Origin of the sequence: Streptomyces albus subsp. albus (assembly GCF_000725885.1) — a bacterium.
GTDB classification, from domain to species: Bacteria; Actinomycetota; Actinomycetes; order Streptomycetales; family Streptomycetaceae; genus Streptomyces; species Streptomyces albus.
The window spans coordinates 1-57012 of the sequence record NZ_JODR01000028.1 but is presented as its reverse complement, the minus strand read 5'-3'; the positions used below and the strand labels follow the sequence as shown (position 1 = coordinate 57012).

The window sequence follows — 57012 nt, the reverse complement described above, 5'->3', positions numbered from 1 at the left end:
CGTCGCCGTCGGCAACCTCGCGGAGTGCGCCGTGGCCACCGGTGCCCGCGAGCCGCACGCCTGCGCCGAGGCCCTGCTGGCGGCGGGCGCCGAGCTGGCCGTCGTCAAACAGGGGCCCAAGGGGGTGCTGGCGGTCCGCGCGGACGGCACCGTCGCCGAGGTGCCCCCGCATCCGGTGGAGGTCGTCAACGGGCTGGGCGCGGGTGACGCGTTCGGCGGCGCGCTGTGCCACGGGCTGCTGGCCGGCTGGGAGTTGGAGCGGGTCATGCGGTACGCGAACGCGGCGGGGGCACTGGTCGCCTCCCGGCTGGCCTGCTCCTCCGCGATGCCCACGCCGCAGCAGGTCGAGGAGTTGCTGCGCTCCTGAGCCGTCCCGCGCGGGAGCCGCTGTCCTCCCCGCCGCCGTCCGGGCCGATCCCGCCCCGCCCGCCGTCGAAAGCGAGCCCGCCGTGACCAGCACCCGCATCAGCATCGCCGAGCTGACGTCCGTGCGGATGCGGCATCCGGAGGCCATCGCCCAGGCTGCGGCGCGGCGGGCGCGCCGGCCGCTGGTGAGCGGCAGCGGACGGCTGTTGATCGTCGCCGCCGACCACCCGGCGCGCGGCGCGCTGGCCGTGGGCGACGACGCGCTCGCCATGGCCAACCGCGCCGAACTGCTGGAACGTCTCGTCCTGGCGCTCTCGCGGCCCGGGGTGGACGGGGTGCTGGCCACCGCCGACATCCTGGAGGATCTGCTGCTGCTCGGCGCACTGGAGCACAAGGTGGCGCTCGGCTCGATGAACCGGGGCGGACTGGCCGGCGCCGCCTTCGAGCTGGACGACCGCTTCACCGGGCACCGCGCCCAGGACATCGAGCGGCTGCGCTTCGACGGGGGCAAGCTGCTGCTGCGCATCGACTACGACGACCCGGGTTCGCTGCGCACCCTGCACGCCGCCTCCCGCGCCATCGACGAGATGGCCGCCCGCCGGCTGCCCGTCTTCGTCGAACCTTTCCTGACCGGCCGGGTGGACGGCAGGGTGACCAGCGATCTGAGCGGCCCGGCCGTCGCCCGCTCGGTGGCCATCGCCTCCGGACTGGGCGGCACCTCCGCCTACACCTGGCTGAAACTCCCGGTGACCGCCGACCCGGACGAGATGGCGTGGGTGTGCGAGTCCTCCACGCTGCCCGTCGTGCTGCTGGGCGGGGAGGCGGGAGGCGACCAGGAGGGCGTGTACGAGAAGTGGCGCAAGGCGCTCAGCCTGCCGACCGTGCGGGGGCTGGTCGTCGGGCGCTCCCTGCTCTACCCGGCCGACGGCGACGTGGGCGCGGCCGTGGACACCGCCGTCGGACTGCTGTGAAAGGGGCTGGTGACATGACGGTCGGCACATTCCATCTGCGGGCGGGCAAGGCCGCGTGCGGACCGTACGAACTGGAGATCACCCCGCCGGGTGCGGGCTGGGAGCACTCCTCGCTGCGGGTGCTGCGGCTGCCGCCCGGCGGGGAGCTGACGTTCGAGACGGGGGAGAGCGAATGGCTCGTGCTGCCGCTGTCGGGCGGCTGCACCGTGGAGGCGGAGGGCACCACGCTGCGGCTGCACGGCCGGGAGAGCGTCTTCGCGGCCGTCAGCGACTTCGCGTACGTGCCCAGGGACGCCCGGGTCCGCCTCAGCAGCGCGGCGGGCGGCCGGTTCGCGCTGCCGGGGGCCCGCTGCCGGCGGCGGCTGCCGGTGCGGTACGGCGCCGCCGGGGACGTGCCCGTCGAGTTGCGCGGGGCCGGCCAGTGCTCGCGGCAGGTCAACAACTTCGCGGCGGCGGACGTCTTCGAGGCGGACAAGCTGATCGCCGTGGAGGTGCTCACCCCCGGCGGCAACTGGTCGTCCTACCCGCCGCACAAGCACGACGAGCACCGGGAGGGCGTCGAGAGCGCGCTGGAGGAGATCTACTACTACGAGATCGCCCCGCACGGCGCGACGGATGGCTTCGGCTACCAGCGGGTCAGCCCCAGCGGTCACGGCACCGGCACCGATGTGCTCGCCGAGGTGCGCGGCGGCGACGCGGTGCTGATCCCGGACGGCTGGCACGGTCCCTCCATGGCGGCGCCCGGCCACGACATGTACTACCTGAACGTGATGGCCGGGCCGGGGGTGGATCGCGCGTGGCTTATCTGCGACCATCCAGATCACGCGTGGATTCGTGGCACGTGGGCCGAAACGCCTGTGGATCCAAGGCTTCCGCTGTACGAGGCGAAGGAATCCGCAGCTTCGGGCGGTTCGCTGCCGGGGCCGGTGGCGGCGCCGGGCGGCACGCGGGGCGACTCGTGGGGAAATTCGCGGGGAAACTCGCGGGAAAGGGGAGAGCGGTGACGACCGTCAGGCTGACCGTCGCACAGGCACTCGTGCGTTTCCTCGCCGCCCAGTACACCGAACGCGACGGGGAGCGCCACCGGCTCGTCGAAGCCTGCTGGGGCGTCTTCGGGCACGGCAACGTCGCCGGCCTCGGGCAGGCACTCGTCGAGAGCGGGCAGGGCCCCGGCGCGCCCCTGCCCTTCCTCCAGGGCCGTAACGAACAGGCCATGGTGCACGCCGCCGTCGGCTTCGCCCGCCGGCGCAACCGGCTGTCCACCCAGGCCGTCACCACCTCCATCGGTCCCGGCGCCACCAACCTGGTCACCGGCGCCGCCCTGGCCACCATCAACCGGCTGCCCGTCCTGCTGCTGCCCGGCGACGTGTTCGCCACCCGCGTCGCCGACCCGGTGCTCCAGCAGCTGGAGGTGCCGTACGCGGGCGACGTCTCCGTCAACGACGCGCTGCGGCCCGTCTCCCGCTACTTCGACCGGGTGCTGCGGCCCGAGGCGCTGATCCCCGCCGCGCTCGCCGCCGCCCGGGTGCTCACCGACCCGGCCGAGACGGGCGCCGTCACCCTCGCGCTGCCGCAGGACGTGCAGACGGAGGCCTACGACTGGCCCGAGGAGTTCTTCGCCGAACGGACCTGGCGCGTGCCCCGCCCGGCACCGGAGCCGTCCGTGCTGGCCGAGGCCGCCCAGGCGGTCCGCGCCGCCCGCCGTCCCCTCCTGGTGGCGGGCGGCGGCGTGAGGCACAGCGAGGCCCAGGAGGCGCTGGCGTCCTTCGCCGACGCGACGGGCATCCCGGTGGCGTCCACCCAGGCCGGCAAGGGCGCGCTGCGCTTCGACCACCCGTGCGACGTGGGCGGGATCGGCCACACCGGCACGGCCGTCGCCGACGAACTGGCCGGCAGCGCGGACCTCTTGATCGGCGTCGGCACCCGGTGGACCGACTTCACCACCGCCTCCGGCACCCTCTTCGCCCCCGGCGCCCGGTTCCTCAACGTCAACATCGCCGCCTTCGACAGCCACAAGATGGGCGCGCTCGGCGTCGTCGCCGACGCGCGGGCCGCGCTGGAGGCGCTGACCGGTGCGCTGCGCGGCCACCGCGTGGTGCCCGACTACGAGACCGAGTACGCCCGCGGCAAGGAGGCGTGGGACCGCGTCGTCGCCGAGGCGTTCGCCCCGCACCCGTTCGACGAGACGGCCCGGCCCTCCCAGACGCAGGTGCTCGGCGCCCTCGACGCCGTCGTCGGGGACGAGGACGTGGTCATCAACGCCGCCGGGTCGATGCCCGGCGACCTGCACAAGCTGTGGCGGGCCCGCTCGCCGCACCAGTACCACGTCGAGTACGGCTACTCCTGCATGGGCTACGAGATTCCCGCCGCCATCGGGGTGCGGATGGCCGCGCCCGGCAACCCGGTGTGGGCGCTGGTGGGCGACGGCACCTATCTGATGCTGCCCACCGAGATCGTCACCGCCGTCCAGGAGGGCATCGACATCAACGTCGTGCTGGTGCAGAACCACGGCTACGCCTCCATCGGCGGGCTCTCCGAGCAGACCGGCGCCGAACGGTTCGGCACCGCCTACCGGTTCCGCGACGCCGACGGCGGCTACACCGGGGCGCCGCTGCCCGTCGATCTGGCCGCCAACGCCGCCTCACTGGGCATGGACGTCCACCGGGCCGCCACCTGGGGCGAGTTGCGGGAGGCGCTGGCCGCGGCCCGCGCCTCCGACCGGCCCACCTGCGTCCACGTCGAGACCGACCCCGACCCGGACGTGCCCCCGCCCGGCCCCCAGGCGTGGTGGGACGTGGCGGTCGCCGAGACCTCGCAGCGGCCGGCCGCCCGCGCGGCCCGCGCCGCGTACGAGCGCCGCCGCGCAGGCCGGCGGCGCCATCTGTGACAGCCCCGCGACGAGGCTCCGCGTGAGCCGGCAGCACCCCCGTTGAGAAAGGTCCCAGCCCATGAAGACCCTCGGCCACTGGATCGGCAACAAGCCGGTCGAGTCCACCTCCGGCCGGTTCGGCCCCGTCCACAACCCGGCCACCGGCGCCCAGCCCACCCGGGTGGCCCTCGCCTCGGTCGAGGAGGTGGACACGGCGGTCGCCGCCGCCAAGGCCGCCTACGCCGAGTGGTCGCAGACCTCGCTGGCCCGGCGCACCGCCTTCCTCTTCTCCTACCGGGCGCTGCTGGACGCCCACCGCGACGAGCTGGCCGAGCTGATCACCGCCGAGCACGGCAAGGTGCACTCCGACGCGCTGGGCGAGGTCGCGCGGGGCATGGAGATCGTGGAGCTGGCCTGCGGCATCCCGGAGAAGCTCAAGGGCGAGCTGTCCACCCAGGTCTCCACGCGGGTGGACGTGGCGGCCATCCGGCAGCCGGTCGGTGTCGTCGCGGGCATCTCCCCGTTCAACTTCCCCGCCATGGTGCCGATGTGGATGTTCCCGCTGGCCATCGCCTGCGGGAACACCTTCGTCCTCAAGCCCAGCGAGAAGGACCCCTCGGCCGCCTACCGGCTCGCCGAGCTGGCCGCCGAGGCGGGGCTGCCCGAGGGCGTCCTCAACGTCGTCAACGGTGACAAGGCGGCCGTCGACCGGCTGCTGGCCCACCCGGACGTGGCCGCGGTCTCCTTCGTCGGCTCCACCCCCATCGCCAAGTACGTCCAGGCGGAGGCCACCGCGCACGGCAAGCGCGTCCAGGCGCTGGGCGGCGCCAAGAACCACATGATGGTGCTGCCCGACGCCGACCTCGACCACGCGGCCGACAACGCCATCAACGCCGCCTACGGCTCGGCCGGCGAGCGCTGCATGGCCGTCTCCGTCGTGGTGGCCGTCGGCGACACCGGCGACGAACTCGTCGCCAAGATCGCCGAGCGGGCCCGTGCCCTGCGCATCGGCCCCGGCGACGACCCGGCCAGCGAGATGGGCCCGCTCATCACCCGCGAGCACCGCGACAAGGTCGCCTCCTACGTCTCGGGCGCCGCCGCCCAGGGCGCCGAGGTCGTCGTGGACGGCACCGGCCACACGGTCGAGGGCCACGAGAACGGTTTCTTCATCGGCGTCTCCCTCCTCGACAAGGTCAAGCCGGGCATGGCCGCCTACGACGACGAGATCTTCGGCCCCGTGCTGTGCGTGGTGCGGGCCGAGACCTACGACGAGGCCATCGCCCTCATCAACTCCAGCAAGTGGGGCAACGGCACCGCCATCTTCACCCGCGACGGCGGCGCCGCCCGCCGCTTCCAGCTGGAGGTGGAGGCCGGCATGGTCGGCGTCAACGTGCCCATCCCCGTGCCGGTCGGCTACCACTCCTTCGGCGGCTGGAAGCAGAGCCTCTTCGGCGACCTGCACGTCTACGGCAACGACGGCGTGCAGTTCTACACCCGCGGCAAGGTCATCACCACCCGCTGGCCCGACCCCGCCGACAGCGCCGGCATCAACCTCGGCTTCCCGAGCAACCACTGACCGGGCGAAGGCCCGGCCCGCACCCCGCCGCCCTCCCGCCCGGAGGGCGGCGGGGCGCTGTCTGCTGTGCCCCGTCTGCCCCTCTTTGAATTCTTTCTCGATAGGCTCGATCGCATGCTCGGGTACTTGAAGGCCGCACCTTTGCCCTGGCTCCGGGCGCTCAAGGAGACCGCCCGCTCGGGGCTCACCGTGGAGCGCGCCTCGCTGACACCGCTGCTCGCGGTACGGGGCGCCTGCGGTGTCGGCATCGTCGTCGCACTGGCACTGCTGATCGGCACACCGCAACTCGCCGTCTCCAGCGCCTTCGGCGCCTTCGCCTCCGGCATCGCCACCTTCCAGCGCAGCTGGCGGCCCCGGCCCGTGCTCGCCCTGGCCGCCTCCGCCGGGCTGGCCGTCTCCACCTTCCTCGGCTATCTGCTGGTGGGCTGGCCGTGGGCGTTCGTGATGCTGCTCGCCCTGTGGGCGTTCCTGGCCGGCATGGCCTGGGGGATAGGGCCCACCTCCGGGGTGGTGGCCGCCTTCAACATCACCGTCATGCTCATCACCGTCCACCTGCCCACCTCCGTCGTCGGCGCGCTCGGCCACGCCGCGCTCATCGCCGCCGGCGGGGTGGTGCAGGCCGGACTCATCGTGCTCTTCCCCATCCGGCCCTGGGGCGAGCGCCGCGAAGCCCTCGCCGACGCGCTGGCCGGGGTCGCCGACTACGCCCGCCGGCTGCGGCACGACCCGATGGCGCCCTTCGACCCCGAACCCCTGATCGAGGCCCGCAGCGCCGCCGCCGTCACCCCGCGCCAGGCCCGGCGCCGGCCCCGCCAGCTGCACGGCTACCGGGCCCTGGCCGAACGCTTCCGGCCCGTCCTGGCCTCCCTCGCCGACCCCGTGGTCGGCGGCGCCCCCATGGTCGGACCCGAACGCGACCGGGTCCGCGAACTGCTGGCCGCCGCCGCCACCGTGCTGGACGCCACCGCCCGCGCCATCCGCCGCGGCGAACGCGTGCGCCTGCCCGACCAGGCCCTCGACGTCCTCCAAGTCCCCAAGAGCGGCCCCGTGCTGTCCGGACCGGCCCGCCGCGCCGCGCTCCGGCTCATCGCCCTCACCGACGACGCCGTCGAAGCCGCCCAGGAACCCGTCGAGGTCACCCGCGGCGGGCTGTGGGGCCGCGTCACCTGGCACGTGGCCGACCGCCAGGGTCACCGGCCCGGCTTCCCCGGCCGCGAACGCACCGCCGACGCCAGCCTCGACGGCCCCTACGGACCCGACCCCGAGGACCTGGCCGCCGAGGAGTCCGAGGCCGCCCGCCTGGAGGAGAGCAAGGCCGCGGGCGGCAAGCACACCCCGGCCGCCGGGCACGCGCTCGCCCGCGAACGCCACCTCCACATGCCCACCCTCGCCGGGCTGGTCCCCGTCGCCCTGCGCACCCTGCGCCGCGAACTCCACTGGACCTCGCCCATCCTGCGGCACGCGCTGCGGGTCAGCGCCGTCGCCTCCGTCGGCTACCTCATCGGCAACGCCCTGCCGCCCGCCCACGGCTACTGGGTGCCGCTGACCGCCGCGATGGTGCTGCGGCCCGACTTCTCCCGCACCTACGAACGCGGCATCGGCCGCTTCGTCGGCACCCTGCTGGGCGTCGCCGTCGCCGGCACGGTGATGGCCCTGGCGAGCCCCGGCCCCTATCTGAGCGCCGTCCTCGCCGTCGTCTCCGTCTGCTGCCAGTACCTGCTGATGCGCACCGGGTACGCCATCGCCTCCCTGTGCACCGGCGCGTACGTCGTCTTCCTGCTGGGCATCCTGGGCGCCGACTGGTACCAGACGGCCTACGAACGCGTCGGCCTCACCGCCCTCGGCGGCGTGCTCGCCATGCTCAGCTACGCCCTCTTCCCCGCCTGGGAGACCCCGCTGCTGCGGGACCGGCTCGCCGACTGGCTCGCCGCCACCGGGCGGTACGCCATCGCCGTCATGGACGCCTTCGCCCAGCCCGCCGAACGCGCCCCCCGCCAGGTGCGGGAAGCCCTCCTGGACTCCCGCGCCGCCCGCCAGGACTGGGAACAGAGCATCAGCCGCGCCGAGGCCGAACCCGTCCGCCACCACGGCACCCTCTCCCCGCTCTCCCGCCGCTCCGCGGGCGAGGCCCAGTCCGCACTGGTCACCCTCGGCCGCGCCACCATGCTGCTGGAGGCGCACCTGCCCGAACGGGACGCCGCCCCCGACGCCGGCGCCGCCGACTTCTCCGCCGCACTGGCGCCCGCCGTCTCCGCCGCGGTCACCGCCATCCGGCGCAGCGAACCCCTCGAACTCGGCGCCGTCCACGAGGCCCTGGCCCGCTGGTGGGACCAGGCCGAGCACCCGCCGCCCGTCGCCCTGCGCACCGCGGAACTCCTCACCGACGCGCTGGACGACCTCGCCCAGGCGGTCACCCCCGCCACCCGGCGCGGCGGCAAGGAGCGCCGGGCGGCGCGCGACGAGACCGGCACGGCCGAGCCACCCGTGTGAGGGCTTCACGGCACGGGTGACGGCCCGCCCGGGCTGCGCCCGGCGACCCGGCGCAACTGGTCGCCGTAGCGGTACAGCATCAGCGGCGGGCCCTCGTCGCCCGCGTCGACCAGCACCCGGTAGAGGAACGGCGCCGGGCCGGTCACCCGCACGACCGTGCCCGCCTTGCCCGTCCTCTCGTCCCGCACCCGGTCGCCCTCGCGCCACACGTCACACGCTCCGCAGCGTGCGATGTTCGGCGTCGCTGTGTTTGCGCCGCAGATGTGCGGCGTACAGCGCCTCCAGATCGGCGCGGGGTTGCGGATCCCCCGCCGCGCGGTTGATCTGTGTCCGGTACCACTCGCAGTCGTGGCAGGATCCCGCTTCCATGTGGGCCTCTTCCCGCGGTTCTTTCGTTCCTGCCTCCAGGATCGGTCACCGGGCGTAGTCTCAACAGCACCCAGCGTATGAGAGGTTGGGATGTCATAAGTCGAGGTGAGCCCATGGCCAATGGACAGCTTGACCCCACGGTGAGCATGGCGGCGCTCTTCGGTTCGCGCCTCAAGTGGTATCGGGAACAGCGCGGATGGACCCAGGCACAACTGGCGAGCAAGGTGTACGTCAGCCAATCCCGGGTGGCGCAGGTGGAGCGCGCCACCGGGGCGCGTCCGACTGCCGAGCTCGCCCGCGCACTGGACGAGGCCGTCGGGGCGAACGGCCTCTTGATCGACCTGTGGCCCCACGTCTACCGGGAGAGTTTCCCGGATTGGGCACGGCGTTTCATGGATCTCGCGGCGAAGGCCATCGCCATTCGTGAGTACGCCGCTCAGTCTGTGCCCGGTCTCTTGCAGACCGAGGCGTACGCGCGCGCGGTACTGCGCGTCGGGCGCACCGTGACCAGTCCGGAGGTGCTGGAAGAACGCGTCGCTCTCCGCATGTCACGCCAGGAGCGGTTCCTCCGACCCGACGCCCCCGCCTACTCCGTGGTGCTCGACGAAGCCGTTCTCGCACGACGAGTTGGCGGTGACCGGACGATGTACGAGCAACTGGTCAGGCTGCGGCGCGCATGTGACCACCAGCCGATTCAGGTGCTCCCCTTCATCTCCGGTGCGCATCCGATGCAGGGCGGATCGCTGACCCTCCTGACCATGCCGGACAGGACCGAGGTCGCGTACGCAGAGGGAGCCGGACACGGACAGTTGTTTGAAGAACCGGACGATCTGGAGAGGTTCAATCGTGTCTGGGAACAACTGCGTGCGGAGGCGCTCCCCGAGCCGATGTCCGCACGGACGATCAGCACCGCAGCGGAAGGCGTCAACCATGGTGGACCTGACCGGCGCGCACTGGCGCGCAAGCAGCTACAGCGATCCGGAGGGCGGCAACTGCGTCGAGGTGGCGGACGGGTTTTCCGGCGTCGTGCCGGTGCGTGACAGCAAGGACCCCCGCAGAGCCGCGCTGACGTTCTCCGCGTCCGCGTGGGCCGCGTTCGTCGCCCGGCTCAAGCAGGGCGCGTACTGACCCGGCCGCCCGCGACCTCCAGCGTGACGCCCGTCAGATAGCTCGCGGCGTCGGAGGCGAGGAACAGGGCGGCGGAGGCGACGTCCGAGGGCTCGCCCAGGCGGCGCAGCGGGGTGCGGAGGGCCAGTTTGTGCTGGTCCTCCTTGGAGACGGTCCCGGTCGTCCGTTCGGTGCGGACGGCCGCGGGCGCGAGGCAGTTGACGCGGATGCCGTGCGGGCCCAGTTCCGTGGCGAGCCGGCGGGTCAGCGCCGTCACGCCCGCGTCGGCGACGGCGTGGGCGAGGTTGCCGGTGCCGGCGCGGCCCGCCGAGGAGAGGGTGAGGATGCTGCCGGAGAGCCTGTCCAGCATGCCGGGCAGGAAGGTGTGGACCGTCAGGAACGTGGCGGTCAGCTCGCTGTCGAGGATGCGGCGCCAGCGTTCCTCGCTCAGCTCGGGTGCGGCCAGCGGCGCGGGGTGACCGCCCGCGAAGGCGGCGAGGACGTCCACGGGGCCCAGTTCGCCGGCCACCCGGTCGGCGACGCGGCGCAGCGCGGCGGCGTCCGTCACGTCGGCGACGGCACCGATCGCGGTGCCGCCCTGCTTGCCGATGCTCTCGGCGACGGAGAACAGCGCCTGCCGGTCGCGGCCCACCAGACAGACGGCGACACCCTGGGCGGCCAGTGCCCGTGCCGTCTCGGCGCCGATGCCGCGTGAGCCGCCGGTGACGACGGCGACCTTGCCGGCCAGGTCCGGGTGGACCGGGTAGGGCGCGTGCGGGTCGGCGGTCGTCATCCGTGGTTCCCTTCGGTGGTGGCGAGGCCCAGTTCGGTGCGGCGCCGGTGGCCGTGGAGGGCGGCGCCCACGGCACAGCCGAGCAGTACGGCGGTGGCGGCGCCCCAGCCGACGGTGAAAGCGCTCATGTCGTGCGGGGCGGTGCGGCGTGGCCCCACTTCGCCCTCGGGGTCGGCGTGGACGCGTACGCGGTCGCCGGTCTCCGCGCCGTCGCAGGACACGCTGAGGCCCTCGGCGGGCACCGTGGGCGCCAGGGGGCGCAGGTCGCAGGAGGGGCCGCCCCTGGCGTGGTGGTGTTCGGCGGTGACCTCGGTCTCCACCCAGATGCCGCGCTCCAGCAGTACCGAGGTGGAGTAGCCGGTGCCGGCGACCGGCAGCAGCGCGAGGCCCGCGACGAGGGAGAGCAGCACGTAGCGGCGGCGGGGCCCGTAGTCGGCGAGTTCCAGCAGCAGTGCGGCCAGGCAGCAGGCCGTCGCCACCAGCAGTATCCAGAACAGCGGCCGGCCGCCGCCCACGTGCCGGGGCACCAGCACGGTGGCAGCCGCCAGGGCGCAGCAGAACGCGGTGGCGGCGACGGCCAGGGCGAGAGCGGCCGGGCGGGAGAGGGCCATCAGGCGGGCGTCCAGCCGGGAGCTGAGCCGGTGCGGGGCGACGGGCCGCCCGCCGAGCCGCGCGTACAGCGCGGCCCGCGGCGAGGCGGGCGGCGCGGGCCGCACCCTGCTGCCGGGGCGTGCGGACTGCCGTGTGCCGCCGGTGCCGGTCGGCCGGTGGCGGCGGGCCCTGGCGATGCCGCCGCAGCCGGCGGCGGTCAGGATCGCCGCCCAGGCCAGCAGTGCGCCGTACACCGTGGGGTCCGGCTCCTCGTAGGGGCCGGGGGAGAGGGCCTGGCCGAGGCCGGCGACCAGGAAGAGGAAGGCGAGGGCGAGTCCGAGTCCGGAGAGGGCCAGCCAGCCGGACCGCAGCCCGCGCAGTGCGGCCGGCTCCCCGCAGGCGGGCTCGGCCAGGGCGATCAGCCGCCGTCTGTCGCGGCTGCGGCCGTGCAGCGTCAGCAGCGTCAGGAGTGCCGCCACCATGAGGACGACGCCGACGCCGAGGGAGAGGGCGGCGGCCGGGCCCTTGGGGCGGCCGGGGTGCGTGTAGTCGTACAGCCCGGAGGCGAGGAAGCCGCAGCCGGCGCAGACGCCGACGACCAGGGCCGCCCGCGACCACAGTTCGCGGGGCGCCAGTTCGGCCCGGAGCAGGGCCTCACCGGCGGACACCTCCCCGGGCGCCGCTGCGGCCCCGCCCGGTACGCCGGTGGTGCCGCGCTCCTCGCCGTCGTCGCGGGCCGCGCCGCCGTCCCCGGTCCCCGCTCCGCGCTGCCGGGCCGTCCCCGCCATCGTCTCGCCCCCGTGCGTCATGTACCTGCCGTGCGCGAGCACTCTAGTGCCGGGGGCCGTCAGCCCTCGCCGCGCTCCCGGCGCCGGCGCTCGGCCTCCGTCGGGCGGCGTACCGGATCCTCCTCCTGGTCCAGGTCGGGGATGGAGTCCTGGTCCTCGTCGCGGGTCTCCTCCTCCCACAGGGCGCGGTACTTCGCGTCCCGCAGCTTCAGCAGGACGCAGGCCACCAGCGCGGACAGGAGAGAGCCGACGAGGACGGCGGCCTTGGTGTGCTCGGTGACGGAGCCGTCGGTGAAGGCCAGCTCGCTCACCAGCAGGGAGACGGTGAAGCCGATGCCCGCCAGCATCGCCACCCCCGCCACGTCCGCCCAGGCCAGATCGGAGCTGAGCCGGGCCCGGGTGAAACGTGCCGTCAGCCAGGTGCCCGCGAACACGCCGACGAACTTGCCCGCGAACAGGCCCAGCATCACGCCCAGCGACTCCGGCTGCCGGAACGTCTCGGCCAGCGCCGAGCCGGAGACGCTGACCCCGGCCGCGAACAGCGCGAAGACCGGCACGGCGAACCCGGCGGACAGCGGCCGGACCCGGTGCTCGACGCGCTCGGCGGGCGAGGTGCTGTCCGGGTCGGCCGGGTCGTCGGGCGCCACCCGCAGCAGCAGGCCCATGGCGACCCCCGCGATCGTCGCGTGCACCCCGCTGTTGTACGCCAGCGCCCAGATCACCACGCCCAGCGGCACGTACACGTACCAGCCGCGCACCCGCAGGTTCACGTGGAGGACGCGGAAGAGCACCAGCCCCGCGACGGCGCCCGCCAGCGCCGCCCAGTTGAGCGTCGAGGTGTAGAAGACGGCGATGACCAGGATGGCGCCCAGGTCGTCCACGATGGCCAGCGTCAGCAGGAACGCCCGGATGCCGGACGGCAGATTGGTGCCGATCACGGCGAGGACACCCAGCGCGAACGCGATGTCGGTGGCCATCGGCACCGCCCAGCCGCCCATGTCGCCGCCGCGCGCCGCGTTGACGGCGACGTAGCACAGGGCGGGCACGGCCATGCCGCACACGGCGGCGACCACCGGCAGCACAGCAGCCGCCGGCCGGCGCAGCTCACCGACCGTCAGCTCCCGTTTCAGCTCGATGCCGGCCACGAAGAAGAAGACGGTCAGCACCCCGTCCGACGCCCAGTGCTCCACCGACAGGTCCAGCCCCAGCGCGGGCACACCGAAGTGGAAGGCGCGCACCGTCTCGTACAGGTGGGCGAGCGGCGTGTTCGCCCACACCAGCGCCACCACTGCGGCGGCCAGCAGCACGGTGCCGCCGACCGTCTCGGTGCGCAGCGCGTCGGTCAGCAGCCGGCGCTCCCGCGCGGAGGGGCGGGCGAAGAGGGAGGCACGCTCGGAGTCGGGCGGTGTCATGGGGGGCTCCCGGGGGGGGGTGGGGGTCGGACAGGGAACACGCGGGGAGCACCCCGCGCCGCCGACCAGACTTCCCGGCACACCTATGACGTTTTCACCACCGCTTCCGTACGGCGGCCATGCGTGATCTTGACGCTGTACGAACACCGTACTCGCGGGCCCCCGGACCCGCACAACAGGCCCGCGGGCCCCTGGGGATCCGCCTTGAGGGGGTCGGGGGGTGTTGATACTGTGCCTGGGATCTACCTGGCGGTTTTACCTGGCGTTCGCGTGTCGGTACACAGGGGAATGTCCGACATGGCAGCAGGGGGCAGGGTTCGCGACGTGAGACGCACAGGCCACGGGGGTGGTGAGGTGAAGACCCAGGAGCGAGGCGCCGCGGGGGTCGGACGCGCGGCAGCGCTTCCCGCTCCGGGTGGGGACCGGCTGCCGTCGGCACCCAGGGAACGCAAGCCGGCGCTCGCCGCGCTGGCCGTCCTCCTCGTACTGCTCGGCGCCCTCGGCGCCACCGTCCTGGTGATGCGCGCCGGCGACCGGGTCGAGGCCATCGCCATCACCGAGCGCGTCCCGCGCGGCCAGCCCGTTCCCGACTCGGCGATCACCTCCGTGATGGTCGCCGAGGACAGCGATATCCAGTACGTGCGCTGGGACCAGCGCGGACTGCTCAAGCAGTACCGCACCGCCACCGACCTGGTGGACGGCACCGTCCTGGTCGGCAGCATGCTCACCAAGGACAAGGGCCTCCAGGCGGGCAAGGCCGTGGTCGGCCTCTCCCTCAAGAGCGGCCAGTACCCGGCCCGCCTGGAGGAGGGCGACACCGTCTCCGCCTACCGGGTGGGCCGCCAGTCCGCCACGGGCGGCGGCGAGGACGGCGACTCGGGCGCGGGCGGCGGCTCGCGCGGCGACGGGGCGATCGCCCGCGGCGCCACCGTGCAGACCATCAGGAAGAGCTCGGACGACACGATCGGCGGCGGCAACCTGCCCGTCTCCGTCGTCGTGGACAAGAGCGACGTCGCCGAACTGACCACCGCCGCCTCCAACGGCGAAGTGGCCCTCGTGCTCGACTCCGCCGACGGCAGCTGACACCCCGCCACGGCGGGCCGCCGCGCCGGGCGGTGGAACCGCCGCCGGCCGCATCGTCGTCGGCAACGGCGGGCGGCGCCCGCCGCGGACCGCCCCGGTACGGACGGCGGGCCGGACCCACGCAGAAACGGACTCTCCGACCCACACGGACCCTCTGACACACACGGACTCTCTGACACACACGGACTCTCCGACACACCGTCGAGGAAAGGCGTAGCCGGATGGCGCTGATCGCACTCGCCGCAGACAAGGGCGCACCGGGGGTCACCACGGCCGCCGTCGCCCTCGCGGCCGTGTGGCCGCGCCGGGCCCTGCTGGCCGAGGTGGACACCGCCGGCGGCGACCTCGTCTACCGCAGCCCCGGCACCGACGGCCGCCCCCTCGACCCCAACACCGGCATGCTCTCGCTGGCCGCCACCGCCCGCCGCGGACTGGCCCCCGAACAGCTATGGGACCACGCGCAGCGGCTCTCCGGCGGACTGGAGATCCTCGTCGGGCTCGGCACCGCCGAACAGTCCGCGGGGCTGGCCGGCCAGTGGGACACCCTCGGACGCGCCTTCGCCGCGCTCGGCGACTCGCCGCACCCGCAACTGGCCGCCGACGTCATCGCCGACTGCGGACGCATCGGCCCCTCGGCCGGCTCCGTCGCGCTCTTCCCGCACGCCGCGCTGGTCCTGCTGATCGCCCGCACCGAACCCGAACAGCTCGCCCGGGTGCGGGACCGGGCGCTCGCCCTGACCGCCGCGCTCCACGGCGAACAGCGCGGCATGGCGCAGCTCGCCCAGCCGCTGATCGGCGTCCTGCTGGTCACCGAGGCGCAGCGCGCCGCGAAGGTCGCCGGGCAGGTCAACGACATGCTGGTGGCCTCCCGCGCGGGCGCCCAGGTCATGGGCGTGCTGGCCCACGACCCGGCCGGGGCCCAGCAGTTGGCGGGGCGCCGCCGGGGCCGGGTGGACCGCTCCCTGCTCGTCAGGTCGGTCCGCAAGGTCGCCGCCGACCTGCACCAGCAGTACGGCGCGGCCTGGTCGGGCACCGCCCGTCCGCGGACCGGGGTCGCGTCACCCGGTGAGGTGCCCTCCGCCGGACAGCCCTCGCCGGTCGCCCGGCACACCACCGAGCTTCCTGCGGTGCCCGGCGGCGCGCCCGGCCCGGGCCCGTCCTCGCGCCCCGGCGCGTACGGCGCCCCGGACACCCCTGGCGCCCCGCCCGTGCCCGGAGTCCGGAGCACGGCCTCCGGTGAGGCTCCGGGCACGGCTTCGGCCACCACCGGTGCCCACGGAGGCCGGGCCACCACCGGCGCGTACAGCACCGAGGCCGCACCCGGTGGTGCGTACGCCACCCAGGCCGCGCCCGGCAGCTCGTATGCCACCCAGGCCGCGCCCGGCGACGGGTTCGCCACCCAGGTCGCACCCGGCGGGGTGTACGGCACCGAAGCCGCGCCCGGTGGTGCGTACGGCACCAGAGCCGCGCACGGCGGCGCGGGCGGCACCGAGGCCGCGCCCGGCGCGCACCGTACGCAGGCCGGGCCCGGCACGGCTTCGGCAGCCGGTACGGACGGGCGTGCCGGCCTCGGACGGGAGGCGGGAGCCGCCGTGCGGCCCGGCGTGGCGCCCACGACCGGGGTGCGGCGGCCGGACGAGGGGGCTGCCTCATGAGCGGAAGCGGTGTCGACCACCAGTTGGTGAAACGGTTCCGGCAGGAGGCCGGTGACCGGATCGCCGAGCAGCGCCGGATCGACCAGGCGTCCGGCCTGGTCCCCATGACCACCGAGGACGAACGGCAGTTCGCCCGCGCCGTGATCGCGCAGATCCTGGAGGAGTACGCGCGCGGAGATCGCCGCCGGCCGCACCCCGCCCGACGCGCAGGGGGAGGAGGCGTACGCGGCGGCCGTGCACGCCGCGCTGTTCGGCGTCGGCCGGCTCCAGCCGCTGCTGGACGATCCCGAGGTCGAGAACATCGACGTCAACGGCTGCGACCAGGTGTTCGTCGGCTACGCGGACGGCCGCGAGGTGCGCGGCGAGCCCGTCGCCGAGTCCGACGAGGAACTGGTCGAGCTGATCCAGGTGCTGGGCGCCTACTCGGGGCTGTCCTCCCGGCCGTTCGACTCGGCCAACCCGCAGCTCGACCTGCGGCTGCCCGACGGCTCCCGGCTCTCGGCCGTCATGGACGTGACCCGGCGGCCCGCGCTGTCCATCCGGCGTGCCCGCATGGGCAAGGTGTTCATCTCCGACCTGGTGGGCAACGGCACCCTCACGCCCGAGCTGGGCAGCTTCCTGACGGCCGCCGTCAAGGCCCGCAAGAACATCATGATCGCGGGCGCCACCAACGCGGGGAAGACGACGCTGTTGCGCGCCATCGCCAACGAGATACCCCCCTACGAACGGCTGATCACCGTCGAGCGGGCGCTGGAGCTGGGCCTGGACCAGTTCCCCGAACTCCACCCCAACGTGGTCGCCTTCGAGGAACGGCTGCCCAACTCCGAGGGCCAGGGCGCCATCAGCATGGCCGAACTGGTCCGCCGTTCCCTGCGCATGAACCCCTCCCGGGTGATCGTCGGCGAGGTGCTCGGCGACGAGATCGTCACCATGCTCAACGCCATGACCCAGGGCAACGACGGCTCGCTCTCCACCATCCACGCCAACAGCTCCAGCGAGGTGTTCAACCGCATCTCCACCTACGCCCTCCAGGCGGCCGAACGGCTGCCCGTCGAGGCGACGCAGATGCTGATCGCGGGCGCCATCAACTTCGTCGTCTTCATCGAACGGCGCAACGCCTGGGCCAGCGGCGGCAAACTCACCCGCTCCGTCACCTCCGTACGGGAGATCAACGGCGTGGACGGCCGGGTCCTGTCCAGCGAGGTGTTCGCCGAGACACCCGACGGCCGGCTGGTCGCGCACGCCCCGCTCTCCTGCCTGGAGGAGCTGGCCGCCCACGGGTACAAGCCGACCGGAAACTGGGGGTGAGAGCATGCCTTTCTCCGTCACCACCGGCGGTGTCTTCTCCGTGGCCACCCTCCTGGCGCTGCTGTGCGGCGTCGCCGTCGGCGGCGGGCTGGCCCTGCTGATCGTCGCCCTGCGCGGGCTGCCCGCCAAACCGCGCGGCGCCGGGCCCGGCAACGGCGAACGCGTCTGGGAGCTGGCCCGGTTCATGAGCCGCCGCGGCTCCGTCGCCGTGTGCGCGGGGCTGCTGGTGCTGCTGCTGACCCGCTGGCCGGTCGCCGCGCTCGCCACCGGCGTCCTCGTCTTCCTGTGGGACCGGCTCTTCGGCGGTGCCGCCGAGGAACGCGCCGCCATGAAACGTGTCGAGGCCCTCGCCGCCTGGACGGAATCACTGCGCGACACCATCGCCGGCGCCGTCGGCCTGGAACAGGCCATCCCCGCCTCGGCGCGGGCCGCCGCCCCCTCGCTGCGCCCGCACCTGGACGGGCTCATCGACCGGCTGCGGGCCCGCACCCCGCTGCCGGTCGCGCTCCAGCACCTGGCGGACGAACTGGACGACCCCTCCGCCGACATCGTGGTCGCCGCCCTCATCCTCAACTCGCGGCTGCGCGGCCCCGGTCTGCGCGAGGTGCTGGGCGCCCTCGCCAAGTCAGCGCGCGAGGAGGTGGACATGCGCCAGCGCGTGATGGCCCAGCGCGCCTCGACCCGGCGCAGCGTCCAGATCGTCGTCGGGGTCAGCGTCGTGTTCGTGCTCGGCCTGGCCGTCTTCAACCGGGACTTCGTCGCACCGTACGGCACCCCGCTGGGCCAGCTCGTCCTCGCCTGCGTGTGCGCGATGTTCGCCTGCGGCTTCTGGTGGCTGCGCAAACTCTCGCGGATCGAGACGCCCGAGCGCTTCCTCGTCCGCGCCGACCCTGAGGCGCTGGCGCCGCGCACCGGACAGCCCGGCGGCGACGTACCGCCCCAGCACGGCAGGGAGGTGCCCGCCCGGTGAACACCCTCACCCTCACCGCGCTCACCGGCGCACTGGCCGGGCTCGGGCTCTTCCTGCTGATCAGGGCACTGCTGCCCGGCAAGAAGGGCGCCGTCGCCTCGGTCGCCGAGATCGACGCGCTGCGCAGCCGGCCGGGCGGACAGCAACAGCCCGCCGCCGCGCCCGAAGGCGGCGGCTTCGCCGGGGCCCGGGCCCGGCTGGGCGCCCGGGTCGCCGAGCTGTATCTGCGCCAGGGCTGGGAGCTGCGCAGCCTCCGCTCCGACCTGGAGGTGCTGGAGCGCGGCTGGGAGAACTTCCTGGCCACCAAGGTGCTGCTGGGGGCCGCCGGGCTGTTCTTCGGACCGTTCCTCTTCTCCATCGCCTGGCTCATCGGCTTCGGCCGCAGCCCGCTGATCCCGCTGTGGCTCGCCCTGCTGTTCGCCGGACTGTTCTTCATGCTCCCGGACCTGGAGGTCCGCAGGGACGCGGCGGCCAAACGCCGCGACCTGCGCCGGGTCGTGGGCGCCTACCTCGACCTGGTGGCCATGAACCTGGCCGGCGGGCGCGGCCTGCCCGAGGCACTGAAGGCGGCCAGCGAGGTGAGCGACGGCTGGGCGCTGCGCCGCATCCGGGACGCGCTCGCCGACGCGCGGATCACCGGGCTCAGCCAGTGGGCGGCGCTCGGCGAACTCGGCAACCGGCTGGGCGTCGACGAACTGAAGGACCTCTCCGCCTCCCTGGCGCTGGTCGCCGACGACGGCGCCAAGGTCCGCGCCTCGCTCACCGCCCGCGCCGAGACGATGCGGCACCGGGAACTGGCGGAGATCGAGGGCAGCGCCGGGGAGAAGTCCCAGTCGATGCTCGTCGCACAACTGATGCTCTGCGCCGGTTTCCTCGTCTTCCTCATCTATCCGGCGGCCATGCGCGTCTTCCAGATCTGACGCCCGCCGCCCTCCACAGCTCGCAGAAAGGACCGAGACGATGCCGAACAGCCCGTTTCGCGCCGTCAGTCACCCCGCGATCGACTTCCTCGTCACGTTCCTGCGCGGCCGGATCCAGCGCGCCCGCTCGGGGGAGCTGGACCGCGGCGCCTCCGCCGTCGAGTGGGTGATCATCTCCGCGGTGGTGGTGGCGATCGTCGGCGTGGTCGCTGCCGTCATCAACATGGCCCTCAAGGAAGGCGCCGACAAGGTGACCAAGTGCATCGAGGGCGCCGACGAGAACGGCACCTGCAAGTAGGAGTGGCGTCGGTGGGAGGGGACGGACGACTGCGCGGACGGCTGCGCCGCAGGTGGGAGGAGGCTGCCCGCCGCGGCGACAGCGGCATGACCGCCATCGAGTTCGTCATCCTCACCCCCGTGCTGTTCTTCCTCATCTTCGCCACGGTGCAGTTCGCGCTGTACTTCTTCGCCGACCACGTGGCACAGGCCGCGGCACAGGCGGGCGCGCGCAAGGCCCGGCAGGAGGCCGACGCCGACCCCGGGGGCTGGCGCGCCAAAGCCCGGGAGACCTCCGGCTCCTACATCCGGCAACTGGGCCCCCAGCTCATCCTGGGCCCGCGGGTGACGACGCTGCGGCCCGAACGCAACACCGTCGGCGTGGAGATCCGCGCCCGGGTGCCGTCGGTCTTCCCCGGGCTCGACATGCGGGTGCACGCCGTCTCGCAGGGCCCGGTGGAACGGTTCGTACCGGACGGGGGTGCGTGAGCGGTGACGGCGGTAAGGCGGCCCCGCGCCGCGGTCGCGGCCCCGGAGCGGCGGCGCTTCGACGAGTCGGGGCTGTCCACCATCGAAGTGGTCATCCTCGCGCCCGTGATGATGCTCTTCATCCTCGTCCTCGTCGCCTTCGGACAGCTCGTGGACGGGCGCGGCGCGGTGGACGGCGCGGCCAGGGACGCCGCACGCGCCGGCTCCCTCCAGCACGGGGACCACGCCGCGGCGCTGGCCGCGGCCCAGCAGGCGGCGCGGGCCTCCCTCAAGGGCACCTGCGCGGGCCCCGCCACCGTGCGGGACGCGGGCAGCGAGTACCACTCGGGCGGGTACTTCACCGTCGAGGTCAGCTGCCGGGTGCGCGGCCTGGACCTGGTCGGCCTCGACATCGCCAAGACCCTCACCGGCCGCTCCAGCTCCCCCATCGACCCCTACCGGAGGACCGGATGAGCCGGGTGCGGGCCCTGCTGCGCGACCGGTACGCCGCCTGCGACGAGCGCGGTTCGGGCGCCGCCGCCGTCATCATGTTCGCGCTGCTGTTCATGGTGCTGGCCGCCTTCGTGGTGGACGGCGGGCTGTCCATCTCGCAGCGGGAACGCGCCGCCGACATCGCCGAACAGGCCGCCCGCTACGCCGCGCAGGACATCGACGAGGAAGCCCTGCGTGCCAGCGAGGGCCGCAACGCGCCCATCAACTACGAGCACTGCCCCGAGCGGGTCGCCGAGTTCGCCTCCCGCTCCGGGCTGACGACCGCGGACGTCAACGCCTCCGGCTGCGTGTCCGCCAGCGCCCAACAGGTGGAGGTCCGCATCCGGCTCACCTACCGGCCCGTCCTGACGGGGCTGTTCTACAGTGCACCGCTCACCGTGCACGGCACGGCCACCGCGGAGTCCGTGACCGGCTGACCGGCCGCCCCGGCCCCGCCCGCCCCCGACCCTCTTCCCGACCGCACTTCTCACCACAGGAGCACACGAGATGGCGCGCCGCAGTCCGACACCGGCACCGGCCCCCGGCGGGTCCGGGCCCCGCTCGCGCTCCCGCACGCCCGTCCCCGTACGCACCCGGCGCACGGCCGGCGACATCGTCAAGGCGTTCTGCGCGTTCGTGGCGCTGGCCGCGCTCGTCGTCGGCGTACCCCTGGCGCTGGCCTCCGTCATGGGCTGGCCGCTGCCCCGCCGGATGCCCGACTGGGACATGCTGCGGGACGAGGTGGGCGTCGGCACCTTCGTCGATGTGCTGACGGTCGTGGTGTGGCTCGCCTGGGCGCAGTTCACCGCCTGCGTGCTGGTCGAGGTGAAGGCCGCCGTCTCCGGCGTGGGCCTGCCCGCCCGGGTGCCCGGCGCGGGCCCCAGCCAACTGCTGGCCCGGCAACTGGTGGCAGCTCTCCTGCTGCTGGGCTCCAGCACGGCGAGCTTCGCCCCGGGCCTGTCCCAGCTGGGGCACGCCGTCCAGCCCCACCAGCCGTCCATGACGGTCGCCGCCGCCGCGCTCACCCCCGGCGAACGGCAGGCACCGCCCGGCGCGGACCGCGCAGACGGGACCGGGCCGGGCACCATGGGTGCTTCCGGCCCGGGCACCGCGCTCGTCGCCGCGGCCGACGGCGCCGGAACGGTACGGCAGGCGTCAGCGGGCAACGACGTCTCCCCGGCCGGACACACCTCCGCCGGCACGAAGTTCTACCGGATCCAGCCCCCGGAGGGCCGCCACCACGACTCCCTGTGGGAGATCGCCGAGCGGCATCTGGGCGACGGCCGCCGCTACAAGGAGATCTACCGCCTCAACAAGGACCGTGCACAGCCCGACGGCTCCCGGTTGTCGGAGGCCAGCCTCATCCGGCCCGGCTGGATCATGGAGATGCCCGCCGACGCGCACGGCGGCGAACTGGTGGAGATGCCCGACGACACGGACCGGCTCGACGCGCAGGAGCGGGCCGAGTACGAGCGCTACCGGTCCCAGGGCGGCGGCCACGACGCCGGGGACGGCGGTCGGCAGGAGAGCCCGGCCCGGCCGTCGCAGCCCGACGGGCCGGACCGGCAGCAGGACGGGCAGGGCGACGGGAAGCAGGACGACGGGAAGCAGGACGGGCGGCAGCAGCGGCAGGAGGACCGCCGGGACGAGGCGGAGCGGGGGCCGGGCCCTGACGAGGAAGACGTCTCCGTCCCCGACGGGACCGCCGTCCCGGACGGCACCGACCACTCCGACCACTCCGACAGCCCCGACCGCGCGGAGCAGCCGAAGCCGTCGGAGGCCGGCCCGTCCGACCCCTCCGACCAGCCGGACGAGCAGCCGAGCGTCCCGGACAGCAGCAGCACCGACCGCCCGGCCCTCCAGCCGGACCGGGAGCTGACGCAGGACGACACCCGGAACGACACCCGGGAGAACAGCACCGACCGCCCCGCGCTCCAGCCGGACCGGGACCTGCCGCAGGACGACGCCCGGCAGGACCCCCGGGAGGAGGACAGCGCGTCCCCGGGCGGCGACTCCACGACGGAGGACACCGGTCCGGACGGGAACGGCCCGGGGGAGACGGTGGAGGTCGCCCCCGACGAGCACGCCCCCGACCGGCAGGCGCCCTCCGTCCCCGAGACCTCGGCCGACGGGCAGTCCACCCGCCCCGACAGCGCCGGCCGCGACGACACCGGCGACACAATCGACGGCACCGACGGCACCGACGACGACGGGCTCCCCGGGCCGGGCATCGCCCAGCCCGACGACATCCGGCCGGGCGCCACCGGCGACGACGCGGACACCCCGGACGACGGCGGCAGCCGCCCGGACACCGACGACTCCGCCACCCCGTCCCACCCGCGCGGCGGCGAGGACCACGGCGGCCACCCCGGCGGCACCCGCGGCAGCGGCCGGGAAGGTACGGCGGACGACGGCAAGGGCGGGGGCGGCGACGACACGCCCTCGGACCTCGCGCACGCGGACACCCCCGGGGCCGACGGCGGCAACCGGCTCGACCGGTCCGGACAGGCCGCGGCCGACGAGGGCGGTGCGCCCGGTCCCGTCGGGCTGCCCGAAGCGCTGATCGGCGCGCCCCTGCTCGCTGCCGGGCTGCTGGCCGCGCTGGGCAGCAGGCGGCGCGCGGCACTGTGGCGGGCGGTCACCGGCGGCGCCCGGCGCGCACCCGCCGACGACTTCGCACCGCCCTCCGATCCGGCGGCCCGCGCCCAGGAAGCACTGCTGGCCGGTGCCGACCCGGGCGCCGTCCGCTTCCTCGACCGGGCGCTGCGCGGACTGGCCGAGGACCTCGCCGAGGCCGGCCGGCCGCTGCCCGTCGTCTACGCGGCCTGGCTGACCGGCCAGGACCTGCACCTCCAGCTCGCCGAGGAGGCCGGAGCGCCGCCCGCGCCCTGGCGGTTCGGACAGAGCGCCACCTTCTGGACGATCCAGCGCGCCCACACCCGGATCGACGTGGACACCGAGGCACCCCCGCCCTATCCGGCGCTGGTCAGCCTCGGGCTGCGCGGCGAGGCCCGGCTGCTGCTCAATCTGGAGTCCGTACCCGGACTGGTGTCGGTCGCCGGGGACGCCGCGGCGCGTGAGGCGGTCCTCGCCTCGATCGCCGCCGAACTCGCCACCGGCAGCTGGTCGAAGGGCCTGGGCCTGACCCTCGTCGGCTTCGGCGCGGAACTGACCGCCCTCGCCCCCGACCGCGTCCGGCACCTTCCCGATGTGGCCGCACTGCTGCGGGAGCGGGAGGGCGGGGCCGTTCCGCGCCGCGGCGACACCTCGCAGGTCGTGCTGATCGGCGCCGAGCCCACCGACGAGGAGGCGCACCGGCTCGCCGCCCTCACCACCGGCGGCGAGGGGGCACGTGACGGCTTCGTCGTCGGGGTGCCCGGCGGCCGGCTGCCCAGCGTCGTGTGGGAGTTCGAGATCGACGAGGAGGGGACGCTCGCCGCCCGGCGGATGGGACTGGAAGTGCGCGCCCAGCTGCTGCCCGAGGAGCTGCGTGCGGCCGTGGTCGCACTGTTCGCCGACGCCGACGAGACCGGGACGGGGGACGGCGAGGGGCCCGGATTCCGCGTCGACCTGAGCGAGAGCGGACGCCCCGCGGTCTACGCCCGCCTCATGGGCGACTTCGACGTCACCGGCGTCGAGGCGCCCGAGGAGTCCCGCAGCGCCCTGCTCCACGAGGCACTGGCGCTGCTCCTCCTCAACCGGGACGGCGTGCACCCCCGTGTGCTGGCCTCCGCCCTGTGGCCGAAGGGGGTCACGGACGACGTGCGGGACGCGCTGGTCGACCGGCTCCGGGACTGGCTGGGCATCGAGACCGACGGCACCCCGCGGCTGGTCACCGGCGCCGACGGGCGGCTCGCCCTGCGGCCCTCCGTCGTCTGTGACTGGGACGTGCTGCGCACCCTGCACCACGGCTGCACCGGGGAACGCGGCGCCAGGCTCGCGCCGCGGCTGCGCCGCGCCCAGCTCGCCGACGCCCTCTCCCTGGCACGCGGCCCCCTGCTCGCCGACCGCCCGGAGGGACGCTACGGCTGGCTGGCCCACCACGTCGCCGAGGCCCAGCACCCGCTGCTGGTCGCCGACCTGGGGCTGGCGCTGGCCGCCGAGCATCTGCGGGCGCAGGACCCGGACGCGGCGGTGGAGGCGGTACGGGCCGCGCTGCGCACCGCACCCGACGACGAGCGGCTGTGGGACGAACTCGTACGCGCCGCGCACGCCACGGAGGATGCCGGGGAGCTGGATGCTGCGGTGCGGTGGGTGGTGGAGCGCGGCGCCGCCCTGCACGGCCCCGAGCGCGGGGTGTCCCCCCGCACCGCCGCACTGCTGGACGAGCTGGCCCCGGGCTGGACCCGCACCGGGTGATGGGCCCGGCCGCCGTCATCGGCCGCGCACAGCGCGCCGGCTGACACGTACACGACCGGAGCCCGGAGCGGTACGGCCGTGGCCGGTCCGGGGCCCGGGGACGGAAAGAGCCATGGCCCGCGCCCTCGGGGGAAGAGGCGCGGGCCATGGCGGTCCTGCGGGCGAGCTCAGCGGCGTCAGCCGATCTGCAGCTTCTGGCCCGGGAAGATGAGGTCGGCGTCGTCGCCGATGGTGGACTTGTTGTCCGCGTACACCTTGTGCCAGTCGGTGCCGTGCGCCTGCGCGATCTCGCTGAGCGTGTCACCGGGCTTGACGGTGTAGTTGCCGTGGCCGGTGCGCGGCGCCTGCTGCTGGGGCTGCGCGGGCTTCGGCTGCGCGGGCTTGGGCTGGGCGGGCTTCGGCGCGGCCTGCTGCTGCGGCTGCGTCTGCTGGCGCGGCTGGGCCGGCTTGGGCGCGGCCTGCTGCCGAGGCTGGGCCTGCTGGGCGCTGCCGCCGTCCGGGTGGACGTCGGCCGCGGGGCCACCGGAGGTCAGACCGCCGGCACCGGCGCAGGACCAGGCACCCGGACCCTGCATCTGGAGGAGCTTCTCGGCCACCGCGATCTGCTGGTCCTTGGTGGCCAGGTCGGCGCGCGGCGCGTACTTGGTGCCGCCGGCCGCCGCCCAGCTGGAGTTGTTGAACTGGAGGCCGCCGTAGTAGCCGTTACCGGTGTTGGCGTGCCAGTTGCCCGAGGACTCGCACTGGGCGACCTTGTCCCAGGTGTCCACGGAGGCGGCCTGCGCTCCCGTGGCGGACACCAGCGGAATCGCCACAGCTGCGCCGGCGACGCCGGTCAGGGTGGCGATGCGCACAGCCTTGGTCGGACGACGATGACGGCCCTTGCCGGAGAACAGCATGGTCTTTCTTTCCTTACGGTCGCGGCTGTTCGCCCAGGAGTTCGGACGAACCGGTCGAGCGGGAGCGACAGTAAGCACAGCCGTCCGGATGGCTCCAATTGGGTCTTTCCAAGATCATTGCTGTCGCTTGACACCCAACAACGGCATCTGCGCTGGTAATGCGGTTGCGCGGAGATCGAGAAAGGTGAGTGTGACGTAACCGTTGGAGACAAGCGTCACAGGTGGGGGCGGTTTGCGCCGTCTTGCGTCCCGAACGGCTCCCGCACCGAAGGACCTTCGGCACCGCACCGTCCCCCGCACTGCCCGCAGAACATGCGAGGTGGGAGGGGCGGACGGTAATCTGACCGGGCGGCAGCCCCACGGGGATGCCGCCCGGCGGTGGGGCCCGCCGGAACCAACCGCGGCACGGCAGCCGCCAACGGTCCCTGCTTGCGAGGGTGCGCGCCCGCAGGGCGCCCGGCGAGTAGGAGACGAACGTGGAGCGACTTCCCCGGCCCCGGGAGGAAGACCCTTACCGGCAGGACGCGGCGGCCGGGTCCGTCGATCCCGGCCTCGGCCCAGAACCCGCTTTTCGGCCAGGTGTTCGATCGCGGGCGCGGTGGTGGCGGGACCAGGGGCCCGTCCTCGCCGTCGTCGCCCTCGGCGGAATCCTCGGCGCCTGGGCCCGTTACGCCGCCACCCTGCTGTGGCCCACGCCCGCCGGCACCTTCCCCTGGACCATCCTCCTCGTCAACGTCACCGGGTGCGCCCTCATGGGCGCCTTCATGGTGCTCCTCACCGACGCATGGGCCGCACACCGGCTGGTCCGCCCCTTCTTCGGCACCGGCGTACTGGGCGGTTACACCACCTTCTCCACCTACGCCGTGGACATCCGCGGACTGTTGGAAGAGCACCGGCCCGGCCTCGCCCTCGGCGTCCTCGCCCTCACCCCGGCCACGGCCCTGGCCGCCGTCTGGCTCACCGCCACCCTCACCCGCCGGCTGATCGCACGGAGGCGGCCATGACCCCCACCCACGCGCCCTTCGAGACCACCGAAGCCCTGCGGCTGACCGTGCTGCTCGGCGAGGACGACCGTCACCACCACAAACCCGCCTACGCCGAGATCGTGAACCGCGCCCACGCCGCCCGGCTCGCCGGCGCCAGTGTCTTCCGCGGCACCGAGGGCTTCGGCGCCTCCGCCCTCGTCCACACGACCCGGCTGCTCTCGCTCGCCGAGAACCTGCCCGTGGCCGTCGTCATCGTGGACGAGGCCGCACGCATCGAGGCGTTCGTCGCGGACATCGCCGAACTCACCCGTGACGCACTGGTGCTGCTCGATCCGGTACGGGTCGTCCGCCACCGGGACCGGACAGGACAGGAAGAGGGGGACGCACCACAGTGAACTGGCTACTCGTCGCCGCGGGCGCCGCCGTCGGAGCGCCCCTGCGCTATCTGACCGACCGGGCCGTCCAGTCCCGGCACGACGCCCTCTTCCCCTGGGGCACCTTCGTGGTGAACGTGACCGCCAGCCTGCTCCTCGGCCTGATCACCGGCGCCGCCGCGGGCGGCGCCGCCTCCCCGCACCTCCAACTGCTGCTCGGCACCGGACTGTGCGGGGCGCTCAGCACCTACTCGACGTTCTCCTACGAGACTCTGCGGCTCGCCGAACAAGGAGCCCCCCTCTACGCGCTGGCCAACCTGGCGGCCAGTCTGCCCGCCGGACTGGGCGCCGCCTACGCGGGCGCCGCCGTGGCCGCCACCCTCCACGGCTGACCGGCACGGCGCGCCGGCCACCTGCGGCCATGCGGGGTCATGGGGCGGTACGGGTCATCCGGGCGGTCGGGGCCGTCGGTGCCGCGGCGGTGCGGGCGTCGCGGTGGTGCCGCCGGTCATGGGGCCGCACCGGGCGCCGGGGCTGCGGCGGCTGCCGGGCTGTGACGAGGATCGGGGCCGTGCCGGCTGTCAGGGCTGCGACAGATACGGGGGCATGCCAGCTGTCGGGGACGTGCCGGCCGGTCACCAGCCGGGCGGCTTCGCTGTGCCCATCGCGCGGTCCACCACGATCTCGATGACGACCCGCTCCGGATTCGGCCGCGGCGGCTTGTAGCGCCGCGTGTAGCGCGCCTCCGCGTCGGCCACCGACTCCGGATCGTCCCGCACCACCGCCGTGCCCTCCAGCGTGCACCAGCGCCGGCCCTCCGCCTGGCTCACCGCCACCCGGGCCCCCGCCGGGCCCGCGGCCAGCACGTTGCGCACCTTCTTGCTGGAGCGGCTGCTGATGACCCGTGCGATCCGCGTCGCCGGGTCGTACGTCACCCCCACCGGCACCAGATGCACCGTCCCGTCGGGGCGCGGCGTGCCGAGGAAACCGATACGGCGCTCCTCCCAGAAACCCGGGCCGCCCGCACCGTCCTCACCCGTCCGCGGAGTCGCTGTGTCCATGCGCGGCACGCTACCGCCCCCGCTCACGAGCCCAGCGGCGTGGTCGGCCAGCCCAGCAGCCGCGCCCCGATCACCGCCGTCTGGAGCATGTAGCGGTGTGCCGGGTCCGTCGGGTCCGCCCCCGTCAACTGCTCGATACGGGCCAGCCGGTAGGTGAAGGCCCGCACGCTCAACGACAGCCGCCGCGCCGCCTCGGCCGCCACGCAGCCGCAGTCGAAATAGACCGTCAGCGTCTCCAGCAGCGGTCGTGCCCCGCCCCGCGCCGACGTCAGCGGACCCAGCGTCGCCTCCACCAGATCCGCCATCGCCTGCCGGTCCCGGGTCAGCACCGGATAGACCAGCAGATCCGCCGCATACAGCACCGGCTCGTCCAACTCCAGCCGCTCGGCCAGATCCAGCACGCCCAGGGCCTCCTCATAGGACTGCACCACCCCGCCCGGGCCCGACTGGGCGCGGCCCACCGCCACCTGCCCGCCGTCCGTCGCCGCATGACTGTGCTTGGCGAAATGCGTCAGCACCTCCGGCTGGTCACCCGGCACCACACACACCAGACAACCGTCCTTGGTGGTCAGCAGGATCCCGCGGTCGTGGAACCGGGCGATCAGCGCCCGCTCCACCTGCCGCGCCACCGGATCGCCCTCGTCGTACACACCCGGACCGCGGACCACCGCCACCGCGTGACTGTGCGCCAGCCGCAGCCCGAACCGCTCCGCGCGCTCCGCCAGCCGGCCCAGATCGCTCCGCCCGTGCAGCAGGTCGTCGATGAACTCCCGCCGCGCGGCCTCCTCCTGCCGGACCGCCTGCCGCTGCGCACGCTCGTAGCCCTCCGCCACCGCGTCCACCGCCTGCTGCATGCCCGCCAGCAGACTGTCGGCGTCGCCCGGCAGCGACGGCCACGCCGCACGTGCCGCCGCCAGATGGGCGCCGACCAGCGCCCGCAGCCCCAGCCCCGCGTCGGCGGCACGCTCACCCAGCGTCCGCCGGGTCTCCAGTTCGTCCCGGGTCAGCCTGCGTCCCGTCGCGCACACATCGGCCAGGATCTCCGCGTACCCGGCCAGATACGCCTCCGGTATCCCGGCCGCCCCGCCCGCCCGTACCCCCGTCGCCCCGCTCACCCGTACCCCCGTCGTTCCTCGATCCGGTTCTGACGCCGTCCTGACGGTTCCTTGACGCCGCCCGGCACGCAGACCCTAGAGAACTCTGCCGGGATCCGGCAATGCGGGGTCCCTGCCGCCGACGGCAGGATGCATGTCAACGGGGAGAACGGGGGGACGGGGGAACGTCCCGGTGCCACGCCCCGGCAGGGGAGAGCCGGTGAACGGCAGGCGCGGCACCGGGACGAGGGGGAACCGCCGGGGGCGGTCACGGGGGCCGGGCTATCCGGGGGTAGCCCGGAGCCCGGGACGGGGGGGCACGGGGGACCGCCGCGCTGCGCGGTGGACGCCGGGGATCGGGGGAGCCCCGGCGAACTGCGGGGCCCGGAGCTCGGGGGAGCACCGGGCAGCGGGGGCCCGCGGGCGCTGCGGGGCGGACCTGGGGAGGCGGCGTACCGCTCCGGTGCGACCTGGGGAGGGGCCGTACGGGGGAGGCCCCCGCGCGGGCGGGGGCCTCGCGGGGGAGCCCCAGGTTTCCCCGGGGCTCCGTCGGAGAAGGGGCCTGGGCGGGGAGGCCCGGGGGGACTGGCCGGGGGCATTCCTGGGGCGGGGGTCCCGCATGGGAGGCCCGTGCTGTCCGAGGGGCCTCAAGACGTCGGTGGCCGTCGGGCGGCCCGGGGGGGGCGGGGTTGGTACGGCGAGGGCCCCGGGGGGCTTGTCCGGTGACGGGGGGCGCACCGGTGGGCCTGGGCTGCCACGGGGAGGCGCCGGTGGCCGGTGGCCCGAGGGTGTGCACGGCACGGGGGCCAACACGGGGAGCCCGGGGCTGTCCGGGGCGTACGCGGGACGGGAGTCCCGCATGGGGAGGCCCCTGGGGAGGGGTGCCCGAGGGGAGGCCTGGGGGAACGGGCTCCCCTCGGGCCCGGGGCCTGGGGGCCGGGGCCGGAGGTCTCGTACGAGGGCCGGGGAAGCGGGGCCTCGGGGGCGTGGGGTGACCGGGAGCCGGGTCATGCCGGGTGTTCCGGACGGGCGTGGCCCGCACCGTTGTCACCGTCGTGGGGCACTCGTCCAGCCGCGTACGGCTCGCCCGGCGCCGCGTATTGGCCCCGGAAACCCTCCCCGCCTGCCAGCGGGAGAAGGTCAATCCCCCGTCATTGGACCTGTTCCGCGGGGCCAATCGGCACCACACTCACCCACACCAGCACTGCGGGGCGAGCCGTGACGAGAGGAACGGTGGCCGCATCGGGAGGGGTGAGCAGCATGCACGACCACGGAGGGACGGCGAGACCGCACCCGGGCGACGGGCCCGTCGGCGGCACCGGGCGGATCGTCGTCGGCGTCCACGGCACACTCGCCGGGTTCGCCGCGCTCGGAGCCGCGGCCCGCGAGGCCCGCGCCACGGGGCGCCCTCTGGTGGCCGTACACGCCTGGGAACCGCCCGAGGGGGAGGCCGCCTACATGCTGCGGCCGGACCGGGCTTGGATCGAGCACTGGCACGGGGAGGCCCGCGCACGGCTGGCGCGGGCCTTCGACGACGTGTTCGGCGGCGACCCGGCCGGTGTCGTCGCCGTCGAGCGGCGGATCGTCCGCGACCGGCCCTGGCGGGCACTGTGCGAGGCCGCCGCGCGGGGCGAGGACCGGCTCGTCATCGGCACCCGCGGCGGACGGCGGCGCGGAAGCACCACGCGGCGGGTGCTGGCGCATGCGGTGTGCCCCGTGCTGACGGTGCCCGTGCCGCGGCTGCCCCGGCGCTACCGGGGCAGCATCCGCCGGGCCACCGTCGAGGACTTTCTCCCCGGCGGCGCCGCCACCGCCTGACCGGCGCCCGTACCCGGGCCCGGAGCAGGCGATGACCGGTGCCCGGTTACGGGGGCGGTGCCGGCGGCCGGGATCGGCGTCCGGCGCCCGTTCGGCGCCGAGGGCCGAGCCGGTGTCAGGCCGTCGGCGCCGGTCCGGGGCGGGGCCGGATTCGCGCGGCCGGGGCCCACCCGGCGTCAGGCGGGCTGGAGGGCTTTCGCGAACTGGTCGACCATGGTCGTGCAGAACACGGGGAGGTCCTGCGGGCCGCGGCTGGAGGTGAGGTTGCGGTCGACCACGACCTCCTCGTCGACGACCTCCGCCCCGGCGTTCCGCAGATCCGTGCGGATACTGGGCCAGGAGGTGAGGCGCCGTCCACTGAGGACGCCCGCCTCGGCGAGGGTCCAGGGGCCGTGGCAGATCGCCGCCACAGGCTTGCCGCCCTCCACGAAAGCGCGGGCGAAGGCGACGGCGTCGGAATCCGTGCGCAGTTGGTCGGGGTTCATCGTGCCGCCGGGCAGCAGCAGCGCGTCGTAGTCGTTGACGGAGGCGTCGGCGACCTGCCTGTCGACGGGGAAGGTGCCGGCCGGTTCGAGGTCCGACTGGCGGGCGCTGATCTGTCCGTCGTGGAGGGAGACCAGTTCGGTCTCGGCCCCGGCCGCGTGCAGCGCGCCGCGCGGTTCCTCCACTTCGATGCGCTCGACCCCGTCGGTGGCGAGGATCGCGACCTTCTTGCCGCGGAGTTCGTCGGTCATGGTGCCGTTGCCTCTCTGTCGGGTGGCGCGGCCTCACCCCAACAGGCTCCCAGCTCGGCCAAAAGTGTCAAATCGGGAGAAAATCGGGAGAAAAGTGGCCGGAGGAGGTTTGCGGGCCGTCACGGGGCGAGAGCGGTGCGCAGCTCCTGGGCGAGCGGGTCCGGAGGCGCCCCGGCGGCGTACGCGGCGGCCCGGCCGCGGCCCTCGCCGCGCACCCAGTCCCACCAGTGCTGGAGCGTCTCGCCGTCCAGCCGCTCGGCGGGGATGACCGCGGGCCAGCCCAGCGCCCGCGCCTGCGCGCTGACCTTGGCGCCGCCCGCCACCGGATCGACCGCCACGACGGGCACCCCGCTGCGCAGCCCGAGCACCAGCCCGTGCAGCCGGTTGGTGACGACCACATCGGCCCGGCGCAGCAGCGCGTCCAACTGCTCCGGGGTCGCGCACAGCCGCCAGTCGCGGGTGTCGAGCCGGGTCTCCAACGGCAGCCGTGCGCAGTCGTGCGCGCCCAGCCAGGCGGTGACACGGCGTACCGTCTCGTCGTGGCGGCGCTGGTCCCCGTACTCGTGCTGGCCCGCGGTCAGCACCGTCGCGACGACGGGCGGCGGCTCCTGCGGCGGCCGGGTGGCGGCGGACAGGTCGGGCCGCGCCGTGAGTGACGGCCCGTCCCGGGCGATCACCTGGTCGAAGCCGCGGACGGCGGGCGAGTGCGGGTCGATGACGGAGACGCCGACGGCGATCCGCCGGCAGTGCGCGAACTGCTCGTGCAGAGCGGCCACCTGCGGCCCGTGCAGGGGCCCGCACACGAACACCAGCAGGTCGTAGCGCTGCGGCCGTACGGTCTCCAAGGACAGCTCACCGGGGCGGAACGCCGGGCTCCAGGCCACGTCGTAGGGCTGAGAGGCCTGACGCACCACCTGTTCGGCCCGGCGCAGCGCCAGCACGTCCCCGGCGGTGGCCTCCCCGTCGGCGAAGCTGAACCAGCCGGTCAGCAGGGCCCGGCGGAACGTCATGCGACCACATCCGGACGGACGGCGTGCCCCGCGGCATGAGGCGCCCATGGCGCGCCGCCCCTCGCCCCGGCGCCGTCCGCCACCACGGGTGCGCCCGGCGGCGGGAGGGCCGCCCAGCCGTCGAGGACCTCGGCCGGGGTGATCCGCAGCAGCCGGGCGTCGGGCCGGGCGCCGTGCGGGTCACCGGGCCGCGGGCCCCCACCCGGGTCCGGGTGCCACAGGGCGCGGTGCCGCGGATGAGCGGGCGGTCCCCACAGCGCCGGCGAGACGGGGCCGAACAGGACGACCGACGGTGTGGCCAGCGCGGAAGCCAGGTGCGCCACCCCCGTGTCGCCGACGATCACCGCGCGGGCCTCGGCGACCAGCGCCGCCAGCACCGCGAACGGCAGCCCCGCACGCCCGCCGGGCACCGCGTCGGACGGCAGCCCGGCCCGCCCGGCCACCTCGTGCGCCAGGGCGTGCTCGCCGGGGCCGTGGGTGACGACCACCCGCACGCCGCGCGAGCGCAGTGCGCGGGCCACCTCGGCGAACCGTCCGGGCGGCCACCGGCGTGCCGCCGCGTCGGCCCCGGGGTGCAGCAGAACGGCGCCGGGCGCGGGGGAGGCCGCCCGTGGGCGGCGTACCAGCAGGTCGCCGGGGTCGGCGGGCACGCCGTACCAGGACAGCAGCCGGCACCAGCGGTCCCGCTCGTGCTCGTCGGGCCGCCATCGGGGGCCCGAACCGTCGGCGTAGGCCAGCAGCCGGACGGGCGCGGTGGCGGCCAGCGCCGTACGGCTGGCGGGGCCGTTGCCGTGCAGATCGACGGCCAGCCGGGGCGGCACCGGCCACGGCCAGCGCACGGCGGGCACCTCGCGGCCGGGTGCCTCGGCCGGCAGCAGGACGTCGGCCACCTCGGCGTCCCGCGCCACCTCCGCCAGCCACCGGGGCGCGGCGAGCACCAGTTCGTGCCCGGGATACGTCCGCCGCAGGGCGCGCAGTGCCGGCACGGCGGTCAGCAGATCGCCCAGCCCCAGGGCACGCAGCACCAGCGTGCGGGGCCGGTCGGCGCCCGCACCGGCCCCCGCCCGCAACGGCAACGGCAACGACTCCGGGGCCTCGGCCACCCCGGCCGGGGTGGTGTGGTGGCTGGTGTCCTGGGTCGTGTGGTGGCTGGTGTGGTTGTCAGTGCGCTGTCCGGTGCCGGGGTTGGCGTTCGGGCCGGTGTGGTGGCCGGTGTGCTGAGCGGGGCCGGGGCCGGTGTGCTGACCGGTTCGGTGGCCGGCGCGCTGACCGGTTCGGTGGCCGGCATACCGGCCGGTGGCGGGGCCGGTGTGGCCGTCGGTGCGCGGGCCGGTACCTGGGCCGGCCTCCCGGCCGGTGTGGTGCTCGGTTCCTCGGCCGGGGTCCGGGCCGGTGTGCTGTCCGGGGCCCTGACCGGTTCGCCGGCCGGTGCCGGGGCCGGGGCTTCGACCGGCGTCCGGGTTGGTGCCGGTGCCGGGGCCGGGACTGGGGCTTCGACCGGCGTCCGGGTCGGTGCCTCGGCCGACGTCCAGGCCGGTGTGGTGGCTGCTGACCGGGCCGGTGCACTGACCGGTGTGCTTGCCGGTCTCCGGACCACCATGCCGGTCGGTGCGCCGACCGGCATGGTGGCCGACGCGGTGACCGGCGTGTCGGCCGATGTCAGGGCCGGGCCGTTCGGGGGTCACGGTGACTCCACTCCCGGGCGGTCCGTGCTCTCGCGTGCCGCGCCGTGGTGGTCGGCGGCGCGGCGGGCCAGCGCGGTGGTGGAGCGGCCGTCGAGGTACGGCAGGAGGAGCACCCGTCCGCCCCACTCCTCCAACGTGGCCGCCTCCGGCAGCCGTTCGGTGCCGTAGTCGCCGCCCTTCACCCACACGTGCGGGCGCAGCTCCCGCAGCAGCCGTTCGGGGGTGTTCTCGTCGAAGACGGCGACCGCGTCCACGCAGTCCAGCCCGGCCAGGACCGAGATCCGGTCGGCCTCGGGCGTGATGGGGCGGCCCTCGCCCTTGAGACGGCGCACCGAGACGTCGGAGTTGAGGCAGACGATGAGGCAGTCGCCGGTGCGGCGGGCGTTCTGCAGCATGCCCACGTGGCCGGCGTGCAGCAGGTCGAAGCAGCCGCCCGTGGCGACCACGGTGCCGCCCCTCGCCCGTACGTCGGCGGCCAGCGCACGCGCGTCCGCCAGGGAACCGCCCGGTCCGCGTCCCGGTGCGGCCGGCACCGGGTGCCCGGCCGCACCACCGGGCACCCCGCCCCACAGCGCCGGGTTGCGCACCCCTCCCGCGGCGACGAACGCACCGGACCGGCGCACCGCCTCGTGCGTGGCCTCCTCCGGCAGTGCACCGTCGGCCAGGGCGCGGGCGGCGGTCGCCGCGAAGCAGTCACCGGCGCCGCAGGGGTCGCCGTCGGCCTCCTGGAGGGGCGGGAAGTACAGGGGTGCCTCGTCCCCGGGCCGGGCCAGTACCGCGCCGCGCCGGCCGAGGGTGACGGCCACGGCGGCGCTGCGCCACTCCGCGGCCAGGGCCGCGCCGCGCCGCCCGTGCCCGTGCGGCCCGTCGCCGTCCAGATCGGGGTACTGGTCCGAGCACAGCGCCCGCGCCTCCGCGGCGTTGGGCGTGACCAGCCGGGCGCCGGGCACCGGTGGTTCGCCGCGCGGGTGCGGGTCCCACACCACCTGGGTGTGCCCGGCCAGTACGGCCAGTTCGGCGCGGAGCCGGGCGGCGACGCCGCGTCCGTAGTCGGAGACCAGCACGGTGTGCGCCCCGGCGAGCGCGGCCCGCACCTCGTCGGTGACCGGACCGACGGTGCCGCCGCCCCGGTCCACCCGCAGCAGCGGCCGGCCGTCGGCGCACAGCCGCGTCTTGACGGGCACGCTGCCGCGCAGCGGCAGTTCGAGCACCGTGACCCGCGGCGCCAGCAGGTCCCGCACGAGCTGGTCGGAGCGGCTCTGGCCCAGCGCGGTGACCAGCACGATCTCCGGCCGGTCCGGGTCCTGTCCGGCGAAGCCGTCCGGGCCGGGCCGCTCCGCCCGCAGGACGGAGGGCAGCGCGTCCCGCACGGGGTCGCGGCAGAACGCGCCGGCCAGGACAGCGGCCAGCCCCGCCCCACCGGGCCTGCTGTGTTCCTCCGACACGTCCAGCACCGGGGCGGGGGCGTCCGGCGCCAGCCGGCTGGCCCGGCCCTCGACGTCGGTGTCGAGCAGGGTGTCGCCGACGACGACGAGCGGACGGTTGCGCGGCATGCACGCCTCCTTCACTGCGGACGGGGACGGGTCGGGCGGGGACGGGGATGGAACCGGACGGGACGGAACCGGTGGCGGGTCCGTCCGGCCGTCCGGGCCCTTCGGGGCAGAACCCGGACGGACCGCGCGACCGGTGGGAAGGGCAGGGCCGGCGGTCAGACGGGCGGCGGGCCGCCCTCACCGGCGGTCAGCCGCACGCCCCGCCCGGCCGTCGGCGGGGGCGCGGTCGCGGCGGGCACGTCCTCGGCCAGCTCCTGTGCTGCGTCGAACGCCTCGCACAGCAGATGCACCGCGACCAGGTGCACCTCCTGCACCGTCGCGGTGGTGGCCGCGGCCACGCACAGCGCGTCGTCGGCCGCCGCCGCCAGCGGATTGGGCGCGGGCCCGGTCAGCGCCCACACCCGCAGCCCGGCCCGGCGGCCGGCCAGCGCCGCGTTGACCAGGTTCTCGCTCCGCCCGGACGTGGACAGCAGCAGCACCACGTCGCCGGGCCGGCCGTGCGCGGTCACCTGGCGGGCGAACACGTCCGCGTAGCCGTAGTCGTTGCCGATGGCGGTGACCGCCGAGGTGTCGGCGTGCAGGGCGATCGCCGAGTACGGTCTGCGGTCGGCCTGGTAGCGGCCGACGAGTTCCGCGGTCAGATGCTGGGCCTGGGCGGCGCTGCCGCCGTTGCCCGCGGCCAGCAGCCGGCCGCCGCCGTGCAGCGCCTCGGCCAGCTCCTCGCCCCAGGCGGTCACATGGGCCGAGTGCGCCTCCCGGAAGACGCCGACGGCCTCTTCCAGCGCCTGGCAGTGGGTGAGTGCGGGGTCCACAGGAAGCATGCCGGTGGGCCGTACGGCCGGGACGCGGCCGGTACGGCCTCCCTCCTTCGCGCTCGGGGACGGTGATTCGGGCGTGCCGGACGGGCCGTGGCGGCAGCGTGTGCCGCCGCCGGCGGCGGGGCGGTTCACGGCACCGCAGGGACGACGACCGGACGGGCCGCGGGGGACGCCGCCCGGGCGGCCAGCACCCGGCGGTAGACGTCCTCCGTCTGGTGCATGACGCGGGTCCAGCTGTAGCGGGACAGCACCCGCCGCCGCCCGGCCGCGCCGTACGCCCGGCCCCGCGCGGGCATCGCCAGCAGGGTGCGCACCGCAGCAGCCAGGGCCTCCACGTCCCGCGGCGGCACCAGCAGCCCCGTACCGCGGTGCGCGACGGTGTCGCACTGGCCGCCGACCCGGGTCGCCACCACCGGCGTGCCGCAGCTCATCGCCTCCAGCGGGACGATGCCGAACGGCTCGTAGTCCGCGGGGCACAGCACCGCGTCGGCCGCCCGCAGCAGCGGCGGTATCTCCTCGCGCGGCAGCCCGCCGGTCAGATGCACCCGGTCGGCCACCCCCGCCTCGCGGGCCAGCCGGCGCAGCCGCACCGCCTCCGGATCGTCGTCCAGCGCGGGCCCCGCCGGGCCGCCGGCGATGACCAGCTCCGCGCCCGGCACCCGGGCCAGCGCGGCGATCGACAGCGCCGCACCCTTGCGCGGCACCAGCCGTCCCACCTGCACCAGCAGCGGGCGCCGCGCCGGGCGGGGCCACACCGGACCGGTGGGCGTGAACACGTCCGGGTCCACCCCGCAGGGCACCACCGACACCCGGTCGGCGGACACGCCCATCCGGGCCAGCTCGGTCACCTCGTCCCGGCAGGTGGCGACGATCCGGTCGCAGGCGGCGCTCACCGCCCGCTCGCAGGGGATGCGTTCACCGGGGCTGGTGTCCGCGTCGCCCTGGTGCCGCTTCTTCACGGTGCCCAGCGCGTGGTACGTGTGCAGGAACGGCAGCGCCCGCTCCTGCGCCGCCTGCAATGTGGCCAGCCCCGACATCCAGAAGTGGGAGTGCACCACATCGGGCCGCTCCGCCGCCCACTGGGTGGACAGGAACGCGCCGAAGAGCCCCATGTAGGGCAGCAGTTCGTCCTTCGGCACGGGTTCGGGCGGGCCCGCCGGCACATGGTGGACGTCCACCCCGTGCCGCAGCGGCAGCCGCTCCGGCAGGTCGGGGGAGTCACGGCGGGTGTAGACGGTGACGCGGTGGCCCTGCCCGGCCAGGGTCTCGGCCAGCCGCGCCACATGCACGTTCTGGCCGCCCGCGTCGGCGCCGCCCAGCGCCGCCAGCGGACTGGCGTGCTCCGAGACGAGTGCGATGCGCAGCCGTTCCCTGCCCGGGGCGCGGGCCTTGCGCGCGGCCCCTCCGGTCTTCTCGGCCGTCATCAGCGGGTCACCTCCTCCAACAGCCGCTCCCAGCGGTGCAGGAACGGTTTGAGCCCGTAGCGGCCCAGCGCGGCGCGCCGGGCGCGGGCCCCGTCCTCGGCGGCGGCCTCGGGCTCGTGCAGATAGCGGCGGGCCGCCTCGGCCAGCACCTCGGGCCGGGTCGAGAGGACCCCGGCGCCCTCGGGCACCGCTTCGACGGCCTCCGTGGTGGCCAGCGCGACCACCGGCATGCCCAGGTGCATGGCCTCCAGCAGCGACAGGCCCAGCGACGTCCAGCGCACCGGGTGCAGATAGCAGCGGCGCCGGGCCAGTTCGGTGTGCAGCCGCTCCTGCGGCAGGTCCTGGGCGCGGCAGCGCTCGGGGGCCAGGCCCAGGTGGGCGGCCAGGGCCTCGGTCCGCATGCCGAACACGTCCAGCGGCGCCGCCTCGCTGAGCGCGGGCAGCAGATCGGTGCCGACGTACCGGCCGCGCCGCACCGGGTCGTTGACGACGACGGCCGCCCGCGGCAGCTCCCCCGTCCACTGGTGGCCGGGGTCGACGATGCCGTGCTCGATGACGGTGGTGGGCGTGCTGCCGTTGTCCCAGAAGAGCCGGTTGAAGTGGGTGACGTGCACCAGCGGGACGTCGGGTCGGTCGGCGTACGGGTGGCGGGTGTCGGGCACGTTCCCGTCGGGCGCGTTGTGCTCCAGGTAGACGGCCGGCACGTCCCGGCCGGGCCGGCGTCCGCCCAGCCAGCGCGTGGCCAGTTCCTCCTCGTGCGGGCGTTGCAGGACGACGACGTCCACGTCCGCCTCGGCGAGCTGGGCGGGCGTCACCTCCCGTACCGAGTCGGGCCAGGCGAACGTCTCGGCGCGGCCGAGCCCGTCGGGGCCGCGGTCGGGCAGCACCGGCACCAGATAGGTGTGCGGGCCCTGCACGAACGCCGTGGTCCACGAGCCGTGCACGTGCCAGATCAGGATGTTCATGGGCCGGTCTCCAAGGTCGGACGGGCGTTGCCGGGGGCCACCGACGGGGCGGCACGGCGGGGCTCGCTGGTGGGGCCGGATGCGCTGGTGGGGTCGGGTGTGCTGGTGGAGTCGGGCGCGCTGGTGGTGCGGGACGCGTCGGCGGGGTCGGCCGGGTCGTCCGTGGTGGCGGGCCCCGAAGGGGCGGGGGTGCCCGTGGGGCCGGCCGCCTCGGTGGGGCCGGCCGCCTCTGCGGGTGAGGCCGCTTCCGTGGATGAGGCCGCTTCCGTGGTTGCGTCCGCGTCCGTGGGGGCGGGCGAGGGTGTCGTGCCGGGCGGCCCGGGGGTGTGCCTCGGCCGGGACGGCGGCGGCAGCCGGTCCAGCGCCGCCAGCACCTCGGCGTCCTCGATGCCCTCCAGACACGGGTGCCCCGGCACCGGGCAGTGGACGGCGCGGGAACCCGCACACGGCGCGTCCCTGTCGCCGAGCAGCACGTGCGGCACCCCGAACGGCGCCCACCGCCCGGCCGGTACGACGGGCGCGAACAGACAGACCACCGGGGTGCCCACGGCAGCCGCCAGATGCGAGGGCCCGGTGTTGCCGACGACGACCGCGCGGGCCCCGGCCAGCACCCCGGCCAGCTCGTGCAGCCCGGTGCGTCCGCCCAGATCGAGGGCGTGCTCCCCGGCGACGGCCGCCGTCAGCTCCTTCTCGGACTCGCCGCCGGTGACCACCACGCGGTGCCCGGCCCCGGCCAGCGCCGCCACCGCGCGGGCCGCCCGCCGCTCGCTCCAGGCGCGGGCTGGCGCGGTCGCCCCCGGGTGGACGACCACGTACGGGTCGGTGCCGGTCAGCGGGCCGGTGTCCGGCGGCGGCTGGATCGCCAGCGTCCCCGTGTCGCCGGGCGGCAGCGCGAACCCGGCCGCCGCCGCCAGGTCCATCGCGGCGCGCGCCTCGTGCCGGCCGCGGGCGCGGCGGTGCCGAAGCTGGAGCAGTGAGCCGGGGTAGTCCTCGCTGTCGGCGGCGATCCACGGGATGCCGGCCAGCTTCAGCAGCAGCGCCGTCGGCAGCGGACTTTGGTGGTAGGAGGTGAGGATCAGTGCCCGGTCGAAGCGTTCGCGGGCCAGCCGTTCGACGAACTGCCCGGTGGTGTCCCCGTCCACCGGTGCGGGGTCGCGGCCCACCCAGGGCGCGTCGAAGGTGAGGACCTCGTCCACCCCGGGCAGCAGCCGGGCCGCGGCCTCGCCCAGTGGGCCGGCCAGCAGCGTGACCCGGCTGGATCCGGCCGCCACCATCCGTACGGCCGGCCCCGCCAGCAGGACGTCGCCGACGCTGTCGAGCCGCACCACGAGCGTGCGCGGGCCCCCCATCAGCGACCTCCCCGCTCGGTGGCGGACCCGCCCCGCCCGCCGGCGCCCACACCCCGCACCGTGGCGGCCCCACGCTGCTCCGCGGCGGTACCGGTCCGTGCGGCGGCGGCCCCGCCTTGTCCGGCGCTCCCGCCCTGCCCGGCGGCGGCAGTGTCCTGTTCCCTGCGGGCACCGCCCGGGCTGGTGGTTGCGCCCTGCCCGGTGGCGGCGGTGCTCAGCCCTGTGCCGGCTCCGCCCGGACTGGTGGTGCTCGCGTCCCGCGCTGCGGCGGCGGTGCTCGGTCCCACGCCGGCTCCGCCCGGGCCGGTGGCGCTCGCGCCCTGCACCGTGCCGGCTCCGCCCGGGCCGGTGGCGCTCGCGCCCTGCACCGTGCCGGCTCCGCCCGGGCTGGAGGCGCTCGCGTCCTGCACCGTGGCGGCTCCGCCCGGGCTGGTGGTTGCGGCCTGTCCGGTGGTGGTGCCGTTCGGCATGGTGGTGGCCCCGGTCCGATCGGTGGCGCTCAAGCCCTGCCTGGTGGCGGCGGTGTCTTGTTCCTTGTGGGCCCCGTCCGGGCTGGTGGCGGTCGAGCTCTGCCCGGTGGCTACGGTGCTCTGCTCCGTGCCGGCCCCGCCCGTGCCGGTGGCCGTCCCGGGCCGGTCTGCGGGGGCGGCGCCCCGCGATGCGGTGGGTGCGGGCCGGGCGCGTGTCGCCGGGCCGCCCAGCAGGGTGCGGACGGCGGTGGCCAGGTGGGGCGCGGTGCAGCGGGCCGCCTCGGTCTCCTCCCGCCGGGTCGCCTCGTTGGGGACGAGGAGGCTGGGGGCACCGGCCCGGTGGGCGGCCAGCAGGTCGGTGCCGATGTCGCCGACCACCACCGTCCGGGCGGGCGCGAGCCGCAGCAGCCGGCAGGCGGCGTGCACCAGGCCGGGCGCGGGTTTGCGGCAGCCGCATCCGGCCTCGGGCAGGTGCGGGCACACGGCGGTCACCTCGACCGGGCCCAGCAGTTCCTCCATCCGCGCCTGGAGCGCTTCCAGTTGCGGCAGGGTGAGGACGCCGCGGGCCAGATCGGGCTGGTTGGTGACCACGGCGGCCCGCACCCCGGCGGCCCGCAGCACTTCCAGGGCTTCCCGGGCGTGCGGCCGGGGCCGCAGCCGGGCGGGGTCGGTGTTGTGCGGGACGTCCTCGACGAGGGTGCCGTCCCGGTCGAACAGCACGGCCCGGGGTGCCCCGGCCCCGGCGGGCGTGCCGGTGGCCGCGGCCGGGGGCGGGTGGCGGGGGATGCGCAGCAGCGGCCCGGCGGTACCGTCCTGGTACCAGGTGGCGGCCGGGGCGCGCAGTACCACGCTGCCGGCTTCGGCGCCGGGGTGGTCCGGGCGCGGGGTGGTGGCGCGGATCCTCACGGCCACACCCCCGTACCGTCGTACCACCGGGCGGGTGGCGCCTGGAGCCGGGCGCGGGTCCAGTGGAAGGTGGCCAGCGGGGGGATGAGCAGACTGCTGAGGGCCATCGTGAGGCTTTCGTCGCGGGTACGGGGGCCGGGGCTCAGCCGCGCGTAGAAGAACTCGCCGGTGCCCAGCAGCCACAGGCCGCCGAGCAGCGCGGCGGCGCGCGGGCGGCCGGTGGCCAGTCCGCCCAGTGCGGCGCAGGCGGCGGCGGTGACGGCCAGGTGCCGGGGCAGCCGGCCGCGTTCGGCTCCGGCGCGGCGCCACCAGCCGGGTCCGTGGAGGCGGTTCATCAAGACGTCGTCGGCGTTGCCGCGCTGGGCGCGGACGGACACCCAGCGGTCGGCGGCGCGCACGGGGTGGACGGTCTGCCGCTCGCCCTCGGCGATCCGCCAGCCGGCGGCGTCCAGCCGCAGCGCCAGGTCGGCGTCCTCGCGGAAGGCGCGGCGGAAGCGTTCGTCGAATCCGCCGACGGCCTCCAGTGCGGTCCGCCGGTAGGCCATATCGGCGGTGATCCAGCGGGCGGTGGCCAGTCCGGCGGTGTTGCGCTCCCAGTCGGTGGGCGGCCGGTCCTGGGGGAGGGGGACGGTGATGCGCCCTTGGGTGCCGGCGGTGCGGTCCGGGGCGGCGTCGGCCGCGGCCAGGTCGGCGGCGAGCCGCCGCGTCCAGTCCGGGCCGGGGACGACGTCGTCGTCGAGGAAGGCGATCCACTCGGTGTCGGCGGCCCGCCAGCCGACGTTGCGTGCCGCGGCGGGGCCGGCGGCGGCCCCGTCGACGACGGTGACCAGATCGGCGAGGGCCTCGGGCACCTGGACGGGCAGCGGGTCGCACTGCTGCGCGGGCCGGTCGTCCACCAGGACGATGCGGCGCGGCAGCGGCGGCCCGGCCTCGGCCAGTGCCTGGAGGGTCCGGTTCAGGGACGGTCTGCCGAGGGTGGGGACGACGACGCAGTACGCCGGGCCGTCGGTGTGCTGCGGGGTGCTCACGCCGCCTCACCCCGCGGGACGCCGGCCGCGGCGGCGGGCGCGCTCTCGTCGGGGCGCCGGAAGAAGTCGGCCCGGCGCACCACGTACGGGCCGATGGCCAGCAGGTCGACGGGGGAGGAGCCGAAGCACTCCAGCGCGTCGCGCGGGTCGTCCACCATGGGCCGGCCGGCGGTGTTGAGGCTGGTGTTGACGACGACGGGCAGCCCGGTGAGCCGTTCGAAGGCGGCGAGCATCCGCGCCACCAGCGGCTCCTTCGCACTGCTGACGGTCTGGATGCGGGCGGTGCCGTCGGTGTGCACCACGGCGGGGATGCGGTCCAGCCAGGCGGGCCGCACCTGGTGCACGAACAGCATGTAGGGGCTGGGCAGCGGCCCGTCGAAGATCTCCGGCGCCCGTTCCTCCAGCACCATGGGCGCCACCGGGCGGAACTGTTCGCGGCCCTTGACGTCGTTGAGCCGCTCCAGGTTCGCGGCCCGCCCGGGGTGCGCCAGCAGGGAGCGGTGCCCGAGGGCGCGCGGCCCGTACTCGGCACGCCCCTGGAACCAGGCGACGATCGCGTCGTCCGCGAGCGCCTGCGCCACCGTCTCCGCCACGTCGTCGGGCTGCTCGAACGGCACCGCGGCGTCCGTCAGCCACCGGCGCAGCTCCTCGTCGCTCCACCGCCGGCCCAGGTCGGCGCCGGCCATCGGTTCGGTGACGTCCCCGCCGCGCGAGGCCAGCGCCAGCGCCCCGCCCAGCGCGGTGCCCGCGTCACCGGCGGCGGGCTGCACCCACACCCGGGAGAAGGGGCCCTCGGCGGCGATCCGCGCGTTGGCGACGCAGTTGAGGGCGACGCCGCCCGCCATCGTCAGCACCTTGTCGTGGGTGCGCCCGTGCAGCCAGCGGGCCATGTCCAAGAGTGTGTCCTCCAGGCACTTCTGGGCGCTGGCCGCCAGGTCGGCGTGCTCCTGCGACCAGCCGCGCCCCGGCTCGGCGGGCGGCGCGAACGACTCCCAGGGCACGTTCTTGGCGACGAACCCGCCGTCGCCCGTGGAGTGCACGTACCGGGCCAGTTCGGCGGCCATCCGGGGTTTCCCGTAGGAGGCCAGCGCCATCACCTTGTACTCGTCGGAGGAGCGCAGGAACCCCAGGTGGGCGGTCAGTTCCTCGTAGACGAGCCCGAGCGAGTGCGGCAGCTGCTGGCTCGCCAGCGGCTCCACCACACCGCCGCGGCGGCGGCCCGCCAGGTGCGAGGTGGACTCGCCGCGTCCGTCCACCACCAGCACCGAGGAGTGCTCGGCGCCGGGCGCGGCGAAGGCGCTGGAGGCCGCGTGCGCCAGGTGGTGCGCCACGAAGTGCACCTTCTCCCGCTCCAGGCCCGGCAGCGCGTCGCACAGGAAGGACGGCGCCTCCCGTGCGTAGGTGAGCCGCAGCGGGTCCCACGGGTCGTCCAGGCCCATGTCGACGGCGGGTTTGGCCAGGTCGGGGTCGAAGGAGTAGGCCACCGCGTCGATGTCCTGGGGGCGCAGGCCCGCCTCGGACAGACACCACGCGGCGGCCTTGACGGGCAGTTCCCAGGCGGCGAACGGCACCGGCCGCTTGCCGTGCTTGCGGCGGGAGAACCGCTCCTCCTCGGCGGCGGCCACCGTGTGCCCGTCGACGACGAGGGCGGCGGCCGGATCGTGGAAGAGGGCGTTGATACCGAGAACACGCATGTTCTGCCTTGCCTTTCGCCGAGGGAGCCGACGGGCCTTGCGTCGCCGAAGGAGCCGACGGCGGAGTCGTTGCGGAGATCAGCCGGCGGCCTGCCCGCGGAACCAGGCGATGGTGCGCTCCAGCCCCTCCCAGGCCGGCACGGTCGGCTCCCACTGGAGCTTGCCGCGGGCCAGGGTGATGTCGGGGCAGCGCACCGCCGGGTCGTCGCTGGGCCGTTCGATGAACCGCAGGCCGGAGGAGGAACCGGTCAGCTCGATGACCAGTTCGGCCAGGTGCTGCATGGTGATCTCGTCCGGGTTGCCGATGTTGACCGGTCCCAGCAGCTCGGAGCCCGCCATGGCCAGGACGCCGCGCACGGTGTCGTCGACGTACGCCAGGGAACGGGTCTGGCGGCCGTCACCGGTCACCGTCAGCTCCTCCCCGGCCAGCGCCTGCCGCACGAAGGTGGGGACCGCCCGGCCGTCGTACCCGCGCATCCGCGGCCCGTAGGTGTTGAAGAGCCGGACGATGCCCACGTTGGCGCCCCGGCTGCGGGCCTCCGCCGCCGTGAGCGCCTCGCCGAACCGTTTGGCCTCGTCGTACACGCTGCGCGGCCCGACCGGGTTCACATGCCCCCAGTACCGCTCGCTCTGCGGATGCTCCTGGGGGTCGCCGTACGCCTCGGAGGTGGAGGCGTGCACGAACCGGGCCCCGTACCGGCGGGCCAGCGCCAGCGCGTTGCGGGTGCCCGCACTGCCCGTCTCCAGCGTGTGCAGGGGCATGCGCAGATAGTCCGCGGGAGAGGCGGGAGAGGCGAAATTCAGCACGAGATCGGGAGGAGCGGAAGCGCCCGAGGCGCCGGCCTCGACATCGAACGGATGACAGATGTCGGCTTCTATGAGCGTGAATCCCGGGCGGTCCGCCAGATGCGCCACGTTTTCCCGCCGCCCGGTGCAGAAGTCGTCCACACAGGTGACTTCACTGCCCGATTCCAGCAGCGCCGTGCACAAATGCGAGCCCAGGAATCCCGCCCCGCCCGTGACGACGGCGTGCCGGAACCGGGGAACGGAATGAGGAGTCGAAACCATGGACACTCCTACGCATCTCGCGGAGTTCTCACGAGGCAGCCATGTGCTCGCCCTCACCAGCCTGAGGTGCCCCCCACCGCGTCGCAACCGAGGAGCTTCCGAGCGCTGCTCACCGTGGCGCTACGCACCGTGCGCGACCGCTCTACGGTGCGGTCAGTCATGAACCCACCGTGACCGTCTCCCTTTTCCCGTACGCCCCTGTGAGCAAGGCAACCCGGCACCCTTTTCCCCTGGTAGGAGGGGGTGCAGGCAGGTATCCGGAGCCTGGTCGGCGGGAGTCGTCACCGAGTCGGCGAAAACCGTCTGTGAATATGGCTGAGGACGTCGGAAGGAATCGCTTCCGGACCGCTTCCGGAGTACTTCCGGACTGCTTCCGGACTGCTTCCGGCAGTTCGACGTCCTTCCCGCATCCCCTTCCTTCCCACCCCCTGTCTTCCTGCTGTCTTCCTGCGCGAATTCCCTCATGCCTCATCACCCGACTGCCGAGGGCCCGATACCGGCCGCACCGGATGTGACCGGTACGGCCGACGGCAGCCCGGCCGGGGAAGACCCGGCCCCCGCATCCCCGTACAAGGCCGGTCCCGAAACGCCCGGCACCCCTGGTGCCGCAGGTGCGCCCGGCGCTGCTCCCGCTGTTCCCGGACAGCGGAAGATCTCCCGCGTCCGGAAACTGCGTGACCGCCTCCCCGTGCCGTCCGCCGCCGGACGCGACCGAGTGGCACAGGCGCCCCCGGAATCCGTGAAGACCGCCGATTCGGCGAAGCCCGCCGACGCGGGTGAGTCCGCCGACGCGGGTGATTCCGCCGGCTCGGCGAGTGCCGCCGGGCCGGCGAGAACCGCGGAGTACGGCGGGTCCGCTGATTCCCCTGGCTCCTCCGGGGCCACGGAGTCCTCCGAGCCCGCGAAGAAGCCCGCGGACAAGCCCGGGAAGGGCTCGCGGTCCGAGCGGAGTCCCTGGCGTTCGCTGCGCTACCCCAGCATGCGCTGGTGGTCGGCGGCGAACCTCGTCTCCAACGTCGGCACCTGGATGCAGCTGACGGTGCAGAACCTGCTCGTCCTCCAGATCACCGGCTCCGCCGCCACCACCGGTCTGTCCCTGGCCGTGCAGGCCGCACCCGGCCTGCTGCTGAGCCTGGTCGGCGGCAGCCTCGTCGACTCCTGGCCGCGCAAGCTGACCGCCTCGGTCAGCCAGGCCCTGCTGGGCCTGGTGGCCTTCGCCACCGCCGCCTTCGTGGCGTTCGGCGTGCTGACGGTGCCGCTGCTGATGGTGCTCGCCGCCGTCACCGGCTCCATCGCCACCGTGGACAACCCCGCCTGTTCGCTGCTCGGCAACGACCTGGTCAAACGGAAGGACGTGCCCTCGGCCATCGCCCTGGGCTCCGTCGTGCACAGCGCCGGGCGGCTGATCGGTACGGCCGCGGCGGGTGCGGCCGTCGCCTGGTTCGGCATGGCGTCCGCGTACGTCGTCAACGGACTGTCGTTCCTCGCGGTGGCCACCGTCATCCCGTTCCTGAAGCTCGCCCCCGAGGAGGAGCGCGAGCCGCAGACCGCGCACGAGCGGCCGGCCCCCGCCCCCGCGGCGGGACGCACGGGACGGCCCCGGCGGCGCCCGGCGACGGGCGGCGGGACGCGCGAGGGCCTCGTGTACTTCGCGCGCAACCCCCGGCTGGTCGCCCTGGCCGCCATCACCGGTATCTCCGCCATCTTCGGCCGCAACTACCAGCTGACCCTCGCCGTCCTGGTCACCGGCCCGCTGGCGGCCGGCGCCGGCGCCTTCAGCACCGTCTCGACCGTGCTGGCGGTCGGCGGTATGGCCGGCGCCGTGCTCGCCGGCTGCCTGCGCAAACCGTCGGTGCGGCACGTGGCCGTGCTCGCCGCGGCCGGTGCCCTGCTCCAGACCGTCGCGGGGCTGTCCCCGTCGCTGGTCCTGCTGCTGGTGCTGGTGGCGCCGATGGCCGTGGTCGAGTCCGTCTCCGACACGGCCGGCACCACCGTGCTCCAGACCGAGCCGCCCAGCCATATGCGGGGCCGCGTGCTGGGGGTGTGGCGCAGCGCCAGCACCGGGTGGGGCCTGGTCGGTCCGCCGCTGCTGGGTGCGCTCATGGAGTTCGCCGGGGCGCGGGGCGGGCTGATCGTCGGCGGCCTGGCCATCGTCGCCGTCACCGGCGCGGCCCAGCTGTTGCAGCGGCGCCCGGTGCGGCTGCCGCAGCCCGCCTTCCGCCGGACCTCCGCCGAGCCCGCCACCACGGGTGCGGGCGCCGTACCGGAGACGGAACCGGCGGCGGCCTGACGGCCTCCGCCGGCTGTGTCCGGTGACCGGTCACCGGCGTCCCCGCGGCGCCGGTGGCTGGTGTTGCGGGGCGCATCCGGTGCTCCCACCATGGGGGAGCAGGAAGGGCATAAGGGACATTCGGGCGTCCTTGTGTGCCACCCGGGTACCACCCGCACCACCCGACGGAGGACGCGATGAGCGACGTGAACCCCATCGAGGTCCAGCAGGCCCTCAAGGGAGCCTCCTACCCCACGGACCGCAAGACCTTGACCGACCTCGCCAGGAAGAACAAGGCGAGCGACAAGGTCGTCGACAAGATCTCCCACATGAAGAGCGACCGGATCGACGGTCCCGATCAGGTCGAGAAGGAGATGTTCCGGGGCTGACACTCAGGGCTGCCGTTCCCGGGCGGCGTTCCTGACCGATCCCGGGGCCGGGCCCCGGCGGGTGCCACGGCCCGCCGGCCCGGGTCCGCGACGACCGGCGCCGCCGGCCCCGCGGACCCGGGCTTCCCCTCTCCCCCATCCCTTCTTCTCCCTCTCCGCACTCCCCGCCGGACCCGGCCGCCCGCAGCCGAGGAGACGAGGCGCGACATGGTTCCCCCCACCACCCCCGACGGCGACGGACAGCGCGCGCCCGGCGCCCACGGCGACGCGGCCGGCCCGTGGGGAGTGGCCGACGCGCCCGGCACCCGCTGCGGCGGCGCGGCATACGACGGCACACCCGGCCCCCACGACGCCACGGGGGAGAGCCCCGCACCGGCCGGCCCCCCGAGCGGCGACGCCCCTGACGCCCCCCACGGCGGCGCATCCCGCGGCAGCGGCCGAGGGGTGCGGGACAAGGCCCCGCCGGTGCCCGCCGGCCAGACCGGGCGGCGCCCGTCCGGCGGGAGTCTCCGCGAGCAGCTCGGGGTCGTCATCGCCACCCGCGACAGACAGCGCACCCTCGCCGCGACGCTGGAGCGGCTGCTGGCCCTGCCGGAGGAGCCCCGCGTCCTGGTGGTGGACAACGCCTCCCGGGACGGTACGGCCGCCATGGTGACCCGTTCCTTCCCCGGTGTGCAGCTCCTGCGGCTGCCGGTCAACCGGGGCGCGCTGGCCCGCAACGAGGGCGTCAAAGCCCTGCGCACCCCGTATGTGGCCTTCAGCGACGACGACTCCTGGTGGGAGCCCGGCGCGCTGCGCACGGCGGTGGACATCCTCGCGGCCCGGCCCGCCACGGGCCTGCTGGCGGCGGGCATCACCGTCGGGGACGAGGGGCGTCCGGATCCGCTCAACTCCGTACTGGCCGCCTCCCCGCTGGGCGACGGGTCCGCCCCCGGCAGCCGCAGGGTGCTCGGTTTCCTCGGCTGTGCCGCCGTCGTCCGCCGGCATGCCTACCTGGACGTGGGCGGCTACCACCCGCTGCTGTTCTTCGGCGCCGAGGAGACCCTGCTCGCCTACGACCTGGCCGCCGCGGGCTGGGAGGTCATCCACTGCCCGCAGGTCGTCGCCCGGCACTCCCCGGCCGACGCGCCGCGCCCCGGCCGGCAGGCCCTCGTCCGCCGCAACGAACTGCTGATCGCCTGGCTGCGCCGCCCCCTCCCCGTCGCCCTGCGCCGGACGGCGGCCCTGTGCGGGGACGCGCTGCACGACCCTGGGGCCCGCCGTGCCGCCCGGGAGCTGCTGCCCCGTCTCCCCGCGGCCCTCCGCCACCGCCGTCCCCTCCCGCCCCCGGTCGAGCGGGCCGCCCGTCTGGTGGAGGGGGCACCGGCATGACCGCCACCCCCGCGGGTGCCCCGCAGGGTCCGGACGGCCGCGTGACCGTCGTCGTCATCACCCGGGACCGCAAGGACGAACTGCTGCACACCCTGGGCCTGCTGGCCCGGCTGCCCGAGCGGCCCCGCGTCATCGTCGTGGACAACGCGTCCCGCGACGGCTCCCCGGCCGCCGTCCGCGCCGCGCACCCCGGGGTGACGCTGCTGGAACCGGGCCGCAACACCGGTGCCGTCGGCCGCAATCTGGCCGTCCGCCACGTCACCACGCCCTATGTGGCCTTCTGCGACGACGACTCCTGGTGGGCGCCCGGCTCGCTGCGGGCCGCCGCCGACCGCCTGGACGCGCACCCGTTGCTGGCCGGTGTGGTCGCCCGCATCGTCGTGGAGCCGGACGGCACCGAGGACCCCGTCGTGGAAGAGCTGCGCATCTCCCCGGTGCCGGGCCCCGCCTGGCTGCCCGGCCCCGCGCTGGGCTCCTTCCTGGCGGCGGCCACCTGTCTGCGGGTGTCCGCCTTCCGTACGGCCGGCGGCTTCCACCCCCGGCTGTGGCTGGGCGGCGAGGAGGAACTGCTGGCCACCGATCTTGCGGTGCGCGGCTGGTGGCTGAGCTTCGCGGAAGAGCTCACCGTCCACCACGCACCCTCGCGGGCCCGGGACGCGACCGGCCGGCGCGTGGACGGGCTGCGCAACACCCTCTGGTACACGTGGCTGCGCCGGCCGCTGCCCGCCGCGCTGAGCCGCACCTGGTACCTGGCCCGTTCGGTGCCCCGCGATGCCGCCAGCGTCCGTGCGTTCGCCCGCGCCGCGGCGGGCCTGCCCTGGGTGCTGTCCGAACGCCGCCCCGTGCCCGCCCCGGTCGAGCGCCGTCTGACCCTGCTGGAAGAGGCCCAACGGGCATCGACGGCACGCCAGTACGTGGGCTGACCCCCGGTGGGGCCGCGGGGGTCCCGTTCTTCGTGCCGCATCGGGTGTGATGACGGGAGTGCCCGGCAGGTCCGTGGATGACAGGTGAAATGCCGCTTGTCGGTAAAGAAATCGTTATCTCTTCACGTCCGTGCAACCTTCCGGACCTCCCGAGAATCTTCACAGCCGAGTCAACAGACTCCTTCGACACTTGGGCCCCAGCGAGCAGCCGGCTCGCCGGGCCCCTTCTCCCAATGGGGAACACATGCGTATGCGTGCCACTGCCGCCGCCGTGAGCGGCGCCCTGGCCCTGACCGCTTTGGCGATACCGGCCGCGCAGGCCGCCACCGCCGCTTCGAAGGGCGACACCGTCTCGTCCGTCCGGGCCGCCCACGAGGCGGACCTGCGCAAGGCCACCTCGGCGCACCGTGACGCCGCCGGGTTCGGCGCCCGTGCGGTGCCGGACGACGGCATCGGCGACACGAAGGTCTCCTCCGTCGTCGTCAACGGCGGCAAGAATGTCGCGCTGGGCACCACGAAGGCCAAGACCGTCAAGGTGAGCTTCACCGTCACCGACGACTCCGGCATCGAGTTCGCCGACGCCATCCTGTGGCAGGGCGACACGTTCGAGGACATGAAGGCGGGCCTCCTGCCGAACGAGGACGAGGCCGTCTGCACGGCCACGTCGGCCACCAGCGCCGACTGCAAACTGACGTACACGATCGACCCGAAGATCGACCTGTACAACAACATGGCGGGCACCTGGAAGGTGAGCGTCATCGCGGCCGGCCAGGACGGCGACTTCACCGACAAGGACAACGCCAAGTCCTTCAAGCTGCAGCGCTACTCGAAGCTGACGGCCAACGCCGCGCCGGAGCCGATCAAGAAGGGCAAGACCCTCACCATCACCGGCAAGCTGACCCGTGCCAACTGGGACACCGGCAAGTACGCGGGCTACACCAAGCAGAAGGTGACGCTCCAGACCCGCCCGGCGAGCGGCGGCTCCTACACCTCGTCCAAGACGTACACGTCGGGCAGCGGTTCGTCCGCCGGTGTCGTCAAGACGACCCGCACCGCCAGCAAGGACACCTGCTACCGCTACACCTTCGCGGGCACCTCCACCACGCCGTCGGTCACCTCGTCCGGCGACTGCGTGGACGTCCGCTGACGGCCGGCGCCCCACCGCACCACCTGTGGCGGGGCCGTACCCAACGGCCCCGCCACACCGGCCCGGTGCCCCTGATCGACGGGCACCGGGCCCTCGCCGCCCGGCGTCGGCAACGGGCCGGCCGCACATGCGGCCGGGCCCTGTCGGCGCCGGGCGCGCCTGTGCCCGGGGCCGGCAACCTCCAGGACGCCATTCACTCTTACGAATGATTGGGCGGGTGGGCCGGGCGCACTACCTTGGCTGTGTCGGGACGCTTCTCCGCCCCCCATGACCTGGGAATCCAGGCTGTGCTGCCGTCTGCGGACGGACACCGGGGGGCGCTCGCCGTCCCGATACGACAGGACCGGCTCACCGACAGATCCGGCGACCACATGTCCGGCCGCCGATGAGGACGGCCGCCATCGGCGGTGGTCCGAAGAGCGCGCTTTCCGGGTAGACGCACCGACCCGACCACTGCAGGGCAGCCCCACCGGCGGGAAGACCAGCACGCCCCTCTGGCGCGAAGTCTGGGCCCGAACCGCACATGTGAAGCCTCCGTCCGAACCGCATACGCGAAGCCTCCGTCCGAACCGCATACGCGAAGCCTCCGTCCGAACCGCACGCCGGCGAAGAACCGGTGCTTCCCGTTGCGTGACTCAGCGGCGCCGCAGTCCAGAGCCAAGCAGCCAATTGGCCAAGCAGCGGGGCGCCGGCGGCAGACGGGGGGGGCCATGGGGGGGCGTACCGCACGGGCTGTCCGCCGTCCGACACGCACCGATCGCGCGGGAGGCACCATGAACGCGGAAGCCGTGAACGCCGGCTGGGAGGACATCCTGGTCAGGGACAACTTCCAGGACCGGGGACAGACACCCACGTCCCAGCCCATCTGGCGGTCCCCCGACATCATCCCCTTCGGCAGCGACATCCTCGACTTCGACCTGCTGGAGTCCAGTTACGACGGCCCCGACCTCGGACTGCGGCACCCCGTCGTCCAAGGAGAGCTCAACCGCATCTACGTCCGGGGCCGGAACCTGAAGAGCGGCTGTCCGACCTCCGGCGACGTCAGGCTCTACTACGCCCGCGGAGGACTGTTCCTGGACCCGCGGGAATGGCACCGGATCACCGCGTCGGGCGGCGCCACGACCGTGCCGTTCACCGTCCGCGGCGGCGGCAGGGAGATCCCTCCCGGGCAGATCTGCGTCAGCAGGTACGCCTTCGTCTGGCCGGAGACACCCCCGGGGCACTACTGCATGATCACCACCGTGGACACGCCCGCCCACCCCATGCCCCCGCAGCTGCCCACGTTCAACTCGAACGCCGACTACGTCAACTGGGTCCGGTACAACCCCAACGTCGGCTGGCGCAACATCGACGTCATCCCGTGCGAGCGGAAGACGTACCTCCTCGACGATCTGGCCCTCTGCAACCTGGACAAGACCTGGACGAAGTACACCTTCGGTATCTCCGGCACCAATCTGCCCGCCGGTGTCGCGATCGTCTCCAGCACCGACCAGCAGTTCCCGTTCAGTCTGCCGCCGGTGCAGATCTATCCGCCGGGCGACGAGGTGTACACGCGCTCCCCCCCAACTGCCGCCCGGCTACTGCGGCACCGTCACGGTGGTGGTCCAGTTCGACCAGCCCCTGCCCTGTGACGCCGAGATCGTGCTGCGTGCCTACAACCCGGTCGACTCCCTCACCGGAGCACTCAAAGAAGGAGTCGCCGTCCCGCTCACCGGCGTGCCCGGGACCACCGAGGTCGGCCGGTTCATCCTGCTCGGCGAATACACCTTCGCCACTCCACCGAGCGACCAGTGAGGGAGGGCACCGGCCGGGCCCCGGCGGAGGGGCCCGGCCGGTGCCCAGGGGCGTCCCTGAAGAGCCCCGCGACGGCGACTGCGGCTACCGTTGCCCGAAAGCCGGTTCGGGTGGAGGCGGGGCAGCGATGAGGGTCGTGTTCGTGCACGGGGCGTGCGTCAGGGACGGGTCGTGGTGGTGGCACCGCACCGCCGCGCTGCTGCGCGAGCGGGGGGTGCCGAGCGTGGCCCCGGCGCTGCCGAGCTGCGGTGAGACGGGCCTGCCCGCGGGCACCGGCGGCCCGGGTCTGCCCGAGGACGTCGCGGCGGTGCGGCAGGTGCTGCTGGACAGCGACGAGCCGACCGTGGTGGTCGCCCACAGCTACGGCGGCATCGTCACCGCGGAGGCCGCCGCGGGCGTCGGCTCGGTACGCCACCTGGTGCTGGTCTCCAGCTATCTGCCCGAGGCCGGGCAGAGCCTGTCGGACTTCGGTGACGGCGGCCCCGCCCCGTTCCTCGACGCCGACCCCGAGACCGGCACCTTCGGGGTGCGCCCCGAACTGCTGGTGGAGACCTTCTTGCACGACTGCGACGCCGAGGCCCAGGCACAGGCGGCGGACCATCTCGCGCGGCAGAGCGTACGGGTGACCGGGCAACCGGTCGGGGCGAGCGCATGGCAGCAGGTGCCCACGACGTACCTCGTCTGCACCCAGGACCGGGGCACGCCACCACACCTGCAACGAGAGTTCGCCCGCCGGGCCGGCAACACCATCGAACTCGCCGCCGGCCACCACCCGTTCCTGTCCCACCCCGCCACAGTCCGAGATGTACTGCTGAACCTGTGACCGCGGTGGCGGAGGGGGCCGGACCGTCGAGAGACGGCTGACGAGCTGACCGCCGCCGCTGTGCACCGGCTCGAACCCGGCTTGGGAGAAACCGCACCCCTCGGATGTTCCAACGGGGAGGACAGACGGCCGGGCTGGAGGTCCGACGTCGGGGGCCGGCGGGCTGGATGCTCTGAACTGCCGGAACGCGGCCCGGCCGACGGCGGGCCGGTGGCGCCCCCGGCAGGAGCCACAAAACATGGCTGGTCTTTCGCAGGGCGGTGACCTGCGTATTCGCGCAGTAGTGGCGGTGGAGGGGCGGACGCGGCTGGTGGCGCTCGCCTGAGGGCAAACAAGTGGTCGAACTATCGCAGCGCCCGAGGCGGCTCCGCGCAAGCGCGAACCCCCGGAAGGGCGCCGCGCATATGGGCAATTGACTACAGGCCCGGAGCCCTTGTCCTAATCGAAGAGGCATACTGGTTCGCCGTCCGTGAGCGGGCAGAGTCGGCCTCTATCCCCCGGTTTCTTCCTCAACTAGTGCGACATGATCCTCCAAGACTCTCACGATGCTGGTCAGGTCTCCGGTTGATGGAACGATGCGCACATCGTCTACTCCATTTTCCAAGGCGAGCTCGGTGACGACCTCGATAGGCGCGGAGCTGGGCACGTAGGAATCACGAAGCCACTTCGCAGATGCCGCTCCTAGTAGCGGCGTTGCGAGTTCGAGTACCACTGAGCCGGTATTCGGGTACGGTGTGCTGACGATGCCCTCGAGCCACTCCTCGGGCATGATTTCCAGTTCGAAGCTGAGAGATTGAGAGCCCCAGGGGGCCCTCATCCCATGAGGTGGAAGAGTCCGGGAAATCATTGTTCAGAGTCTCGGCGAAGTCGGCGAGTTTCAACCCCCAACAGGCGGCATCGTCCTTCGGTGGAGTGAAAATGAATGTGTATCGCAGCGGATCATTACTCACTGTCGTTCCTCACGGTACGTATCGAGCGTCGCCTTTTACGCCAGTCATGCCCATTAGGCTTTGCCAGTAGGCTGCCGACCCTTTGGAGTTGGTCACAATTTCGAGTCCCCGTATCTCCTTGTTTCGCGGGTCTTCCACAGCTGCCTGGTGCCTCCGAAGGCTCTTTTCATCCTTTGGGTACATGGAATCTAGGTGCGGATCCCACTTCATGTTACCTTTGGCATCGATTTTCGGCGGTCTGGCTAGGGTTTTGTTAACCGCATCCAGACTTCGAGAGGTGTTGCATTTGTCGGGATTGTGTACATGTTTTGCCTCTACCGCGTAGCCGGCCGATGGACGCAGGCCATCTACCAGCAACCCCTTCTTGCTGATGCCAGGGGCGTGTTCAGGAAGAGGAACCTTCCGCTCCGGGTAACCGGATATGCGCAACTGGTAAGCATTGTCTGGATTTGAAGGGTCACCTCCTCCGGTGAATCCTTCAGCCGGGAGAGAGTTCATCCACGTCCGGAATCTCTTCTTCTCTGTCGGGCTCAACATGCGGTGCCCAGAATTGGGGTCCGGCGGAATCGGATCGCGGGCAGGGGTATTCAAATCCACATCGTTGAAGCTCGCCAATTGCATTGCGGGGACGCGGATATGCGGAAACGGTAGAGGGATGAACACCCAGCGGCATGCGGCCACCTCGTCCCGCTGGAGCGTCAGCCCGGCAGCCTCTGCGGTGGTGACGGGGAGGGTGGAGAACAAGAAGACGACCCGTGCCCGCCGGTCGGGAGCGCGGGGCAGCACCCACTCGACGGCGAGCAGCGTGTCTGCCTGCCGGTCCAGGCCCAGTTCCTCGGCCAGCTCCCGCCGCAGCGCCTCGCGGGGTGTCTCGCCGGGTTCAACGAGCCCGCCGGGCAGGCGCCACGGCGCTCCCCCGGTTCCGGGCGGCTGCACGATCAGGACCTGTCGGGACTGGTTGGTCACCAGCGCGTAGGCGGCGGCCGGGAAACCCGGCGGTGAGCGGTGGGCCATGGGGCTCTTCATCCGGACGTCAGCGGAAGACCAGCTCTTGGTGGCCGCAGGCGGCGCAGCCGTACTCGATGACCGAGCCGGCGTCGATGCGGTGCATGGGCTGACGGCAGTGGATCATGGTGGTCCCTCGGCTGGGGGTTTCGGGTTGGTGCGGGCTCGGCCCGTTACGTGTTGGCCCAGCAGTCGCTGCGGAGTGCGGCGTGGGCGAGGAGGACGGCGGCGCGCATCTGTACCACCGGGTCGGTGGTCTCGTCCGGTTCGACGGTGAACGGGCCTGCGGCGTCGTCGTGGTTGCGGGCGGCGCGGCGCAGGCGGGTGGCGAGGGTGAAGGCCGGCCCGGACGCCGCCCGGGGAAGGACACGGTTCTGTGCGTCCCGGGCGAGGCATGCGAGGGCGTCGGCGCGGTCCTGCGCGCTGCTGGCCCGCCAGTTGCTCGTCAGGAACGAGGACTGCGCCGCGTCGTGGTGCCCGACGATGTGCAGCTTCCACCGGACGTGACGGACGAGGGTGAGGCTGCGGGCCGTGCGCTCAGCCAT

At 74.4% G+C, this 57012-nt stretch carries 50 protein-coding genes and 3 pseudogenes (1 of these 53 only partly in view); 30 read left to right on the top strand and 23 right to left on the bottom strand.

Annotation, left to right across the window (positions count from 1 at the left end):
- The 6 genes from iolC to IO40_RS0127610 all read left to right on the top strand — a co-directional run.
- Positions 1-367, top strand: the final stretch of a protein-coding gene (gene iolC, locus IO40_RS0127635; RefSeq protein ID WP_016469085.1) for a 5-dehydro-2-deoxygluconokinase. Its footprint begins 623 nt before the window's first position; only the last 367 of its 990 coding nucleotides appear in the window; its start codon lies off the left edge, out of view; it ends in the stop codon at positions 365-367.
- Positions 368-494: 127 nt separating this feature from the next.
- On the top strand, positions 495-1337 hold the full coding sequence (locus tag IO40_RS0127630) for a Cgl0159 family (beta/alpha)8-fold protein (RefSeq protein ID WP_041968837.1): 843 nt from the start codon (positions 495-497) through the stop codon (positions 1335-1337).
- Between the two features lie 14 nt (positions 1338-1351).
- Positions 1352-2341, top strand: coding sequence for a 5-deoxy-glucuronate isomerase (gene iolB / locus IO40_RS0127625; RefSeq protein WP_030407646.1), 990 nt, complete (start codon positions 1352-1354; stop codon positions 2339-2341).
- The gene (gene iolD / locus IO40_RS0127620) at positions 2338-4224 is read left to right on the top strand and encodes a 3D-(3,5/4)-trihydroxycyclohexane-1,2-dione acylhydrolase (decyclizing) (protein WP_016469082.1); all 1887 of its coding nucleotides are present in this window, start codon (positions 2338-2340) and stop codon (positions 4222-4224) included. Before iolB ends, iolD begins: the two co-directional genes overlap by 4 nt.
- Before the next feature lie 61 nt (positions 4225-4285).
- Entirely contained in the window at positions 4286-5782 is a 1497-nt protein-coding gene (locus IO40_RS0127615) for a CoA-acylating methylmalonate-semialdehyde dehydrogenase (RefSeq protein WP_016469081.1), read from the top strand.
- Positions 5783-5896: 114 nt separating this feature from the next.
- Positions 5897-8272, top strand: coding sequence for an FUSC family protein (locus IO40_RS0127610; RefSeq protein WP_031176330.1), 2376 nt, complete (start codon positions 5897-5899; stop codon positions 8270-8272).
- Positions 8273-8277: 5 nt separating this feature from the next.
- On the opposite strand, the gene IO40_RS0127605 is transcribed toward IO40_RS0127610, so the two are convergent.
- Together IO40_RS0127605 and IO40_RS38080 are read right to left on the bottom strand one after the other, a co-directional pair.
- Entirely contained in the window at positions 8278-8481 is a 204-nt protein-coding gene (locus tag IO40_RS0127605) for a hypothetical protein (RefSeq protein WP_016469079.1), read from the bottom strand.
- Position 8482: 1 nt separating this feature from the next.
- Positions 8483-8641 carry a hypothetical protein gene (locus IO40_RS38080; protein ID WP_164439536.1) on the bottom strand — a complete coding sequence of 53 codons (159 nt, stop codon included), beginning with the start codon at positions 8639-8641 and terminating at the stop codon, positions 8483-8485.
- 113 nt (positions 8642-8754) lie between these two features.
- Here IO40_RS38080 and IO40_RS0127595 point away from each other — a divergent pair, with 113 nt between their 5' ends.
- Together IO40_RS0127595 and IO40_RS38075 are read left to right on the top strand one after the other, a co-directional pair.
- Positions 8755-9681, top strand: coding sequence for a helix-turn-helix domain-containing protein (locus tag IO40_RS0127595; RefSeq protein WP_016469077.1), 927 nt, complete (start codon positions 8755-8757; stop codon positions 9679-9681).
- Entirely contained in the window at positions 9644-9769 is a 126-nt protein-coding gene (locus IO40_RS38075) for a DUF397 domain-containing protein (protein WP_234029758.1), read from the top strand. The genes IO40_RS0127595 and IO40_RS38075 overlap by 38 nt, the downstream gene beginning before the upstream one ends.
- Here the strand turns inward: IO40_RS38075 and IO40_RS0127585 are convergent.
- Genes IO40_RS0127585 through nhaA form a run of 3 tightly spaced genes read right to left on the bottom strand, consistent with a single transcriptional unit; the run spans position 9750 to position 13332 of the window.
- Entirely contained in the window at positions 9750-10541 is a 792-nt protein-coding gene (locus IO40_RS0127585; RefSeq protein ID WP_030407640.1) for an SDR family NAD(P)-dependent oxidoreductase, read from the bottom strand. The genes IO40_RS38075 and IO40_RS0127585 overlap by 20 nt on opposite strands.
- On the bottom strand, positions 10538-11941 hold the full coding sequence (locus tag IO40_RS0127580; protein ID WP_016469075.1) for a hypothetical protein: 1404 nt from the start codon (positions 11939-11941) through the stop codon (positions 10538-10540). Before IO40_RS0127580 ends, IO40_RS0127585 begins: the two co-directional genes overlap by 4 nt.
- Before the next feature lie 38 nt (positions 11942-11979).
- Positions 11980-13332 (bottom strand): Na+/H+ antiporter NhaA, encoded by a 1353-nt coding sequence (gene nhaA, locus IO40_RS0127575; RefSeq protein WP_016469074.1) that lies wholly within the window; start codon positions 13330-13332, stop codon positions 11980-11982.
- Between the two features lie 354 nt (positions 13333-13686).
- Here nhaA and IO40_RS0127570 point away from each other — a divergent pair, with 354 nt between their 5' ends.
- The 10 genes and pseudogenes from IO40_RS0127570 (at position 13687) to IO40_RS0127525 (ending at position 24863) form a co-directional block, all read left to right on the top strand.
- The gene (locus tag IO40_RS0127570; protein ID WP_031028772.1) at positions 13687-14415 is read left to right on the top strand and encodes a hypothetical protein; all 729 of its coding nucleotides are present in this window, start codon (positions 13687-13689) and stop codon (positions 14413-14415) included.
- A gap of 221 nt (positions 14416-14636) precedes the next feature.
- Positions 14637-15455, top strand: a pseudogene (locus tag IO40_RS39105) (hypothetical protein); the annotation flags it as partial.
- 611 nt (positions 15456-16066) lie between these two features.
- A pseudogene (locus tag IO40_RS34150) lies at positions 16067-17378 on the top strand (TadA family conjugal transfer-associated ATPase).
- Positions 17379-17382: 4 nt separating this feature from the next.
- The gene (locus IO40_RS0127555; RefSeq protein WP_031176326.1) at positions 17383-18348 is read left to right on the top strand and encodes a type II secretion system F family protein; all 966 of its coding nucleotides are present in this window, start codon (positions 17383-17385) and stop codon (positions 18346-18348) included.
- Complete coding sequence (locus IO40_RS0127550) at positions 18345-19268, top strand: type II secretion system F family protein (protein ID WP_016469069.1); 924 nt, start codon at positions 18345-18347, stop codon at positions 19266-19268. Before IO40_RS0127555 ends, IO40_RS0127550 begins: the two co-directional genes overlap by 4 nt.
- Before the next feature lie 40 nt (positions 19269-19308).
- Complete coding sequence (locus tag IO40_RS0127545) at positions 19309-19566, top strand: hypothetical protein (RefSeq protein ID WP_016469068.1); 258 nt, start codon at positions 19309-19311, stop codon at positions 19564-19566.
- Positions 19567-19652: 86 nt separating this feature from the next.
- On the top strand, positions 19653-20033 hold the full coding sequence (locus tag IO40_RS0127540; protein WP_031176325.1) for a TadE family protein: 381 nt from the start codon (positions 19653-19655) through the stop codon (positions 20031-20033).
- 3 nt (positions 20034-20036) lie between these two features.
- Positions 20037-20486, top strand: a complete 450-nt coding sequence (locus tag IO40_RS0127535) for a TadE/TadG family type IV pilus assembly protein (protein ID WP_016469066.1) — start codon at positions 20037-20039, stop codon at positions 20484-20486.
- Positions 20483-20941, top strand: a complete 459-nt coding sequence (locus IO40_RS0127530; RefSeq protein WP_016469065.1) for a TadE/TadG family type IV pilus assembly protein — start codon at positions 20483-20485, stop codon at positions 20939-20941. Before IO40_RS0127535 ends, IO40_RS0127530 begins: the two co-directional genes overlap by 4 nt.
- A gap of 70 nt (positions 20942-21011) precedes the next feature.
- Positions 21012-24863 carry a tetratricopeptide repeat protein gene (locus tag IO40_RS0127525; protein WP_031176324.1) on the top strand — a complete coding sequence of 1284 codons (3852 nt, stop codon included), beginning with the start codon at positions 21012-21014 and terminating at the stop codon, positions 24861-24863.
- A gap of 176 nt (positions 24864-25039) precedes the next feature.
- Here IO40_RS0127525 and IO40_RS0127520 read toward each other — a convergent pair whose 3' ends face one another.
- Positions 25040-25759 (bottom strand): LysM peptidoglycan-binding domain-containing protein, encoded by a 720-nt coding sequence (locus IO40_RS0127520; RefSeq protein ID WP_016469063.1) that lies wholly within the window; start codon positions 25757-25759, stop codon positions 25040-25042.
- A gap of 476 nt (positions 25760-26235) precedes the next feature.
- Between IO40_RS0127520 and IO40_RS0127515 the strand changes: the two genes are divergently transcribed.
- From IO40_RS0127515 to IO40_RS0127505, 3 genes are read left to right on the top strand one after another with little or no spacing between them, the layout of a single operon-like run.
- Positions 26236-26763, top strand: a complete 528-nt coding sequence (locus IO40_RS0127515; protein ID WP_016469062.1) for a fluoride efflux transporter FluC — start codon at positions 26236-26238, stop codon at positions 26761-26763.
- The gene (locus tag IO40_RS0127510; protein WP_041968829.1) at positions 26760-27140 is read left to right on the top strand and encodes a DUF190 domain-containing protein; all 381 of its coding nucleotides are present in this window, start codon (positions 26760-26762) and stop codon (positions 27138-27140) included. The genes IO40_RS0127515 and IO40_RS0127510 overlap by 4 nt, the downstream gene beginning before the upstream one ends.
- Positions 27137-27511 carry a fluoride efflux transporter FluC gene (locus tag IO40_RS0127505; protein WP_016469060.1) on the top strand — a complete coding sequence of 125 codons (375 nt, stop codon included), beginning with the start codon at positions 27137-27139 and terminating at the stop codon, positions 27509-27511. Before IO40_RS0127510 ends, IO40_RS0127505 begins: the two co-directional genes overlap by 4 nt.
- A gap of 243 nt (positions 27512-27754) precedes the next feature.
- On the opposite strand, the gene IO40_RS0127500 is transcribed toward IO40_RS0127505, so the two are convergent.
- Both IO40_RS0127500 and IO40_RS0127495 read right to left on the bottom strand, forming a co-directional pair.
- On the bottom strand, positions 27755-28180 hold the full coding sequence (locus IO40_RS0127500) for a pyridoxamine 5'-phosphate oxidase family protein (protein ID WP_016469059.1): 426 nt from the start codon (positions 28178-28180) through the stop codon (positions 27755-27757).
- Between the two features lie 23 nt (positions 28181-28203).
- Entirely contained in the window at positions 28204-29295 is a 1092-nt protein-coding gene (locus IO40_RS0127495; RefSeq protein WP_016469058.1) for a PucR family transcriptional regulator, read from the bottom strand.
- Positions 29296-30534: 1239 nt separating this feature from the next.
- Between IO40_RS0127495 and IO40_RS0127490 the strand changes: the two genes are divergently transcribed.
- The gene (locus IO40_RS0127490; protein ID WP_016469056.1) at positions 30535-31092 is read left to right on the top strand and encodes a universal stress protein; all 558 of its coding nucleotides are present in this window, start codon (positions 30535-30537) and stop codon (positions 31090-31092) included.
- A 176-nt stretch (positions 31093-31268) separates the two neighbouring features.
- On the opposite strand, the gene IO40_RS0127485 is transcribed toward IO40_RS0127490, so the two are convergent.
- From IO40_RS0127485 to IO40_RS0127430, 12 genes and pseudogenes are all read right to left on the bottom strand, one after another.
- The gene (locus IO40_RS0127485; protein ID WP_016469055.1) at positions 31269-31826 is read right to left on the bottom strand and encodes a type 1 glutamine amidotransferase domain-containing protein; all 558 of its coding nucleotides are present in this window, start codon (positions 31824-31826) and stop codon (positions 31269-31271) included.
- A 119-nt stretch (positions 31827-31945) separates the two neighbouring features.
- Positions 31946-32836: a polysaccharide pyruvyl transferase family protein gene (locus tag IO40_RS0127480; protein WP_031176322.1), complete on the bottom strand. Its 891-nt coding sequence runs from the start codon at positions 32834-32836 to the stop codon at positions 31946-31948.
- Positions 32833-34521: a glycosyltransferase family 9 protein gene (locus tag IO40_RS39930; protein WP_016469053.1), complete on the bottom strand. Its 1689-nt coding sequence runs from the start codon at positions 34519-34521 to the stop codon at positions 32833-32835. The genes IO40_RS0127480 and IO40_RS39930 overlap by 4 nt, the downstream gene beginning before the upstream one ends.
- Complete coding sequence (rfaE2, locus tag IO40_RS0127470) at positions 34518-36074, bottom strand: D-glycero-beta-D-manno-heptose 1-phosphate adenylyltransferase (RefSeq protein ID WP_016469052.1); 1557 nt, start codon at positions 36072-36074, stop codon at positions 34518-34520. The genes IO40_RS39930 and rfaE2 overlap by 4 nt, the downstream gene beginning before the upstream one ends.
- 155 nt (positions 36075-36229) lie before the next feature.
- Complete coding sequence (locus IO40_RS0127465; protein ID WP_078616360.1) at positions 36230-36895, bottom strand: D-sedoheptulose-7-phosphate isomerase; 666 nt, start codon at positions 36893-36895, stop codon at positions 36230-36232.
- 125 nt (positions 36896-37020) lie between these two features.
- Positions 37021-38316 (bottom strand): glycosyltransferase, encoded by a 1296-nt coding sequence (locus IO40_RS0127460; protein ID WP_041968827.1) that lies wholly within the window; start codon positions 38314-38316, stop codon positions 37021-37023.
- Positions 38316-39281 carry a glycosyltransferase gene (locus IO40_RS0127455; protein ID WP_016469049.1) on the bottom strand — a complete coding sequence of 322 codons (966 nt, stop codon included), beginning with the start codon at positions 39279-39281 and terminating at the stop codon, positions 38316-38318. Before IO40_RS0127455 ends, IO40_RS0127460 begins: the two co-directional genes overlap by 1 nt.
- Positions 39282-39631: 350 nt before the next feature.
- Positions 39632-40630, bottom strand: a pseudogene (locus tag IO40_RS0127450) (glycosyltransferase family 9 protein); the annotation flags it as partial.
- Positions 40630-42012 (bottom strand): HAD-IIIA family hydrolase, encoded by a 1383-nt coding sequence (locus IO40_RS39095; RefSeq protein WP_063835210.1) that lies wholly within the window; start codon positions 42010-42012, stop codon positions 40630-40632. The gene IO40_RS39095 and the pseudogene IO40_RS0127450, both read right to left, overlap by 1 nt.
- The gene (locus tag IO40_RS0127440) at positions 42003-43034 is read right to left on the bottom strand and encodes a glycosyltransferase family 2 protein (RefSeq protein WP_031176318.1); all 1032 of its coding nucleotides are present in this window, start codon (positions 43032-43034) and stop codon (positions 42003-42005) included. Before IO40_RS0127440 ends, IO40_RS39095 begins: the two co-directional genes overlap by 10 nt.
- Entirely contained in the window at positions 43031-44728 is a 1698-nt protein-coding gene (locus IO40_RS0127435) for a carbamoyltransferase family protein (RefSeq protein ID WP_031176317.1), read from the bottom strand. Before IO40_RS0127435 ends, IO40_RS0127440 begins: the two co-directional genes overlap by 4 nt.
- Positions 44729-44806: 78 nt before the next feature.
- On the bottom strand, positions 44807-45796 hold the full coding sequence (locus tag IO40_RS0127430) for an NAD-dependent epimerase/dehydratase family protein (protein ID WP_031176316.1): 990 nt from the start codon (positions 45794-45796) through the stop codon (positions 44807-44809).
- A 979-nt stretch (positions 45797-46775) separates the two neighbouring features.
- On the opposite strand from IO40_RS0127430, the gene IO40_RS0127425 reads away from it, so the two are divergent.
- The 8 genes from IO40_RS0127425 (at position 46776) to IO40_RS0127390 (ending at position 54512) form a co-directional block, all read left to right on the top strand.
- Positions 46776-48086: an MFS transporter gene (locus tag IO40_RS0127425; protein WP_234336596.1), complete on the top strand. Its 1311-nt coding sequence runs from the start codon at positions 46776-46778 to the stop codon at positions 48084-48086.
- Between the two features lie 176 nt (positions 48087-48262).
- The gene (locus tag IO40_RS0127420) at positions 48263-48454 is read left to right on the top strand and encodes a DUF2795 domain-containing protein (RefSeq protein ID WP_016469042.1); all 192 of its coding nucleotides are present in this window, start codon (positions 48263-48265) and stop codon (positions 48452-48454) included.
- Positions 48455-48919: 465 nt separating this feature from the next.
- A complete protein-coding gene (locus IO40_RS34140) occupies positions 48920-49825 on the top strand; it encodes a glycosyltransferase family 2 protein (RefSeq protein WP_033229909.1) in 906 nt (301 codons plus the stop codon).
- Positions 49822-50748, top strand: coding sequence for a glycosyltransferase family 2 protein (locus IO40_RS0127410; RefSeq protein ID WP_016469040.1), 927 nt, complete (start codon positions 49822-49824; stop codon positions 50746-50748). Before IO40_RS34140 ends, IO40_RS0127410 begins: the two co-directional genes overlap by 4 nt.
- 244 nt (positions 50749-50992) lie before the next feature.
- Complete coding sequence (locus tag IO40_RS0127405) at positions 50993-51895, top strand: DUF5707 domain-containing protein (RefSeq protein WP_031176314.1); 903 nt, start codon at positions 50993-50995, stop codon at positions 51893-51895.
- Between the two features lie 773 nt (positions 51896-52668).
- Positions 52669-53526 (top strand): hypothetical protein, encoded by an 858-nt coding sequence (locus IO40_RS0127400; RefSeq protein ID WP_031176313.1) that lies wholly within the window; start codon positions 52669-52671, stop codon positions 53524-53526.
- Positions 53495-53689 carry a hypothetical protein gene (locus tag IO40_RS0127395; RefSeq protein WP_030407616.1) on the top strand — a complete coding sequence of 65 codons (195 nt, stop codon included), beginning with the start codon at positions 53495-53497 and terminating at the stop codon, positions 53687-53689. The genes IO40_RS0127400 and IO40_RS0127395 overlap by 32 nt, the downstream gene beginning before the upstream one ends.
- A gap of 127 nt (positions 53690-53816) precedes the next feature.
- Positions 53817-54512, top strand: coding sequence for an alpha/beta fold hydrolase (locus IO40_RS0127390; protein ID WP_030407615.1), 696 nt, complete (start codon positions 53817-53819; stop codon positions 54510-54512).
- A gap of 490 nt (positions 54513-55002) precedes the next feature.
- Here IO40_RS0127390 and IO40_RS37785 read toward each other — a convergent pair whose 3' ends face one another.
- From IO40_RS37785 to IO40_RS0127380, 3 genes are all read right to left on the bottom strand, one after another.
- Complete coding sequence (locus IO40_RS37785; protein WP_135567107.1) at positions 55003-55359, bottom strand: hypothetical protein; 357 nt, start codon at positions 55357-55359, stop codon at positions 55003-55005.
- Between the two features lie 112 nt (positions 55360-55471).
- Positions 55472-56476 (bottom strand): restriction endonuclease fold toxin-2 domain-containing protein, encoded by a 1005-nt coding sequence (locus IO40_RS39510; RefSeq protein ID WP_158706068.1) that lies wholly within the window; start codon positions 56474-56476, stop codon positions 55472-55474.
- 164 nt (positions 56477-56640) lie between these two features.
- Positions 56641-57012, bottom strand: a 372-nt coding sequence (locus tag IO40_RS0127380) for a hypothetical protein (RefSeq protein ID WP_031176312.1), incomplete at its 5' end; no start/stop codon positions are given.

Bases quoted from the DNA above. Each gene is read 5' to 3' on its own strand.
- IO40_RS0127525 (WP_031176324.1), top strand. From the start codon at position 21,012: ATGGCGCGCCGCAGTCCGACACCGGCACCGGCCCCCGGCGGGTCCGGG.
- IO40_RS0127500 (WP_016469059.1), bottom strand. From the start codon at position 28,180: ATGGACACAGCGACTCCGCGGACGGGTGAGGACGGTGCGGGCGGCCCG.
- IO40_RS0127520 (WP_016469063.1), bottom strand. From the start codon at position 25,759: ATGCTGTTCTCCGGCAAGGGCCGTCATCGTCGTCCGACCAAGGCTGTG.
- IO40_RS0127540 (WP_031176325.1), top strand. From the start codon at position 19,653: ATGACCGCCATCGAGTTCGTCATCCTCACCCCCGTGCTGTTCTTCCTC.
- iolB (WP_030407646.1), top strand. From the start codon at position 1,352: ATGACGGTCGGCACATTCCATCTGCGGGCGGGCAAGGCCGCGTGCGGA.
- IO40_RS0127510 (WP_041968829.1), top strand. From the start codon at position 26,760: ATGACCCCCACCCACGCGCCCTTCGAGACCACCGAAGCCCTGCGGCTG.
- IO40_RS0127410 (WP_016469040.1), top strand. From the start codon at position 49,822: ATGACCGCCACCCCCGCGGGTGCCCCGCAGGGTCCGGACGGCCGCGTG.
- IO40_RS0127580 (WP_016469075.1), bottom strand. From the start codon at position 11,941: ATGACGCACGGGGGCGAGACGATGGCGGGGACGGCCCGGCAGCGCGGA.
- IO40_RS38080 (WP_164439536.1), bottom strand. From the start codon at position 8,641: ATGGAAGCGGGATCCTGCCACGACTGCGAGTGGTACCGGACACAGATC.
- IO40_RS0127425 (WP_234336596.1), top strand. From the start codon at position 46,776: ATGCGCTGGTGGTCGGCGGCGAACCTCGTCTCCAACGTCGGCACCTGG.
- IO40_RS0127555 (WP_031176326.1), top strand. From the start codon at position 17,383: ATGCCTTTCTCCGTCACCACCGGCGGTGTCTTCTCCGTGGCCACCCTC.
- IO40_RS0127465 (WP_078616360.1), bottom strand. From the start codon at position 36,895: ATGCTTCCTGTGGACCCCGCACTCACCCACTGCCAGGCGCTGGAAGAG.
- IO40_RS0127630 (WP_041968837.1), top strand. From the start codon at position 495: ATGCGGCATCCGGAGGCCATCGCCCAGGCTGCGGCGCGGCGGGCGCGC.
- IO40_RS0127455 (WP_016469049.1), bottom strand. From the start codon at position 39,281: ATGAACATCCTGATCTGGCACGTGCACGGCTCGTGGACCACGGCGTTC.
- rfaE2 (WP_016469052.1), bottom strand. From the start codon at position 36,074: ATGCCGCGCAACCGTCCGCTCGTCGTCGTCGGCGACACCCTGCTCGAC.
- IO40_RS0127435 (WP_031176317.1), bottom strand. From the start codon at position 44,728: ATGCGTGTTCTCGGTATCAACGCCCTCTTCCACGATCCGGCCGCCGCC.
- IO40_RS0127390 (WP_030407615.1), top strand. From the start codon at position 53,817: ATGAGGGTCGTGTTCGTGCACGGGGCGTGCGTCAGGGACGGGTCGTGG.
- IO40_RS0127615 (WP_016469081.1), top strand. From the start codon at position 4,286: ATGAAGACCCTCGGCCACTGGATCGGCAACAAGCCGGTCGAGTCCACC.
- IO40_RS0127430 (WP_031176316.1), bottom strand. From the start codon at position 45,796: ATGGTTTCGACTCCTCATTCCGTTCCCCGGTTCCGGCACGCCGTCGTC.
- IO40_RS39510 (WP_158706068.1), bottom strand. From the start codon at position 56,476: ATGGCCCACCGCTCACCGCCGGGTTTCCCGGCCGCCGCCTACGCGCTG.
- IO40_RS0127585 (WP_030407640.1), bottom strand. From the start codon at position 10,541: ATGACGACCGCCGACCCGCACGCGCCCTACCCGGTCCACCCGGACCTG.
- IO40_RS0127545 (WP_016469068.1), top strand. From the start codon at position 19,309: ATGCCGAACAGCCCGTTTCGCGCCGTCAGTCACCCCGCGATCGACTTC.
- IO40_RS0127405 (WP_031176314.1), top strand. From the start codon at position 50,993: ATGCGTATGCGTGCCACTGCCGCCGCCGTGAGCGGCGCCCTGGCCCTG.
- IO40_RS0127400 (WP_031176313.1), top strand. From the start codon at position 52,669: ATGAACGCGGAAGCCGTGAACGCCGGCTGGGAGGACATCCTGGTCAGG.
- nhaA (WP_016469074.1), bottom strand. From the start codon at position 13,332: ATGACACCGCCCGACTCCGAGCGTGCCTCCCTCTTCGCCCGCCCCTCC.
- IO40_RS37785 (WP_135567107.1), bottom strand. From the start codon at position 55,359: ATGATTTCCCGGACTCTTCCACCTCATGGGATGAGGGCCCCCTGGGGC.
- IO40_RS0127530 (WP_016469065.1), top strand. From the start codon at position 20,483: ATGAGCCGGGTGCGGGCCCTGCTGCGCGACCGGTACGCCGCCTGCGAC.
- IO40_RS0127485 (WP_016469055.1), bottom strand. From the start codon at position 31,826: ATGACCGACGAACTCCGCGGCAAGAAGGTCGCGATCCTCGCCACCGAC.
- IO40_RS0127420 (WP_016469042.1), top strand. From the start codon at position 48,263: ATGAGCGACGTGAACCCCATCGAGGTCCAGCAGGCCCTCAAGGGAGCC.
- IO40_RS0127460 (WP_041968827.1), bottom strand. From the start codon at position 38,316: ATGACGGCCGAGAAGACCGGAGGGGCCGCGCGCAAGGCCCGCGCCCCG.
- IO40_RS0127595 (WP_016469077.1), top strand. From the start codon at position 8,755: ATGGCCAATGGACAGCTTGACCCCACGGTGAGCATGGCGGCGCTCTTC.
- IO40_RS0127610 (WP_031176330.1), top strand. From the start codon at position 5,897: ATGCTCGGGTACTTGAAGGCCGCACCTTTGCCCTGGCTCCGGGCGCTC.
- IO40_RS0127480 (WP_031176322.1), bottom strand. From the start codon at position 32,836: ATGACGTTCCGCCGGGCCCTGCTGACCGGCTGGTTCAGCTTCGCCGAC.
- IO40_RS0127490 (WP_016469056.1), top strand. From the start codon at position 30,535: ATGCACGACCACGGAGGGACGGCGAGACCGCACCCGGGCGACGGGCCC.